The organism is Methylobacterium sp. AC690 (genome assembly GCF_979256535.1).
Map to the genome: position 1 here is coordinate 1 of NZ_CEEDOX010000007.1, position 57194 is coordinate 57194.

Annotated in this window: 49 protein-coding genes, 3 tRNA genes and 1 pseudogene (1 of these 53 running past the window's edge); 38 read left to right on the plus strand and 15 right to left on the minus strand. The window is 68.5% G+C overall.

Annotated elements, in window-relative coordinates:
* Together AC0IY1_RS09615 and AC0IY1_RS09620 are read left to right on the plus strand one after the other, a co-directional pair.
* A pseudogene (locus AC0IY1_RS09615) lies at positions 1-98 on the plus strand (CsbD family protein); the annotation flags it as partial.
* Positions 99-316: 218 nt separating this feature from the next.
* Positions 317-805, plus strand: a complete 489-nt coding sequence (locus AC0IY1_RS09620; protein ID WP_471769174.1) for a YidB family protein — start codon at positions 317-319, stop codon at positions 803-805.
* A gap of 133 nt (positions 806-938) precedes the next feature.
* Here the strand turns inward: AC0IY1_RS09620 and AC0IY1_RS09625 are convergent, their stop codons facing one another.
* The 3 genes from AC0IY1_RS09625 to AC0IY1_RS09635 form a co-directional block, all read right to left on the minus strand.
* The gene (locus tag AC0IY1_RS09625) at positions 939-3731 is read right to left on the minus strand and encodes a hybrid sensor histidine kinase/response regulator (protein WP_471769425.1); all 2793 of its coding nucleotides are present in this window, start codon (positions 3729-3731) and stop codon (positions 939-941) included.
* A 55-nt stretch (positions 3732-3786) separates the two neighbouring features.
* Positions 3787-4080, minus strand: coding sequence for a hypothetical protein (locus AC0IY1_RS09630; protein ID WP_471769176.1), 294 nt, complete (start codon positions 4078-4080; stop codon positions 3787-3789).
* Positions 4081-4156: 76 nt separating this feature from the next.
* Positions 4157-5065, minus strand: a complete 909-nt coding sequence (locus tag AC0IY1_RS09635) for a LysR family transcriptional regulator (protein ID WP_055950459.1) — start codon at positions 5063-5065, stop codon at positions 4157-4159.
* Between the two features lie 89 nt (positions 5066-5154).
* Between AC0IY1_RS09635 and AC0IY1_RS09640 the strand changes: the two genes are divergently transcribed.
* Positions 5155-5598 carry a PACE efflux transporter gene (locus AC0IY1_RS09640; protein WP_055950462.1) on the plus strand — a complete coding sequence of 148 codons (444 nt, stop codon included), beginning with the start codon at positions 5155-5157 and terminating at the stop codon, positions 5596-5598.
* 190 nt (positions 5599-5788) lie between these two features.
* Here AC0IY1_RS09640 and AC0IY1_RS09645 read toward each other — a convergent pair whose 3' ends face one another.
* Positions 5789-6190: a PRC-barrel domain-containing protein gene (locus AC0IY1_RS09645; RefSeq protein WP_055950465.1), complete on the minus strand. Its 402-nt coding sequence runs from the start codon at positions 6188-6190 to the stop codon at positions 5789-5791.
* Between the two features lie 768 nt (positions 6191-6958).
* On the opposite strand from AC0IY1_RS09645, the gene katG reads away from it, so the two are divergent.
* Entirely contained in the window at positions 6959-9223 is a 2265-nt protein-coding gene (gene katG / locus AC0IY1_RS09650) for a catalase/peroxidase HPI (protein WP_471769427.1), read from the plus strand.
* Positions 9224-9774: 551 nt separating this feature from the next.
* Positions 9775-10053 (plus strand): hypothetical protein, encoded by a 279-nt coding sequence (locus AC0IY1_RS09655; RefSeq protein ID WP_055950468.1) that lies wholly within the window; start codon positions 9775-9777, stop codon positions 10051-10053.
* A 344-nt stretch (positions 10054-10397) separates the two neighbouring features.
* Here AC0IY1_RS09655 and AC0IY1_RS09660 read toward each other — a convergent pair.
* Positions 10398-10473: transfer RNA gene (locus AC0IY1_RS09660), tRNA-Ile, on the minus strand.
* Positions 10474-10838: 365 nt separating this feature from the next.
* On the opposite strand from AC0IY1_RS09660, the gene AC0IY1_RS09665 reads away from it, so the two are divergent.
* The 4 genes from AC0IY1_RS09665 (at position 10839) to AC0IY1_RS09680 (ending at position 14992) form a co-directional block, all read left to right on the plus strand.
* Positions 10839-11930, plus strand: a complete 1092-nt coding sequence (locus AC0IY1_RS09665; protein WP_471769179.1) for an alkene reductase — start codon at positions 10839-10841, stop codon at positions 11928-11930.
* Between the two features lie 178 nt (positions 11931-12108).
* Positions 12109-14007 carry a PAS domain S-box protein gene (locus tag AC0IY1_RS09670; RefSeq protein WP_055950474.1) on the plus strand — a complete coding sequence of 633 codons (1899 nt, stop codon included), beginning with the start codon at positions 12109-12111 and terminating at the stop codon, positions 14005-14007.
* Complete coding sequence (locus tag AC0IY1_RS09675) at positions 14004-14726, plus strand: HAD-IA family hydrolase (protein ID WP_471769181.1); 723 nt, start codon at positions 14004-14006, stop codon at positions 14724-14726. Before AC0IY1_RS09670 ends, AC0IY1_RS09675 begins: the two co-directional genes overlap by 4 nt.
* Before the next feature lie 41 nt (positions 14727-14767).
* Complete coding sequence (locus AC0IY1_RS09680; RefSeq protein WP_471769183.1) at positions 14768-14992, plus strand: hypothetical protein; 225 nt, start codon at positions 14768-14770, stop codon at positions 14990-14992.
* 5 nt (positions 14993-14997) lie between these two features.
* On the opposite strand, the gene AC0IY1_RS09685 is transcribed toward AC0IY1_RS09680, so the two are convergent.
* Both AC0IY1_RS09685 and AC0IY1_RS09690 read right to left on the minus strand, forming a co-directional pair.
* Positions 14998-17451, minus strand: a complete 2454-nt coding sequence (locus tag AC0IY1_RS09685) for a PAS domain-containing protein (protein ID WP_471769184.1) — start codon at positions 17449-17451, stop codon at positions 14998-15000.
* Positions 17452-17571: 120 nt separating this feature from the next.
* A complete protein-coding gene (locus AC0IY1_RS09690) occupies positions 17572-18069 on the minus strand; it encodes an outer membrane protein assembly factor BamE (protein WP_055950483.1) in 498 nt (165 codons plus the stop codon).
* 219 nt (positions 18070-18288) lie between these two features.
* Between AC0IY1_RS09690 and AC0IY1_RS09695 the strand changes: the two genes are divergently transcribed.
* The 10 genes from AC0IY1_RS09695 (at position 18289) to AC0IY1_RS09740 (ending at position 28445) form a co-directional block, all read left to right on the plus strand.
* Entirely contained in the window at positions 18289-18891 is a 603-nt protein-coding gene (locus AC0IY1_RS09695) for a ubiquinol-cytochrome C chaperone family protein (protein WP_471769186.1), read from the plus strand.
* Positions 18888-19412, plus strand: a complete 525-nt coding sequence (locus tag AC0IY1_RS09700; protein WP_471769187.1) for a YceD family protein — start codon at positions 18888-18890, stop codon at positions 19410-19412. The genes AC0IY1_RS09695 and AC0IY1_RS09700 overlap by 4 nt, the downstream gene beginning before the upstream one ends.
* A 190-nt stretch (positions 19413-19602) precedes the next feature.
* A complete protein-coding gene (gene plsX, locus AC0IY1_RS09705; protein ID WP_055950491.1) occupies positions 19603-20637 on the plus strand; it encodes a phosphate acyltransferase PlsX in 1035 nt (344 codons plus the stop codon).
* A gap of 37 nt (positions 20638-20674) precedes the next feature.
* Entirely contained in the window at positions 20675-21688 is a 1014-nt protein-coding gene (locus AC0IY1_RS09710; RefSeq protein WP_471769429.1) for a beta-ketoacyl-ACP synthase III, read from the plus strand.
* 116 nt (positions 21689-21804) lie between these two features.
* Positions 21805-22125, plus strand: coding sequence for an integration host factor subunit alpha (locus tag AC0IY1_RS09715; protein WP_055950496.1), 321 nt, complete (start codon positions 21805-21807; stop codon positions 22123-22125).
* A 7-nt stretch (positions 22126-22132) separates the two neighbouring features.
* On the plus strand, positions 22133-22663 hold the full coding sequence (locus AC0IY1_RS09720; RefSeq protein ID WP_471769189.1) for a MerR family transcriptional regulator: 531 nt from the start codon (positions 22133-22135) through the stop codon (positions 22661-22663).
* A 133-nt stretch (positions 22664-22796) separates the two neighbouring features.
* Entirely contained in the window at positions 22797-23243 is a 447-nt protein-coding gene (locus tag AC0IY1_RS09725; RefSeq protein WP_055950499.1) for a hypothetical protein, read from the plus strand.
* A 198-nt stretch (positions 23244-23441) separates the two neighbouring features.
* Entirely contained in the window at positions 23442-25388 is a 1947-nt protein-coding gene (locus AC0IY1_RS09730) for a PrkA family serine protein kinase (protein WP_055950502.1), read from the plus strand.
* 106 nt (positions 25389-25494) lie between these two features.
* Entirely contained in the window at positions 25495-26796 is a 1302-nt protein-coding gene (locus AC0IY1_RS09735; RefSeq protein ID WP_471769191.1) for a YeaH/YhbH family protein, read from the plus strand.
* A 77-nt stretch (positions 26797-26873) separates the two neighbouring features.
* Positions 26874-28445 (plus strand): SpoVR family protein, encoded by a 1572-nt coding sequence (locus AC0IY1_RS09740; RefSeq protein ID WP_471769193.1) that lies wholly within the window; start codon positions 26874-26876, stop codon positions 28443-28445.
* A 212-nt stretch (positions 28446-28657) separates the two neighbouring features.
* On the opposite strand, the gene AC0IY1_RS09745 is transcribed toward AC0IY1_RS09740, so the two are convergent.
* Together AC0IY1_RS09745 and AC0IY1_RS09750 are read right to left on the minus strand one after the other, a co-directional pair.
* Positions 28658-28969: an ETC complex I subunit gene (locus tag AC0IY1_RS09745; RefSeq protein ID WP_055950667.1), complete on the minus strand. Its 312-nt coding sequence runs from the start codon at positions 28967-28969 to the stop codon at positions 28658-28660.
* A 37-nt stretch (positions 28970-29006) separates the two neighbouring features.
* Positions 29007-29083, minus strand: a tRNA-Pro gene (locus tag AC0IY1_RS09750).
* Between the two features lie 307 nt (positions 29084-29390).
* Here AC0IY1_RS09750 and AC0IY1_RS09755 point away from each other — a divergent pair.
* Both AC0IY1_RS09755 and AC0IY1_RS09760 read left to right on the plus strand, forming a co-directional pair.
* Positions 29391-29540: a hypothetical protein gene (locus AC0IY1_RS09755; protein ID WP_471769194.1), complete on the plus strand. Its 150-nt coding sequence runs from the start codon at positions 29391-29393 to the stop codon at positions 29538-29540.
* 148 nt (positions 29541-29688) lie between these two features.
* Positions 29689-29988, plus strand: a complete 300-nt coding sequence (locus AC0IY1_RS09760) for a hypothetical protein (protein ID WP_471769196.1) — start codon at positions 29689-29691, stop codon at positions 29986-29988.
* 347 nt (positions 29989-30335) lie between these two features.
* Here AC0IY1_RS09760 and AC0IY1_RS09765 read toward each other — a convergent pair whose 3' ends face one another.
* Positions 30336-30527, minus strand: a complete 192-nt coding sequence (locus AC0IY1_RS09765; protein ID WP_055950513.1) for a hypothetical protein — start codon at positions 30525-30527, stop codon at positions 30336-30338.
* 40 nt (positions 30528-30567) lie between these two features.
* Complete coding sequence (locus AC0IY1_RS09770) at positions 30568-30801, minus strand: hypothetical protein (RefSeq protein ID WP_055950516.1); 234 nt, start codon at positions 30799-30801, stop codon at positions 30568-30570.
* Positions 30802-30984: 183 nt separating this feature from the next.
* Here AC0IY1_RS09770 and AC0IY1_RS09775 point away from each other — a divergent pair, with 183 nt between their 5' ends.
* Entirely contained in the window at positions 30985-31689 is a 705-nt protein-coding gene (locus AC0IY1_RS09775) for a glutathione binding-like protein (RefSeq protein WP_471769198.1), read from the plus strand.
* Positions 31690-31783: 94 nt separating this feature from the next.
* On the opposite strand, the gene AC0IY1_RS09780 is transcribed toward AC0IY1_RS09775, so the two are convergent.
* Positions 31784-32653 (minus strand): MBL fold metallo-hydrolase, encoded by an 870-nt coding sequence (locus AC0IY1_RS09780; RefSeq protein WP_471769200.1) that lies wholly within the window; start codon positions 32651-32653, stop codon positions 31784-31786.
* A gap of 118 nt (positions 32654-32771) precedes the next feature.
* Between AC0IY1_RS09780 and AC0IY1_RS09785 the strand changes: the two genes are divergently transcribed.
* From AC0IY1_RS09785 to AC0IY1_RS09850, 14 genes are all read left to right on the plus strand, one after another.
* Positions 32772-34076, plus strand: a complete 1305-nt coding sequence (locus tag AC0IY1_RS09785) for a glycosyltransferase family 4 protein (protein WP_471769202.1) — start codon at positions 32772-32774, stop codon at positions 34074-34076.
* A gap of 61 nt (positions 34077-34137) precedes the next feature.
* Complete coding sequence (locus tag AC0IY1_RS09790) at positions 34138-34461, plus strand: rhodanese-like domain-containing protein (RefSeq protein ID WP_471769204.1); 324 nt, start codon at positions 34138-34140, stop codon at positions 34459-34461.
* An 86-nt stretch (positions 34462-34547) separates the two neighbouring features.
* A complete protein-coding gene (locus AC0IY1_RS09795; RefSeq protein WP_156375603.1) occupies positions 34548-35699 on the plus strand; it encodes an efflux RND transporter periplasmic adaptor subunit in 1152 nt (383 codons plus the stop codon).
* Positions 35700-35861: 162 nt separating this feature from the next.
* Positions 35862-39074 (plus strand): efflux RND transporter permease subunit, encoded by a 3213-nt coding sequence (locus AC0IY1_RS09800; RefSeq protein WP_055950531.1) that lies wholly within the window; start codon positions 35862-35864, stop codon positions 39072-39074.
* A gap of 102 nt (positions 39075-39176) precedes the next feature.
* Positions 39177-39254: transfer RNA gene (locus AC0IY1_RS09805), tRNA-Pro, on the plus strand.
* Positions 39255-39851: 597 nt separating this feature from the next.
* On the plus strand, positions 39852-41135 hold the full coding sequence (locus tag AC0IY1_RS09810) for an efflux RND transporter periplasmic adaptor subunit (RefSeq protein ID WP_471769206.1): 1284 nt from the start codon (positions 39852-39854) through the stop codon (positions 41133-41135).
* 57 nt (positions 41136-41192) lie between these two features.
* On the plus strand, positions 41193-44354 hold the full coding sequence (locus AC0IY1_RS09815; protein WP_471769207.1) for an efflux RND transporter permease subunit: 3162 nt from the start codon (positions 41193-41195) through the stop codon (positions 44352-44354).
* A gap of 101 nt (positions 44355-44455) precedes the next feature.
* On the plus strand, positions 44456-46018 hold the full coding sequence (locus AC0IY1_RS09820; protein ID WP_471769209.1) for an efflux transporter outer membrane subunit: 1563 nt from the start codon (positions 44456-44458) through the stop codon (positions 46016-46018).
* A gap of 231 nt (positions 46019-46249) precedes the next feature.
* A complete protein-coding gene (gene gyrA, locus AC0IY1_RS09825; RefSeq protein ID WP_471769211.1) occupies positions 46250-48994 on the plus strand; it encodes a DNA gyrase subunit A in 2745 nt (914 codons plus the stop codon).
* 120 nt (positions 48995-49114) lie between these two features.
* Positions 49115-49615 carry a pantetheine-phosphate adenylyltransferase gene (gene coaD, locus AC0IY1_RS09830; protein ID WP_055950541.1) on the plus strand — a complete coding sequence of 167 codons (501 nt, stop codon included), beginning with the start codon at positions 49115-49117 and terminating at the stop codon, positions 49613-49615.
* Between the two features lie 51 nt (positions 49616-49666).
* Positions 49667-50212, plus strand: a complete 546-nt coding sequence (locus AC0IY1_RS09835; protein ID WP_055950670.1) for a peptidylprolyl isomerase — start codon at positions 49667-49669, stop codon at positions 50210-50212.
* A gap of 1 nt (position 50213) precedes the next feature.
* Entirely contained in the window at positions 50214-50672 is a 459-nt protein-coding gene (locus tag AC0IY1_RS09840) for a hypothetical protein (protein ID WP_471769213.1), read from the plus strand.
* A gap of 4 nt (positions 50673-50676) precedes the next feature.
* Positions 50677-51135 carry a peptidylprolyl isomerase gene (locus AC0IY1_RS09845; RefSeq protein ID WP_055950543.1) on the plus strand — a complete coding sequence of 153 codons (459 nt, stop codon included), beginning with the start codon at positions 50677-50679 and terminating at the stop codon, positions 51133-51135.
* Between the two features lie 118 nt (positions 51136-51253).
* Entirely contained in the window at positions 51254-52156 is a 903-nt protein-coding gene (locus tag AC0IY1_RS09850; RefSeq protein ID WP_471769215.1) for an EamA family transporter, read from the plus strand.
* Positions 52157-52160: 4 nt separating this feature from the next.
* Here the strand turns inward: AC0IY1_RS09850 and mobA are convergent, their stop codons facing one another.
* Entirely contained in the window at positions 52161-52781 is a 621-nt protein-coding gene (gene mobA / locus AC0IY1_RS09855) for a molybdenum cofactor guanylyltransferase MobA (RefSeq protein WP_471769217.1), read from the minus strand.
* A gap of 5 nt (positions 52782-52786) precedes the next feature.
* Complete coding sequence (locus AC0IY1_RS09860; RefSeq protein ID WP_103710006.1) at positions 52787-53935, minus strand: Mrp/NBP35 family ATP-binding protein; 1149 nt, start codon at positions 53933-53935, stop codon at positions 52787-52789.
* Between the two features lie 460 nt (positions 53936-54395).
* Between AC0IY1_RS09860 and AC0IY1_RS09865 the strand changes: the two genes are divergently transcribed.
* Both AC0IY1_RS09865 and AC0IY1_RS09870 read left to right on the plus strand, forming a co-directional pair.
* Positions 54396-55679 (plus strand): GGDEF domain-containing protein, encoded by a 1284-nt coding sequence (locus AC0IY1_RS09865; RefSeq protein WP_471769219.1) that lies wholly within the window; start codon positions 54396-54398, stop codon positions 55677-55679.
* A gap of 65 nt (positions 55680-55744) precedes the next feature.
* Positions 55745-56248 carry a pyridoxamine 5'-phosphate oxidase family protein gene (locus AC0IY1_RS09870; protein WP_055950557.1) on the plus strand — a complete coding sequence of 168 codons (504 nt, stop codon included), beginning with the start codon at positions 55745-55747 and terminating at the stop codon, positions 56246-56248.
* A 234-nt stretch (positions 56249-56482) separates the two neighbouring features.
* Here the strand turns inward: AC0IY1_RS09870 and AC0IY1_RS09875 are convergent, their stop codons facing one another.
* Positions 56483-57194, minus strand: partial view of a molybdopterin-containing oxidoreductase family protein gene (locus tag AC0IY1_RS09875; protein ID WP_471769221.1) — the end only. Its footprint extends 1451 nt past the window's final position; the window shows 712 of its 2163 coding nt (coding positions 1452-2163); its start codon lies beyond the right edge, outside the window — the gene reads right to left on this strand; its stop codon occupies positions 56483-56485.

A 57194-nucleotide genomic window follows, 5' to 3' on the forward strand; every position in this document is an offset into this window, starting at 1 on the left:
AGGCCGTGCGCTACGCCGACGACAACCGCACCTCCGCCCTCCTCGGCCTCGCCGCCGTCGCCTTCGCGGTGGGCTGGTTCGCCCGGCCCCGGCGCTGATCCGCGGGACGGGTCCCGGACTGGGTTTTCCAGGCCATAAACCAAGCCATGAAGGCCTTCGGGCCGTCACTGCGGAACGGACGGCGGGATCCGTCGGTGCCCCAATCCCGTTCTCGTCCTCATGCGCGGCACCTCGGACGACGGGGCTCCTGCCAAAAGGCCAGTGATCTCCCGCGGACGGAACCGTTTTTCTCAGACCTCAGACCACAGGATAGACGATGAGCAAGGGCTACCCCTCGATGACCGCGCTGCTGGGCCTGCTGGCCGTGGCCGGCTACCAGAACCGCGACAAGCTCGCCGAGCTGCTGAAGGGCCACGAGGCCACCGCGCCGCAACGCACCGTCCCGCCGATCCCCAGCACCGCGTCCACGGGCGCCTCCACCGGCAGCGGCGGCCTCGGCAACCTGGCCGGCCTGCTGGGCGGCGTCGGCACCGCCGGGGTCGGCGGCCTGATCGCCAGCGGCCTGAGCGAGCTGGTCGACCACTTCACCAAGGGGGGCCACGGCGAGACGGCGAACTCCTGGGTCAACCACGGTCCCAACCGCGACATGCCCGAGACGGATCTGGAGCGGGCCATCGGATCGGACACCCTCGACCACCTGACCCAGCAGACCGGCCTGAGCCGCAGCGCGCTCCTCTCCCGGCTCGCGCGCGAGCTGCCCTCGGCCATCGACCGCTACGCCGCCGACGGCCGCCGCCCGGCCTGAGGTCGAGCAGAGACACGACCGGCGTCGCTTCGAGGGCGCCGGTCGCCATGCCGGCTTGCGGCGGGGGCAGGATCGACCTCCCATATCCTCTGCCGCGTCAGCGGTTTGGGAGCCCGTCCGTGAGCCCCTTCTCTCAGCTCGGCGCCGTCGATTGCCCGCTCCCCGTCCGGCCCGGCCGGCGCCTGATGACCTGGCGAAGAATGGCGGAGACCTGATCGGCCGAATAGGGCTTCTGCAGCAGTTCGAAGCCGTGCGCGCCTTCCTCGGCCAGCACATGGCTGTAGCCGGAGGCCAGCACCACGGGCAGGTCCGGCAGACGGAGCCGCAGAAGCTTGGCGAGCTCGATACCGCCCATGCCCGGCATGACCACGTCGGAGAACACGACGTCGAAGCTGCCACCGTCCGAGCCGATGCGGTCCAGCGCCTCCTCCGCATTGGCCGCCCAGGTTGTCGCATAGCCCAGGTCCTGGAGGATCTGAGTCGCGAACCGACCAACCTCGATGTTGTCCTCGACCACCAGGACGCGCTGGCCGGCCCCACCCGGCTCCAGGCCCGCCGCTTCCGATCCGTCCTCCGCCCCGACGAAATCCATCTCCGCCTCCGGCAGGTAGAGCGTGAAGGTCGTGCCCCGTCCCGGCTCGCTCGCGACGGCCACGTCGCCACCCGATTGCTTGGCGAAGCCGAACACCTGAGACAGGCCGAGCCCCGTGCCCTTGCCAACCTCCTTGGTGGTAAAAAACGGCTCGAAGATGCGGGTCAGGACGTCCGGGGAAATGCCCGCGCCCGTATCGGAGAGGGAGACTGCCGCGAAGGGCCCGGGGGCCCCGGCATGGCCGCGAATGGACGGAAGCGGCATGCCGCAATCCAGCCGCAGGGTGAGGGTCCCTTCGCCCTCCATCGCGTCCCGTGCGTTGACCGCCATGTTCACGAGGGCGGTCTCGAACTGGCTGACATCCACCCGCACGCAGCAGGGATGGTCGGGTAGCTCCGTCCGCACCGCGATGCGTGCGCCCGTCACGGTATCGAGCAGTTCGGCGACGCTGCGCAGCCGGCTGCCGACGTCCACCGTCTCCGGTTTCAGGGTCTGGCGTCGGGCGAAGGCGAGGAGCTGGCCCGTCAGCTTGGCGGCCCGGTCTACCGTGTCGGACACGGCATTGAGGTAACGGGCCTTGCGTTCCTCCGCGAGATCCGGCCGACGCAGGAAGTCGACCGAGGAGCGGATGATCGTCAGCAGGTTGTTGAAGTCGTGCGCGACGCCCCCGGTCAGTTGTCCGACGGCCTCGAGCTTCTGCGACTGGCGCAGGGCTTCCTCGGCCTGCTGCAGCGCCTGCTCCTGGGTCTTCTCCGCGGTGACGTCCCGCCCATAGGCGTAGACGAGGTCTCCCTCCACGGAGGTCCGCCAGGAGATCCAGCGCGGGGTGCCGTCCGCGTGGCGGTAGCGATTTTCGAAGTTGGTCAGGTCGTTGGCCGAGGCCGCCCGGGCCAACCCCTCACGGGAGAGGGCCGCATCGTCCGGCCAGACGAATTCCAGCAAGCTGCGACCGACAACGTCCGACGGATGCTGGCCCAGGATCGCCTCCCAGGCGGGGTTCACCGCTCGGAAGACACCGTCGGCCCCGACGACGACGAGGAGGTCGCGCGAATTGCGCCAGACCCGGTCGCGCTCGGCGGTGCGTTCGGCGACCCGCTGCTCCAGGGTCTCGTTGAAGCGCACGAGCTCGGCCATCACCCGCTTCTGGTCGTCGATGTCGGTACTGGTACCGACCCAGCGCAGGACGGTACCGTCGCCGGCCAGCACCGGCTGCGCCCGCGCCAGGAACCAGCGATAGGCGCCGTCTCCGCGCCGGAGACGATACTCGCACTGGTATTCCGACAGCGACGAAACCGTCGCGCGCCATCGATCGGCCACGCGGGTCCGATCGTCGGGATGGATGATGGCGAGCCATCCCGCCGCGTCGAGGTCGCCGGAGCGCAGGCCGGTGTAGGCGTAGACCCGTTCGTTGAACCAGTCGGCGGCGCCGGTCGCATCGGTGGTCCAGACCAGATTGGGCAGCACCTGCGACAGGACGCGGAACTGCTCCTCGCTGGCACGCAGGGCGTCCTCGGACTGCTTGCGGGCGGTGATCTCGATGGCGCTCCCGAGCACGCGCACGCAGCGCTCGCCCTCGAAGAGGCCGCGCCCCTTGGCAGCAACCCAGCGGACGATCCCGTCCGCCTGTCCCACCGTTCGATACTCGACGTCGTAGACGGCGCGTCGCGCCGGATCGAGCGCGGCGGCAAAGGCCGCCATCGTCGCCTCGCGGTCGTCGGGATGCAGGCCGGCGAGAAACTCCGCTCCCGAGACCGGGGTGTCCGACGACATGCCGAACATCGCCTTCACCCGCTGCGGCCAGTAGGCCGTGTCGTTCACGACATCGACGTCCCAGAAGCCGATGTCGGAAGCCTCGGTCGCGAGGCGCAGGCGGGCTTCCGTCTCGCTGAGTTCCGCCTGCGCCGCGATCTGCCCCGTCGTCTCCGCGCAGGCGCAGAACATGCCGACGATCCGGTCCGCGTCATCGCGCAAGGGCGAGTACGAGAAGGTGAAGGACGCCTTCTCCGCGTAGCCACGCCGGTCGATCTCAAACGGCATGTTCTCGGACCAGGTCGCTTCACCGGCGAGCGCGCGTTCGACCATGGGCTCGACATGGGTCCAGACGTCGGAGAACACGTCCCGGAACGGCCGGCCGAGGGCCGCCGGGTGCCTGAGCCCGAGAATCTCGGCATAGGCGTCGTTGTAGAGGAAGGCGAGTTCGCTCCCGACCGCCGCGAACATCGGGAAGCGCGACCCCAGCATCAGGCTCACGGTCGCGCGCAGGCCGGCCGGCCAGGTCTCCGGCTGTCCGAGGGCGGAGCCGGACCAGTCGTGCGCGCGCAGGCGCGCGGCCATCTCGCCGCCACCCACGAGAAAGGTCGGCGCCGCCCCAGGCCCTGCGGCGAGCCCATCATCCACCGATCCGCGCTGCACGGCCTACACCCCTCCGCTCCGCCACTGCCCGTCCGCTTCCGGACAACCGACCGCGCGCCGCGCCGCCGGCGCCGCTGGACGACGAGGCTCCGCGCGTCGAACGCGTGCATGCCCGCGCTGTGACGAAAACGGCGCGCAACGGCTTCGGCGACGCTTCATGCCAGTTTTCGTCGGGCGTATCCGGCACGTCGTCGTCGCACCACGCCGCGCGCACCGGCTGGTCGGCGAGGCAGCGCATGCCCTCGCGCGCGGTGAAGACTTCGGACGGCATTCGGACCGCTCCACAAGGCGAGTTGCCCCTTTGGACGGACGGCCCGTCAGACACCGGTCTGCCCAGGATCCCGTCCTCAGGCCGTCCGGCCGGCGCCCGACGGGTTGCCGACCCGCTCCGCCGCGAAGCGCTCGCGCAGCCAGGCCGCGGCCGGGCCGCAGGGGCGCTGCTTGTGCCAGACCAGTTCCAGGGCGATCGGCCAGTCGCCCTGATCGAACTGCAGGTCCGGGGTCACCAGATCAGGCGCCGTCTGTGAGGCGGCGATGACGTGGTCCGTGACGAAGGCCCAGCCGATCCCGTGCTTCACCATCTCGAGGATCACCCAGTGGCTCTCCACCCACCACACCTCGGCGGCCACCCGCAGCCGGCGCTTCTCGGGCCCGTCGCTGCGTGCGGCCACCAGGATCTGCCGATGCCGCTTCAACTCCTCCCACTCCACCCGCGCCTTCGCCAGGGGGTGGTCGCGCCCGCAGACGAGCTTGAGGGGCACCCAGCCGATGGTCTGGAAGCCGAGTTCGGTGGGCAGGACCTCCTGGCGCCACATCACGCCGAGGTCGGCCGCCCCCGACTGCACCATGCGGCTGACGTCCTCCATCAGCGGGAAGAGCAGTTCGAGCTCGACGAAGGGGAAGTGCCGCGCGAAGTCCGCGAACAGCGCACCGAGCGCATGCTCGGGATAGAGCTCGTCGATGGCGACTACCAAGCGGTTCTCGACCCGCTGCTCCAAGCTGCGGGCCACGCCGACAAGATGCTCACGGCGCTCGAGCACCACGCGGGCTTCCAGCAGCAGACGTTCGCCGGCCGGGGTCAAGACGGGATTGCGGCCCGCCCGGTTGAACAGAGTGACGCCCAGATCGGCCTCGAGATTCGACACCTGGGTGCTGACCGCCGACTGGGCTTTCCGCAGCGCCCGGGCCGCGCCCGAGAACGATCCGGCTTCGGCTGCCGCCACGAACGCCTGGAGCTGATCGAGCGAGACCGCCATCTATCCGATATTCCGATACGTCCTAACTTGCAGCACCGTGTATGGCAGATAGAAGACGGCGGACCAAACGGACCCCTTCAGGAAACACCATGCGTACGACCCGTGACCGTATCCGCCACGCGATCCTGTTCGAGGTGGTGGGGCTCGCCCTGATCATCCCGCTCGGGACGTTGCTTTTCGGGCTGCAGGGCTCGGCCATGGGCGTGATCGGCGTCGGCAGCGCCCTGGCCGCCATGGTGTGGAATTACCTCTACAATCTTGTCTTCGACCGCACGATGCAGCGCACCGTCGGGCATACCCGCAAGGGCCTTCTGCTGCGCGTGGGGCACGCGGTCCTGTTCGAAGCGGGGCTGCTGGTGATCCTGCTGCCACCGATCGCCTGGTATCTCGGCATCGGCTTCACCGAAGCCTTTTTCATGGACCTCGCGATCGCGGCCTTCTACGTGGCCTACGCCTTCGTCTTCAACCTGACGTACGACGTGACCTTCCCGGTGAAGACTTGGGGCGACCCCGCGCCGAAGCCGTCTCACTAAGGGCGCCGCCGCCGTTGATCTTCCACGGTTCGGCGGACAGGGACAGCCTGTCCGCCGCATGGAGCCGAGGTCGATCCCGAGATGAAAGGCGATAGCCCCTCTGACCTTGGCCGAGGGCAGGTGCGTGGGTTGCACCACCCGCAGCCGGGGTCAGGTCCGCTTCGGGAGCGAACGCTCCCCCGTCGCGTGTTCAGCGCTTGAACTTGCCGTCGTACTTGAACTCGGGAGCAGCCTTCAGGGCGTCCTTGCTGGCATTCACCGAGGCCTTCCACTTCTTCGCACCGGCGTCGTAGGTCAGCGCCACCGAGGACGGATCCACCACCACGTAGCGCTCACCCATGCCGAGGAAGCCGCCGACCGACATGATGTAGCCGGTGAGCTTGCCCTTCTCGATGACGAGATCCTTGATCTCGCCGACATTGCTGTTGGTGCCGTCGACGACGTTGAGGCCGATGAGGTTGTAGCTCAGCACGGCGTCCTGCGGGACGGGTGCGAACTTCACGGCGGCCGGGGGCATCGGCGCCTCGTCCTTGGCGAGAACGGGACCAGTCAGCGCCGTGACGGCGGCGAGGGCAAGAACGAGGCGACGCATGGGAAACTCCTGTGTCCCGGAACGGGGACCAGGAATGGATGGCCGCGACAAAGCGTTCCGAACCGCGGCCGGAATTTTGTCCTGGAACGGTATCGGATCGGCGGCTCGCTACACCCCCGCCCCATCGCGGGACGGAACGGGCCCCCGCGCGCCGAACAGCCCGATCCGATCCGGGGCGACGCCGGCACAGTCCTGCCATCAGGGGTTCAGCCACAAGGTCACGACCGATGGGCGGCAAGATCTCCAAACACCGTCCGGGCCGCCGCTCGCGGAACGACCATCTTTGAAGAAGCTGCATCAAGCTGGTTCCTCCACCGGGGAGACCGGGACGCTCCTCGATTGTGGGGTCCGCGCATGAGCGCGTTCACCGAACCTGCAAGCGTCAGCAGAGACGCTCCTGGCAAAGCACAGTCTCCGGCTTGATGTCAGGCCAACATTGCGTCGAATTCAACGTCCGACGCGGATCATCGCCCCGTCTCTACAAACTATCATCAGAGAACCACACAATGATCGATCGAATTCTGTCAGTACGGTACATTATTATCAGCATATCGCCCTGAATACAATACTGATCAAATCACCGTGATGGCCTGCCAGACTTCCAGTACTGCGCTATAACTCCGCAGATTATCGCCCCTCAACAAGCCCCGGACGCTGCAGAGGCGGTTCCAGGCGAGAGCTCTTCAAACAAACGCTCTCGATGACGAGGAAGAGGACGCCGCGTTGAACATCGCCGACTCCAGGAAACTGAACACCAAGACCTTCGAGATGCAGGGGAAATGCCCGTTCGGTGGCGACCGCATCGGCGGCGCCGTCGGCAGCCCACCGGCATTGTCGGATTGGTATCCGAACCGCCTGAAGGTCGAGCTCCTTCATCAAAACGGTCCGCTGGCCAATCCCCTGGGTCAGGACTTCGACTACAAGGCCGCGTTCGAGACCCTGGATCTCGAGGCGGTCAAGCAGGACATCAAGGCCTTTCTCACGACATCCGTCGCGTGGTGGCCGTCCGATTATGGCAATTACGGACCGCAGATGATCCGTATGGCCTGGCATTCGGCCGGAACCTACCGGATCGCGGACGGTCGCGGCGGAGCCGGCGAGGGGCTCCAGCGCTTCGCGCCGATCAACAGCTGGTGGGACAACGGCAACACCGACAAGTCCCGGCGCCTGATCTGGCCGATCAAGCAGAAGTACGGGAGCGCCCTGTCGTGGGCCGACCTGATGGTCCTCACCGGCAATTGCGCCCTGGAGATCATGGGTTTCCCCACTTACGGCTTCGCTGGCGGACGCCAGGACGCGTGGGAAGCCGACAACGCGACCTATTGGGGCCCCGAGATCTGGGACCCGAACGACGTCACGTCGTTCGACAGCATGGTGACCCGCGACAAGCGCTGGCGTGGCCAGAACGGCGATGCGGACTACGATCTCGAAAACCCGCTGGCCGCCTCGCACCAGGCGCTGATCTACGTCAATCCCGAAGGCCCCTACGGGAATGGTGACCCGATCGGGTCCGCCCGCGACATCCGCACGACCTTCACCCGGATGGCGATGAATGACGAGGAGACCGTGGCGCTGATCGCCGGCGGCCATGCCTTCGGGAAGAGCCACGGAATGGTATCGGCCGATCAGGTCGGACCGCCGCCGGAGATCGCCCCGATGGAAGCGATGGGGCTCGGCTGGCACAACCCCAAGGGCACGGGTTTCGCCCAGTACACGATGACCAACGGGATCGAGGGAAGTTGGACGCCGAACCCGACCCAGTGGGACAACGCCTACCTGGAAAATCTCTTCAGGTTCGAATGGGTGCAGACCAAGAGCCCGGCCGGCGCCTCGCAATGGACCCCGGCCGATCCGGATGCGCCCAAGACCCCGGACGCCCATGTCCCGGGCCAGATGCATGGTCTGATGATGATGACCAGCGACATCGCCCTGAAGGTCGACCCGGACTACCGCAAGGTCTGCGAGAAGTTTCTCAACGACTTCGATGCCTTCACCCTGGCCTTCTCGAAGGCCTGGTACAAGCTGACGCACCGCGACATGGGTCCGAAGGAGCGCTACCTCGGACCTGAGGTCAAGATCGAGGACGATCTGCTTTGGCAGGATCCGATCCCGCGCCGCGACCATGCTCTGATCGATGACGCCGACGTCGCCGCGCTGAAGCGGGACATCCTGGCGGCCGGCCTCTCGGTCTCCGATCTCGCCTTCACGGCCTTCTCGGCGGCCTCGACCTATCGCGACAGCGACAAGCGCGGCGGGGCCAATGGTGGTCGGCTGGCGCTCGCCCCGCAGAAGGATTGGTCGATCAACCGTCGCACCGTGCCGGTGGTAACGGCCCTGCGGCAGATCGCGGACGCCTTCAACGGCCGCCAAGCCGGCAAGCGGGTGTCGCTGGCCGATCTCATCGTGCTCGGTGGATGTACCGCCGTGGAGAAGGCGCTCGCCGATGGTGGCCACCCTGCGACGGTGCCGTTTACGCCGGGTCGTGTCGACACCCGGCAGGAACTGACCGACATCGAGATGTTCGAGTGGCTGAAGCCCGTGGTCGACGGTTTCCGCAACTATGTGGCGGAGGATTTCGCCGCGGTCGCTCCGCGCGTCTCCCCCGAAGAGCTTTTCCTCGACAAGGCGTATCTCTTGTCGCTCACGGCCCCCGAATGGGTGGCCCTGGTGGGCGGTCTCCGGGCCCTGGGAGCCAACCACGACGACTCACGGCATGGAATCTTCACCGATCGGGTCGGCGTTCTGTCGAACGACTTCTTCGCGAACCTCACGAGCGTTGATCTCGAATGGCGCAAGGCCGACCCGAAGGGCATGACCTTCGCGCTGGTCGATCGGGAGAGCGGCGCGATGAAGTTCACCGCGACGCGCTGCGATCTGGTGTTCGGGTCGAATGCGCAGCTCCGCTCCGTCGCCGAAGTCTATGCGAGCAGCGACGGCGCAGCCCGGTTCGCGAAGGACTTCGTGAAAGTCTGGGACAAGGTGATGATGCTCGACCGCTACGACGTCCGGGCGCGGTCGCACGCCCCCCTCTGACGCCAAGAACCCCTCTGACGCCAGGTAGAGGAGGGAAGACCGGGACATCCTCGTGCGGATGTCCCGGTCACGGCCAGCCTTATGACGTCCGCGTCGAATCCCCCATCCTCTCGGCCCGCGAATCCGTGGCACGGGCCTCGATCCCGTTACAACAATGACCTCGCCGATCCCGGCCCTTCCCGCCGAAGGTCGGTATCGGGTATCTCCCCGGCAAAGCCGTCCGACCGCCCACCGGTTCGCGCGAGCCTCCGACGCCACGGTGGAAAAATCGACCGCAGGGCATCGCTGCCCGACTCGGTTTCGATACTAAAACGAGCGGATTCGCTTCGGCGGCTTCCCCAATCGAAATCGCGGCGCGCACGGATCATCGCGGCGGCCCAGCGGGGCGGAGGGAACGACGGCGCTGGTATTCGTTGAGGAAATTAGTCCCTCACGAGCTGGATGCGGAGAATACCGGACTGCGCGGAACGGTATTCGAAGCTGAGCCGTTCCCTGACCCCGGCCGACATCAGCCCCGATGTCGCGTCGGCAACACGCTTGTGAGGACGCCCATGAGGAAGTCTCTGTTCGCCGCCGCCATCCTGGCCACCCTGGGCGCCATCTCGGCTGCTCCGGCCTCTGCCGCCCCCGGCATGATCGGCGCAGTCGACGCGCCGACCGCCGTCACCGAGGTTCGGATGGACGGCATGCACGGCCATCGCGGCCACGGTCGCATGATGGGTCACCGTCACATGCGCGGCCACATGATGCGTCACCATCGCCATCATATGATGGGCCACCGTCACCATCGCGGCCACATGATGGGACATCACCGCGGCCACCGGATGTAAGCGAGCCCCTGAGGGTTCAGATCGATCCGAATACGAACTCGGACGAGAGGGTCGAGACACGCGGCGGCGTGCGCGACGCTCTCGTCTTTTCCGGCCCCAACGAAGCGCCCCGAAGTTCCGAGGATTTCGCCCTGCTATCGGGTCTCGTCCGGGAGCTGAAGCTGTTCAGAGGCTGATAAGTCCCCATGCCGGGGCGTGATTCGATCCGCCGGCATCTGAGGGAGCCTCGCCACGAAGGCTCAAGATCCGAGCCTCGAGCGAAACGACCGTCGGCCGGTCCCGACTGGAACCTTGTCGCCAGTGCAGCGGCAGGCCCGACGCGAAGGGTTTTTCGGCAGAAGCAGTGGTGGGCCCGGCAGGACTCGAACCTGCAACCAGACCGTTATGAGCGGTCGGCTCTAACCATTGAGCTACAGGCCCTCTCGCTTCCTCAGCGATGAGACGAGCGATACCCGAGTGGGAGACGCGCGTCACCTCGGATTCCATGATGCAGACGCGGATCAGCGCGGGTTTTCGGGCGACGATGCGGCGCAGCGCGGTGAGGCCGGACCTCCAGGATCGCGCTGTCGGCGAAACGGTTGGATGCAGGTAAGCCGCAGGTTTGCTGGTGGGGCGCCGCCCGGACGGGCTCGTGCTGTGCGGCGCGTGCGCGCCCGCACAGCCTTGCCCTCGGCCGGATCCCCGCGTCTGGCCGTGTCTGGCGTGACCACCACATGAGGACGACAACGGTCGTGGCGGAAGCCACGCGCCGTCCGTTTGTCCTCGAAACACCGTGAGCGTCCTGCATGCCTTCCCTGTCCGACCCGATCCGCATCGGCGCGATCGACGCCCAGAACCGCGTCTTCATGGCACCGCTGACCCGCGGCCGCGCCTCGCGCGAGCACGTGCCGACACCGATGATGGTCGAGTATTACCGCCAGCGGGCCAGCGCCGGCCTGATCCTCACCGAGGCAACCGGCATCTCCCAGGAAGGCTTGGGCTGGCCCTTCGCGCCCGGCATCTGGTCCGATGAGCAGGTCGAGGCCTGGAAGCCGGTGGTGAAGGCCGTGCACGAGGCCGGCGGCAAGATCGTCTGCCAGCTCTGGCACATGGGCCGCATCGTGCATCCGGACTTCCTCGGCGGCCAGAAGCCGATCTCGGCCTCCGCGACCACGGCCCCGGATGCGGCGCACACCTATGCGGGTAAGAAGCCCTACGCCGAGGCGCGGGCCCTTCCCATCGACGAGATCCCCCGCCTGCTGGCCGACTACGACCGCGCCGCGCGCAACGCCCTCAAGGCCGGGTTCGACGGCGTTCAGATCCATGCGGCGAACGGCTACCTGATCGACCAGTTCCTGCGCAACGGCACGAACCTCCGCACCGACGCCTATGGCGGCTCCATCGAGAACCGTCTCCGCCTGCTCACGGAGGTCACGCGCACGGTGGCCGAGGCCGTCGGCCGGGACCGTACTGGCGTGCGCCTGTCACCCAATGGCGCGATCCAGGGCGTCGATGATTCCGACCCCGAGGCCCTGTTCGGTGCCGCGGCGGCGGCCCTCTCACAGATCGGGATCGCCTTCCTCGAGCTCCGGGAGCCGGGCCCGAACGGCACCTTCGGGACGTCCAACCATCCGCCGATCGCCCCGACGATGCGGGCGGCCTTCGACGGTCCGCTGATCCTGAACTCGGATTACGACGGCCCGCGGGCGCAGGAGGCTCTGAACGAGGGCCACGCCGACGCCATTGCCTTCGGACGCCCCTTCATCGCCAACCCGGACCTGCCGGAGCGGCTGTTCGCGGGCGCCCCGTTGAACAAGGATGAGGCGAAGACCTGGTACAGCCAAGGCCCGGAAGGCTACATCGACTATCCGACTCAGAGTGCCGCCAAGGCGGCCTGACGTCGCCGAGGCGAGATCATCCGAGCCGTCTATTGTATCATTCTCGACACTAGACGGCGCCTCGATCGAGGTGAGACCCAGGCGAAAGCGGTTTCACCTCGATCACTTCGAAGAACGTTGTCGCTATCGCTCGGACGGAAGACATCCTATGTGTTGCGACCGACGAGGATAGCCGCTTTTGCCTTCGACCGATGCCTGCTCAGTCGCGCCAACCGGATGGACCGAGTCCGATCGGCTCGCGGAGCTCGCCAGCCTGGACCTCGCCGCCACCGGCCGGGAAGCCGTCTACGATGATCTGACCCGCATCGCGGCCTTGCTCTGCAACGCGCCGATCGCCCTGGTCAGCTTCGTCGAAGCGGACCGGCAATGGTTCAAGGGACGCGTCGGGTTCGAGCTGCCCGAGACACCACGGCGGATGTCGATCTGCGCGCATGCCATCGAGGCCGAAACGCTTCTCGTCATCCCGGATCTCACCCGCGATCCGCGCACCCGCGACAACCCGCTCGTGACGGAGGAGCGCCAGCTGCGCTTCTACGCGGGTGCGGTGATCCGCTCGCGCTCGGGCTATCCCCTCGGCACCCTCTGCGTCCTCGACCGTGTGGCGCGCCCCGAGGGCATCACGCCGATGCAGGCCGAGATGCTGGAAGCGCTGGCCCGCCAGGCCGCGACGCTGATCGAGCTGACGCGGACTCGCAGCGAGGTCGACGCCCGTGAAGCGGACCTGCAGGCGAGCGAGCGCCGCTTCCAGGTGATGACCGGCGCGATGCCGCAGATGGTCTGGACCACACAGCCCGACGGCTATCACGATTTCTACAACGACCGCTGGTACGAATTCACCGGCGTCCCGCCGGGCTCGACGGACGGCGAAGCCTGGAACGGCATGTTCCATCCGGACGACCAGGAGCGGGCCTGGTCGCGCTGGCGCCATAGCTTGGCCACCGGCGAACCCTATGAGGTCGAGTACCGCCTGCGCCACCATTCCGGGGCCTATCGCTGGACCCTGGGCCGGGCGATGCCGCTCCACGATGCCGAGGGCCGGATCGAGCGCTGGTTCGGCACCTGCACCGATATCGAGGACCTGAAGCGGGCGGAGGCCGAGTCGCGCAAGCTCGCCGCCATCGTCGAGCAGTCGCAGGACTTCATCGGCATGGCCGACCGGGAGGGGTTCGTCCAGCACATCAACGAGGCTGGACGCCGCCTCGTCGGGCTCCCCGACGTCTCGGCCGTGACCGGCACCCAGATCCTCGATTATTTCATGCCCGAGAGCCAGGCGCTCGTCACCGGAACGGTCCTGCCTGCCGTCGAGCGGCACGGCTGGTGGGAGGGCGAGCTCGCCTTCCGACACTTCGGCACGGGGGAGGGGATCGCGGTCCTCTACAACATCTTTCCGGTGCGGGACGACGCGGGCCGTTTCGTCGGCTACGCCACCGTCACGCGCGACCTGCGCGAGCGCAAGCGGGCCGAGGAGGCCCAGGACCTCCTGATCAAGGAGCTGTCGCACCGGATCAAGAACATTTTCGCCGTGGTCGGCGGCATCGCCGGCCTGTCGGCCCGGACCGATCCGTCCGCACGTCCCTTCGTCTCGGCCTTCCGTGAGCGCCTCGGTGCCCTGGCGCAGGCGCATGAATACGTCCGTCCGCATTCCCCCGCCAGCGCCCCCGCGGTGAAGGGCCAGACGCTGTTCGGCCTGATGCGCCTGATCATGGCGGCCTACGTGCAGGACGGGCGCGCGCGGATCGTCATCGACGGGGACGACGTGGCCGTGGGCGAGCGCGCCGCCACGGCCCTCGCGCTGATCATGCACGAGCAGGCAACCAACGCGATGAAGTATGGCGGCCTCTCGACCGAAGCCGGCAGCGTCCGCCTGACCGGACGACGCGACGGCCCGTCCTACATTCTGACGTGGGCGGAGAGCGGCGGTCCCACGGTGACCGGTCCGCCGACCCGGCAGGGCTTCGGCACGGTCCTGGCGCAGCGCAGCGTGGTCGGGCAGCTGGACGGCACGCTGGAGCAGGACTGGGCCCCGAGCGGTCTCGTGATGCGCCTCGTCGTCCCGGTGGATCACCTCCGATCGTGAGCCTCCAGCGATATCGCCTCGTCGTCTTCGACTTCGACGGGACCCTAGCCGACAGCTTTCCCTGGTTCGCCGGTGTCATCAACGGCGTCGCCGACCGCTACGGCTTCGCCCGCATCGCCGAGCACGAGACCGAGACGCTGCGGGGCATGGACGCGCGGGGCATCGTCCGGCATCTCGGCATTCCAGCCTGGAAGCTGCCGCTGATCACGCGACACATGCACCGGCTCGCGGCTCGGGATATCGGCGGGATTCGACTGTTCCCCGGCGTACCGGATCTCCTCGCCGACCTCGACGGGGCGGGCTTGCGCCTCGGCATCGCAAGCTCGAATCGCGAGGCGACGATCCGGCGGGCGCTTGGACCCGCGGCCCGGTATTTCACCCACTACGCCTGCGGTGCGTCGCTGTTCGGCAAGGCCCGGCGCCTGCGGGCCCTGATCCGTGACGCCGGCATTGCCCCGTCCCAGGCGCTCTATATCGGCGACGAGATCCGCGACCATCAGGCCGCGACCGAGGCGGGCTGTGCCTTCGGGGCCGTGATCTGGGGTTATACCCGCGCTGACGCGCTCGCGGCGCGGACACCGGAGCACCTGTTCGCCGACCCCGCGGCGATCGGCGAGTCCATCGTGTCGGCCCTGCCACAGGGGATTGGAAACTGCCCAGCGCCCCGGCCGGTCGGATTGCCACTTGCTCGCTCGGCGCGCCAAGTTAACGTACGTTAGGTCAGGCGTCCGGATCGACGCGGCGCTCGGAAAGCTTGTGCATGGACAAGACGCAGCGATCGCAACCGAACGGCCCGGCTGTCCCGGTGCAGAGGGAGCCGGTGGTCCGCCGCTTCAGGGCCCGCGGGGCGCGGTCGCATTTCCTGGTGGCCTGCCTCGCCGGCGGCCTGCAGGCGGCTTATGCCCCCCAGCCCGAGTCCGAAGTCTCGGATTTGTTCGCGGGCCTGATCGCGCAACTCGATTTCAGCGAACCGGGACCGCGCTGACGCGGTCAGGGTCGATCACGGCGTCCGCGACGGCTGCGGGCCACCGCTTTCCGTAGGACCCGTGAAAGCTGCTCCACCGAGTAGGGCTTGTGCAACAGCTCGAACCCGTGGGCACCTTCCTCGGCCAGGACATGACTGTACCCGCTGGCCAGGACCACCGGCAGGTCGGGCCGGCGCCGAACGATCTCCTTGGCGAGCTCGATCCCGTTCATGCCCGGCATGACGATGTCGGAGAACACCACCTCGAAGCGGAAGGGAATCTTCTCGAGCTGACGCAGGGCATCGGCGGCGGAGGTCGCCCAGACCGTGTGGTAGCCGAGTTCGGCCAGGGTTTGGGTGGCGAAGCGGCCCACCTCCGGGTTGTCCTCCACCACGAGGACGCAGGTGCCGTGCCCCTCCGTCAGCGGCTCGGCCTCCTCGGGCGGCCCGGCGGTTACGGATACGGCGGACACGCGCGGCAGGTAGAGGGTGAAGGTCGAGCCGCGTCCCGGCGCACTCTCGACGACGACCTCACCCCCCGATTGCTTGGCGAAACCGAAGACCTGGCTCAGGCCGAGGCCGGTCCCCTGACCGACGCCCTTGGTGGTGTAGAACGGTTCGAAGATCCGGTGCAGGTCCCCCGCCGCGATGCCGGAGCCGGTATCGGTCAGCGACACGGCCACGAAGGCCCCCCCGCGGATGTCGAGGGGCGGGATGCCCGAGACCGTACCGACGCGGATCGTCAGCCGACCCTCGCCTTCCATGGCGTCGCGCGCATTCACCGCCATGTTCACCAGCGCGGTGTCGAACTGGCTCGGATCGGCATGCACGTAGCAGGGCATCTCCGGCACCTCGACGACGATCGCGATGCGGGCACCTGTCAGGGTGCCGACCATCTCGCTGATCGCGGCGACGCCCGAGCCCACGTTGAAGGTCTCGGGTTTGAGGGCCTGGCGCCGGGCGAAGGCGAGGAGCTGGCCCGTGAGCTTGGCGGCCCGTGCCACGGTGTCGGAGATCGCATCGACGTAGCGGCGGCGGCGATCCTCGGCGAGACCCGGCCGCTTCAGCAGGTCGGTCGAGGATTTGATGACCGTCAGGAGGTTGTTGAAATCGTGGGCGACGCCGCCCGTGAGCTGACCCACCGCCTCCATCTTCTGGGCCTGACGCAGGGCCTCCTGGGCCTGCGCCAGGGCTGCCTCCCGCGCCTTATCCTCGGTGATGTCGCGGCCGCTGCAATAGGAGCGCCCGCCCTCCGGCACCGCCGTCCAGGACAGCCAACGGTAGCCGCCGTCGCGGGTGCGATACCGGTTCTCGAAACGGAAGACGGGCGTACCGCCCGCCAGGGCCCCGACGGCCTCGGCGGTGCGCTCCACGTCGTCCGGATGGATCAGGTCGAGCACGGACCGGCCGGCGATCTCGGATTCGGACCACCCGAGCACGACCTCCCAGGCAGGGTTCAGGCGCTCGAAGTAGCCGTCCGGGTGCAGCACGCCGAGGAGGTCGGGGCTGACCAGCCAGGTCAGACCGCGCTCGTTGGACCGCAGGATGACTTGACGCTCCAGATCCGCGTTGAGGAAGCGCAGTTCCGCCTCGTTCCGGCGCAGCGCGATCTCGGCGAGCGCCCGGTCGGTGACGTCGACGCCCTCGACGAAGATGCCGGTGACGGCGCCGTCATCGTCGAAGATCGGCTGGTAGACGAAATCGAGATAGAGCTCGACGTCCGCCCCGTCCGCCGGGCTCTGGAGGGTGAGCTTCGAGGCCGTCGCCGTGAAGGCTTCGCCGGTGCGGTAGACGGTGTCGAGAAGCTCGAGATATCCCTGGCCTACGGCGTCCGGCAGAGCCTCGGCGACGGTCCGGCCCAGGACCGGTCGGTCGCCGACGAGGCGCCGGTAGGCCGGGTTGGCCAGTTCGAAGCGGTGTTCGGGCCCGCGCAGAACGGCCATGAAGCTCGGGGCCTGGGCGAAGAGCTGCTCGAGGCGCTCGCGCTCGGCGCTCGCCCGGCGCTCGGCCTGCACCCGGCCCGTCGTTTCGGCGCACGCGCAGAACATGCCGACGACCTGCCCGGCCTCGTCGCGCACCGGCGTGTAGCCGAACGAGAAGTAAGTCTCCTCCGGATAGCCGTTGCGATGCATGATGAAGGCGATGCCGTCCATATGCGTCGCCTCGCCCGCATAGGCGCGGGCGAGGATCGGCTCCACCTGATCCCAGATGTCGTGCCAGAGGTCGCGGAACGAGCCGCCGAGGGCGGCTGGATGGCGGGCGCCGCACATGGCGGCGTAGCCGTCGTTGTAGAGGGTGATGTAGTCCGGCCCCCACACGATCAGCATCGGCTGCTGCGACCCGAGCATCACGCCGACGAGCGTCTTCAGGGCCTGCGGCCAGCCGATCGGCGCGCCGAGCGAAGTCGCGGACCAGTCGTGGTGGCGCAGAAGCGCGCCGGTCTCGCCACCCTCGACGAGAAAGGCTTCGCGAAACGGCATGCTCGGGTCCTTTGCCCGCCTGGGGTCGAGCCCGGGCGAGCCATCCACGATGCGCGCCCCTGGCCGACCGGTCGCCCGGCCCCTCCAGCCCCTAGGGTCCCGAGGGGTGAGCCGCGAAGCTTACAGGCCGCGATTGGCCCCGGGCACCACGCTGGTGCCGGAGCCGCTGCCGAACGGCTCGTACTTGGTCAGGCCGCGGAAGAGCTGGCTGAGGAAGGCCCGGTCGGCGCCGCTGGTCGGCGTGGACCGCTCGATGAAATCGAACACCTTGCCATCCTGCAGGCCGTAGAGTGCCACGCGCTCAACCTTGAAGGCGCCGTTGAAATAGACGGCGGTGACCTTCTGGTCCTCGACCCGTTCGCCGAGGAACAGGACGGTGCGGCGCGTGTTCTGGCTGATGTAGTACCACGACTTGTTGCCGACGGTGGAGACGGTGGACGGCGTGCCGAGGATCTGCAGAACCTGCTCGGCGCTCATCCCCGGCTTCACGGTGGCGAGGGCCGCCTGGTCGATCTGGTAGCCATGGCGGATGTCCTCGCCGATGCAGCCGGACACACCGGCTCCGATTGCGCCGAGGACGGCGAGGCGAGCGAGCGACGAGACGAGACGGCGCGACATCGGCCACCCTTACTGACAGTGAGAAACTGAAGGCGACTTCCGTGAAAGCGTCCTGCGGCCCCGATCCCGACCCGGCACCGAGGCAGAAGAATCCCGATGGAGGTTGCACCTTGACCGTTCGCTGCCGTAACGCGGGGTTATGGTTTTGACAAGGCAAGCCCGGCCACACCCCCCGGCCGTCCGCGCCGGCTTCACGCCCGCCGATCCGAGGAGGTGCCCATGATGACGGGTCTCCTCGACAGGCTGCGCGCCTGGGGTGGGTCGAGCCCGCGCGAGCGGGTGATCGAGACGCTGCATGGTCGCATCAACCAGGCGGCCCGGGATCCGGATCTCTATCTTCACCTCGGCGTGCCCGACACGCTGGAGGGGCGGTTCGAGTGCCTGATCCTGCACGTCATCCTGGTGCTGCGGCGCTTGAACCGCCTGCCCGAACCGGCCGCCGACGTGGCTCAGGACCTCGTGAATTCGGTGTTCTTGCAACTCGACTCGTCCCTGCGTGAATCCGGCATCGGCGATTTCGGCGTCCCGAAGCGCATGAAGAAGCTCGGTTCCGCCTTCTACGGGCGGGCCGAGGGCTACGATGCCGCGCTCGACGCCGGGGACACGGCGGCGCTGACGGCCGCGCTCGCACGCAATGTCCTCGGGGTCGACGCGCCGGAGGCGGCGGCCGGCCTCGCCCGCTACGTCCTCGCCAGCGACGCCGCCCTTTCCCAAGCCGACCTCGACGGGCTGATCGGCCCCGGCCCCGCTTTCCCGCCGCCGCAATCCTTCGCCGCTCCCCAGGCCGAACCGGACGGCGCCACGACACGGATCGTCCCATGACCCGCCAAGATACGACCCGCCACGAAGGGTCCGGACCGCTCTCGCGGATCGTCAGCGTCGACCGCCTGCGCCGCAGCGATGGGCGGCTCGTCGTCACGGCGAGCCCGGAGGAATGCGCGGCCCTGGCCGCCGACTTCAAGATTCCGGCCATCCGGGACCTCCTCGGCACGTTCGAGACGAGCGGTCCGCCCTCGGCCTTCCGGGTACGCGGAACGGTGACGGCGCAGGTGACGCAGGTCTGCACAGTGTCCCTGGAGGCCTTCGAAGGGCCGGTCTCCGAGCCGGTGGACCTGCTGTTCACCGACACCGACCGGCTCGCCGGGACCGACGCGGAGGATGCCGACGTCCCCGACCCAATCGTGGGAGGCAAGATCGATTTCGGCACCGTCACGGCCGAGTTCCTCGCGCTCGGGCTCGACCCCTATCCGCGCAAGCCCGGGGTGGCCTTCGAGCCCCATATCGAGGATCTGGAGGAGCCGCCGCTGGCGGCCCTGCGCGGGCTCAAGCCGGCCAACGACTGAGACCCGCGACCGCCAGATCGGAGCGGCTTTCGGCAAACCGCTCAGATTTCGTTTGCCCGGCGGGCTTCAATCGCTATTTTCCGCCCCGCCGAGCAGGGGGGCTGGTCGTTCGCCGCCATCCCCGCTCACCGTGATGCCTCCCGCCGGGGGGCCGTTCTTTTCCGCGATCAGAGGCCACCGGCCACCCACCATGTCCCAGAGAGTGTGCATCTCGCTCGACGCCATGGGCGGCGACCACGGACCCACGACGGTGGTGCCCGGCGCCGCCATCGCCCGCGAGCGCCATCCCGAGATGACGTTCCTGATGTTCGGGGATGAGGCAATCCTCACGCCACTGGTGGCCGCCGAGCCGCGCCTGAAGGGCGCCGTCGAGATCCGTCACACCACGATGGCGATCTCCATGGACGAGAAGCCGAGTCAGGCCGTTCGCTCGGGGCGCGGCAAATCCTCGATGTGGCGCGCGATCCAGGCTGTGAAGGACGGCGAGGCCGATGCCGCCGTCTCGGCTGGCAACACCGGCGCCCTGATGGCGATGTCGAAGATCTGCCTGAAGACCCTTGCGGGCATCGAGCGCCCGGCCATCGCCTGCCTCTGGCCGACGGTGCGCGGCGAGAGCGTGGTCCTCGACGTCGGCGCCACCATCGGAACCGACGCCGAGCACCTCGTCGAGATGGCGGTGATGGGCTCGGCCATGGCCCGGATCGTGTTCGACCTTGACCGGCCGACCGTCGGCCTTCTCAACGTCGGCACCGAAGAGATGAAGGGCAACGAGGCCGTCAAGGAAGCGGCCCGCTACCTGCGCGAGACCGACTTGCCGAACCTCGCCTATCACGGCTTCGTCGAGGGTAACGATCTTGGCAAGGGCACGGTCGACGTCGTCGTCACCGAGGGCTTCACCGGCAATATCGCCCTGAAGACCGCCGAGGGAACGGCAAAGCAGATCGGCAGCTACCTGCGGGCCGCCATGAGCCGGACCCTCTCGGCCAAGATCGGCTACTTCTTCGCCCGCCAAGCCTTCAAGGCCCTGCGGGACAAGATGAACCCGAGCCGGGCCAATGGCGGCGTGTTCCTCGGTCTCGAGGGCATCGTCATCAAGAGTCACGGCTCCGAGGACGCGCACGGCTTCGCGGCGGCGGTCGACCTCGCCCATGACATGGCACGGCACGACCTCATGCGCACCATCCGCGACATGCTCGACCTGACGCCGGCCCCGGCCGCGCCATGAGCCGGGCCGTGAACAGAAGGACGGCCCCATGACGGTCATGAGCGGGCAGGCCATCGCCGAGAAGGTGGCCCCCGGACGCATCCTGCGCTCCGTCGTGGTCGGCTGCGGATCCGCCCTGCCGGCCCGATGCGTCACCAACGACGAGCTCAGCCGCACCGTCGACACCTCCGACGACTGGATCGTGCAGCGCACCGGGATCCGCCAGCGCTACCTGGCGGACGCCACCGAAACCACCTCGGTCCTGGGGGCGCGCGCCGCCCGGGCGGCGCTCGACGAGGCCGGCCTCGCCGCCGACGACATCGACCTCATCATCTGCGCCACCTCGACGCCCGACCACACCTTCCCGTCCACCGCCACCGAGATCCAGGCGGCGCTCGGCCTGCGGGGAGGCTTCGCCTTCGACGTCCAGGCCGTCTGCGCCGGCTTCGTCTACGCCGTGACCACCGCGGACAAGTTCCTGAGCACCGGGAGCGCCAAGCGCGCCCTGGTCATCGGGGCCGAGACCTTCTCGCGAATCCTCGACTGGGAGGATCGCACGACCTGCGTGCTGTTCGGCGACGGCGCCGGCGCCGTCGTGCTGGAGGCCCAGGACGGGGAGGGCACCAGCGCCGATCGCGGCGTGCTCACGGCGAGCCTGCGCTCGGACGGACGGCACCGCGAAAAACTCTACGTCGATGGTGGCCCGGGCTCCACCGGCACCACCGGACACCTGCGGATGACCGGCAAGGAGGTCTTCCGCTTCGCCGTCGGCTCTGTGACCGACGTCATCGACGACGCCTTCCGGGCGTCCGGGACCACGGCCGAGGATCTGGACTGGTTCGTCCCGCATCAGGCCAACCGACGGATCATCGAGGCGTCGGCCGACAAGCTGGGCATCGCCCGCGAGAAGGTGGTCCTCACCGTCGACCGGCACGGCAACACCTCGGCGGCCTCGATCCCGCTGGCCCTCGACGTCGCCCGCAAGGACGGCCGGATCAAGCCCGGGGACCTCGTGATGATCGAAGCGATCGGCGGCGGATTCACCTGGGGCGCGGCCCTCATTCGCTGGTAGGCTGGACCCGTTTCCGAAACGGAGCCTCACGCGCTGTTGACCCCGGGGTGAACGCCGATTAGCGTGCGCAATCATAGAGATACTAAGAAAACTCGAATCGCCTTGGGGAATATCGCATGACAGGAAAGACGGTCACACGCGCCGATTTGAGCGAGGCCGTCTACCAGCAGGTCGGGCTCTCGCGGACCGAGTCCTCCGCCCTGGTTGAAACGGTTCTGTCCGAGATCTGCACCTGCCTCGCCAGCGGAGAGACGGTGAAGCTGTCCTCGTTCGGATCGTTCGTCGTGCGCAGCAAGGGGCGCCGGGTCGGGCGTAACCCGAAGACCGGGGTCGAGGTGGCGATCGAGCCACGTCAAGTGATGGTGTTCAAGCCCTCGAACGTGCTGAAGGCCCGGATCAACGGCCTGAACGGCGCGGCCGAGCACGACGACGAGTAGGTCCTCCATGTCCCTCGCCGCGCGGATCGAAGAACCGAAAGCCGACCCTCGCGACGGGGAGGAGCCCGTGCGCGAGGCACCCGAGAAGAGCGCGGGCGCCTTCCGCACCATCAAGGAAGCCGCTGACGAACTCGACGTGCCGCAGCACGTCCTGCGCTTCTGGGAAACGCGCTTCACGCAGATTCGCCCGGTGAAGCGGGCTGGCGGCCGGCGCTACTACCGGCCCGACGACCTCGACCTCCTGAAAGGCATCAAGCGCCTGCTGCATGGGCAGGGCTACACCATCAAGGGCGCCCAGCGGGTGCTGCGGGAGCGCGGCCTGCGCTTCGTCCAGTCGGTGGGCCGCGGTGAGGCCGTGGCGGCCGCGCCCTCGCTTCAGGATGCCGAGCACGAGGCTCTGCCGGCCGACCTCGCCTCCGGCGACGGCCTCACCGCTGAGCAGCGGACGGTTCTGGTGGACGCCCTCGCAGACCTCAGGGCCTGCCGCACCGCCCTGGCAGGCCTGCGCCTGCCGCCCGAACCCATCGGCGACGCCTGAGGGCAGGGCGCTGACCAAGAGGCGGGCCGCTGCCCACTCGACGGCCGCGCCAGCGATCCCCACATCCGCAGCACCCGGACCGAATCCACCGCGTCCCGCGCGGATCGCCCGGCGTGATCGGAGTTCGTCCCGCATGCTGCTCGCCCGTTCCCTCACCTTCCTGGTCGCCGGCACCCTCCTGGCCGGGCCGGCCCTGGCGCAGACCACGGTCACCCGCAGCGAGACCGCCGCCAGCGGCAAGAGCGTGCGCCTCGCCATCGTGCCGAACCTGAAGAAGGACTGCTCCACCGGCCCGATGCCTGAGATCCGGGTCAGCGGTGCGCCGAAGAACGGCTCGCTCATCACCAAGGTCGGCAAGATCAAGACCCCGGCGAAGTACCGCTGCCCGAGCAAGGAGGCCGCCGTGCAGGCGGTGTTCTACCAGAGCAAGGACGGCTTCACCGGCAGCGACGAGGTGACGGTGGACGTCAAGGATTCCGACGGGAACGTGCAGACTCAGAACATCAAGATCACCGTGAATGCCGCCAAATCCGACGCGGCCAAGCCGGACGCGGCGAAGAAGGAGTCCACCGACTTGTGAGCCTTCCCGGGGCCGCAGCGGAAGACCGTCCGCGGCCCCGGCACCGAACCCGGAGTGACAGGCCCGCCCATCGCACTGTGGCACGCATCACACGCCCAAATTTCGTGGTGACCGCGCTGCGACAAAACTGGGCCTGTCAGTTGCATCCAAGGCGAGACAGGATGAAGCTGTCGCTGTCGTGAGGGGATCGGAAAGCCTATGCCGTCGACGAACGACCTGTTCCAGAGCTTCGCCCGTGGCTACGAGGCGCGTCGCGATACGGAGATGAGCCTCTCCGAGTATCTCGAAGCGTGCCGCGACGAGCCGTTGATGTACGCCTCCGCCGCCGAGCGCATCCTCGAGGCGATCGGAAAGCCGGAATTCGTGGATACGGCGAAGGATCCGCGTCTCGGGCGCGTGTTCATGAACCGGACGATCCGGGTCTACCCCGCCTTCGCCGAATTCTACGGAATGGAAGAGACGATCGAGCGCATCGTCTCGTTCTTCCGCCACGCGGCGCAGGGGTTGGAAGAGCGCAAGCAGATCCTCTACCTGCTCGGGCCGGTCGGGGGCGGCAAGTCCTCCCTGGCCGAGCGTCTCAAGGCGCTGATGGAGACCCATCCCATCTACGTGCTGAAGGCCGGCAACGAGGTCTCCCCGGTCTTCGAGAGTCCCCTCGGCCTCTTCGACCCCGAGACGATGGGGGCCGAGATCCAGGAGCGCTACGGCATCCCGAGGCGCCGGCTCACCGGTCTCATGAGCCCCTGGGCCCTGAAGCGCCTCGACGAGTTCAACGGCGACATCTCGAAGTTCAAGGTCATCAAGGTCAGGCCCTCGCGCCTGCGCCAGATCGCGATCGCCAAGACCGAGCCCGGCGATGAGAACAACCAGGACATTTCCAGCCTCGTCGGCAAGGTCGATATCCGGCGCTTGGAGACGCTCTCGCAGGCCGATCCCGACGCCTACTCCTACTCCGGTGGCCTCAACCGGGCGAACCAGGGCGTCCTCGAATTCGTCGAGATGTTCAAGGCGCCGATCAAGATGCTGCACCCTCTGCTCACCGCGACGCAGGAGGGCAACTATGTCGGCACCGAGAACATCGGTGCGATCCCTTTCACCGGCGTGATCCTGGCCCACTCGAACGAGTCCGAGTGGCAGACCTTCAAGACCAACAAGAACAACGAAGCCTTCATCGACCGCATCTACGTCATCAAGGTGCCCTACTGCCTGCGAGTGACCGAGGAGCAGCGCATCTACGAGAAGCTGGTCTCGGGCTCCGAACTCTCCGCCGCCGCCTGCGCGCCGGGGACCCTGGAGATGCTGGCCCGCTTCTCGGTGCTCTCGCGTCTGCGCGAGCACGCCAATTCGAACGCCTTCTCGAAGATGCGGGTCTACGACGGCGAGTCCCTGCGCGAGGTCGATCCCCGCGCCCGCTCCATGCAGGAATACAAGGACGCCGCCGGTGTCGACGAGGGCATGGACGGCATCTCGACCCGCTTCGCCTTCAAGGTGATGGCGGCGACCTTCAACCACGACACGACCGAAGTCTCGGCCGATCCGGTCCACCTCATGTACGTACTGGAGCAGGCCCTGCGGCGCGAGCAGCTGCCGCCCGAAACCGAGAAGCGCTACCTGGAGTTCATCAAGACGGAGTTGGCGCCGCGCTACGCGGAGTTCATCGGTCACGAGATCCAGAAGGCCTACCTCGAATCCTACCACGATTACGGTCAGAACCTGTTCGACCGTTACATCGACTACGCCGATGCGTGGATCGAGGACCAGGACTTCAAGGATTCCGAGACCGGGCAGCTTCTCAACCGCGAGCTCCTGAACCAGGAGCTGACCAAGATCGAGAAGCCGGCGGGCATCGCCAATCCGAAGGACTTCCGCAACGAGGTGGTGAAATTCGCCCTGCGCTCGCGGGCGCAGCATGGCGGGCGCAATCCGTCCTGGACGAGCTACGAGAAGCTGCGCGAGGTCATCGAGCGACGCATGTTCAGCCAGGTGGAGGAGTTGTTGCCGGTGATCTCCTTCGGCTCGAAGAAGGACGGCGAGACGGAGAAGAAGCACGGCGAGTTCGTCGACCGGATGGTGGCCCGCGGCTACACCGAGCGGCAGGTCCGCCGCCTGGTCGAGTGGTACATGCGGGTGAAGCAGGCGGGCTAAGGCATCGACCGAGCCTTGTCCGCACGGTGACGGGGCGGCCGCCATGGGTGGTCGCCCCGCTCCGCCGATCCCACATTGGTCTTGAGGGCGAAGGCACACACATCGGATGCACATCGTCGACCGCCGTCTGAATCCCGGGGGCAAGAGCCTCGCCAACCGCCAACGCTTCCTGCGCCGCGTGAAGGATGTGGCCCAGCGGGCCGTGCGGGAATCCGCGCGGGAAAAGGACATCAAGGACCTGGGCAAGGACGGCCGCGTCTCGGTGCCGGCCGATGGGGTTCGCGAGCCGCGCTTCGCCCGCCAGCCGGGCACCGGCCTGCACGACCACATCCTGCCCGGCAACAAGACCTACGTGGAGGGCGATCGGATCGAGCGCCCGCCGTCGGGCGGCGGGGGCAAGGGCTCGGGGGAGGGCGGCGACGGCTCGGAGAACAGCGAGGACGCCTTCCGCTTCGTGCTCACCCGCGAGGAGTTCCTCGAACTGTTCCTCGAGGACCTCGAACTGCCCGATCTCGCAAAGCGCCGGCTCTCGGTGGTGGAGACCGAGGGGCTTCGCCGGGCCGGCTACACGATCTCGGGCTCGCCGGCGAACCTCGCCCTGACCCGCACCCTGCGCAACTCCATGTCGCGGCGCATCGCCCTCAAGCGCCCGAAGCCCGACGAGATCGCCGCCCTCGAAGCGCGCATCGCCGCAACGCCGTCGAGCGACCCCGACCTGCCGGACCTGCTGCTGGCACTCTCGAGCTTGCGCGAGCGCACCAAGCGCATCCCCTACGTCGATCCTCTCGACCTGCGCTATCGCCGGTTCGAGACCTACCCACGCCCGGTGGCCCAGGCGGTGATGTTCTGCCTCATGGATGTCTCGGGCTCGATGACCGAGCACATGAAGGATCTCGCCAAGCGCTTCTACATCCTGCTGCACATCTTCCTGACGCGGCGCTACCGACACGTGGAAATCGTCTTCATCCGTCACACCGACAAGGCGACGGAGGTGGACGAGGAGACGTTCTTCGGCTCGCGCGAGACCGGCGGCACCCTGGTCTCCTCAGCTCTCGTCGAGATGAAGCGCGTGATCGCCGAGCGCTACGACCCCAACGACTGGAACATCTACGCCGCGCAGGCCTCCGACGGCGACAACGTCTCCAGCGATGGGCCGACCTCTACGGAGCTGCTGCGCGCCCACATCCTGCCGGCCTGCCAGCACTTCGCCTATCTGGAGGTCGGCGACGAGAACGGCCCCCGGGCCGGCTTCGTCGAGCACCGCACCACCCTATGGCGGACCTACGAGGGCTTGGCCAAGACCGGCGCGCCCATCGCCATGCGCAAGGTCAACCATCGCCGCGACATCTATCCGGTCTTCCGCGAGTTGTTCGGGCGCAAGGACGCCCGGGCGGAAGCCGAGGCCTGAAGCCGGCGCGTCGGGTCACCGGCCGCGCGGGACACGGACCCTTCGAAGTTGGACCTTTCGAGGAAGGCGTAAACCGTATGGTCGGCAGCATCATCCGCCCCACGCCCCAGTCGATCTCCGGCGGCCAGGAGCCGCTCTTCACCGGGAACGATTGGGACTTCGACACGATCCGGCGCATCCACGACGCCTGCGAGGTCGAGGCGCGGGCGCTCGGCCTGTCGTGGTACCCCAATCAGATCGAGATCATCACCGCCGAGCAGATGCTCGACGCCTACGCGTCGATCGGCATGCCGCTGTTCTACAAGCACTGGTCCTTCGGCAAGCACTTCGCCCAGCACGAGGCCGGCTACCGGCGCGGCATGATGGGGCTCGCCTACGAGATCGTCATCAACTCGGACCCGTGCATCTCCTACATCATGGAGGAGAACACGGCGACGATGCAGACGCTGGTCATCGCCCACGCGGCCTTCGGCCATAACCACTTCTTCAAGAACAACTACCTCTTCAAGCAGTGGACCGATGCCGAGGGCATCCTCGACTACCTCGATTTCGCCAAGGGCTTCATCTCACGCTGCGAGGAGCGCCACGGCCACGCCGCCGTCGAGGCGGTGCTCGATGCCGCCCACGCCCTGATGAGCCAGGGCGTGCACCGCTATCCGCGCAAGAAGCGGCCCGATCTGGCCTCCGAGCAGCGCCGTGAGCGCGAGCGGGCCGAGCACGGCGAGCAGATCTACAACGACCTCTGGCGCACGCTGCCGCAGAAAGTGGCCGGCGCCCGCCCCGATCTCGCCGCGGAGCGTCGCAAGGCGCTCCTCGAACTGCCGCAGGAAAACATCCTGTATTTCCTGGAGAAGGCGGCCCCCCGCCTGCGGCCCTGGCAGCGCGAGATCCTGCGCATCGTCCGCCTCGTGGCGCAGTACTTCTACCCGCAGCGCCAGACCAAGGTGATGAACGAGGGCTGCGCCACCTACTGCCACTACCGGATCATGAACGCCCTGTCCGAGAAGGGCCTAATCGGCGAGGCGGCCTATCTCGAGTTCCTGCAATCGCACACCAACGTCGTGCGCCAGCCCAACTACAACGAGCGCGGCTATAACGGCCACAACCCCTACGCCATCGGCTTTGCCATGATGCAGGACATCGCCCGCATCGTGGAGCAACCCACGGAGGAGGACCGCGCGTGGTTTCCCGAGATCGCCGGCACCGGCGACGCCATGGCGACCCTGCGCGACGTCTGGGCGAACTATCGCGATGAGAGCTTCATCGCGCAGTTCCTGTCGCCCAAGCTCATGCGCGACATGCGCCTGTTCCACGTCGTCGACGACCCCGACGAGTCGGAGCTCTACGTCGAGGCGATCCACGACGAGCGCGGCTATCGCAAGATGCGGCGCTCCTTCGCGCGGCAATACGATGTGGCTTGGCTCGACCCGGACATCGAGGTGGTGGACGTCGATCTCGAAGGGGATCGGCGCCTCATCGTGCATCACCGTGCGCTCAATCGCATCACCCTGCAGAAGGACGATGCCAAGCGGGTGCTTCAGCACCTCGCCGATCTCTGGGGCTACGATGCGGTTCTCAGGGAGATCGACCCCGCCAACAACGCGGTCCTGGCCGAGCACCACGCCAGCGCGCGGCCAATCTTCTTCTGAGGGGGCGGGCGCGGCATATCGGTCCGCGCGGCAGCGCAACGCCCGTGAGGATTGGCGGCCGTCCCGGACCGCGCTAGCCTGCGACGATGATGAACGACGACCTGCGCGAATCGCGCGCCGCCCTGATCCTGCTCGCCGCAGCGGTCGGCTCCGTCCTGATCTTCGGAGCCATCACGATCCTGATCCAGCTCTGAGGCGCCGGAGGCCGCGTCTCAGTGGGTCCAGGGCGCGGTGCGGTTGAACTTGAAATTGTCCGAGTAGGACAGGCCTTTGCGCAGAATCGGCTTCTGCGGCTCCTCGACCCGGTAGGACAGCCCGGCGCGCGTCGCGTAGGCCACGGCCTCCTCGCGGGTCTCAAACTCGAGGTGGACCTGCTGCAACATGTCGGACGAGCCGGTCCAGCCCATCAGCGGATCCGTCTCGCGCGGTGCCGTCTGGTCGAATTCCAACACCCACGCCTTGGCACGCGCCGTACCGGACTGCGTCGGATCCTTCGCGGGCTGGTAGATGCGGGCGCTCGACATCGGGTCGTCCAACTCCAGGGAGCCTCGGCGGAAATGATGGTCGGGGCGATAGGATTCGAACCTACGACCCTCTGGTCCCAAACCAGATGCGCTACCAGACTGCGCTACACCCCGACACGCTTGCGCGTAGAGGGGACGTACGGTTTCGGCGGCGAAATGGCAACCGGCGCGAGACGAGGATCGGGACAGGAAATGCCGCCGGACGCCACCATGGCGGTCGCAGGGACGGGAATCGTCCCCCGCCGCGTTTGTCGATCATGCGCCGTTGCCCTCTGCGGCTCCCAGCCGACCGGATTCCCGGCGCCAAACACGCACCGCCTCGCCACATACCGCCGCGCGGTTCGCCGGCTCCCGCGTCGCTGGACAGCGCCGATCGCGCCCCGCCAGATCGCGCTTCCAAACCGAATCAACGGAGCCGGGCATGAGCGATCCAAGATACCGCGCCCTGGAGGCGCGCATCGACGCTCTGGAAAGCGAGGTCAAACGTGCGCGGAACGACATCCACTGGGCGATCGCCTTGATGTTCGTCGTACCGGTCGGATTGCTGATCATCCTGCGCGTCTGGTCCTGACAGGAATCGTTCGCAGAACGGCCGACCAAGACGTCGCGGACACGTCTCGAATGCGAAGCTGATCGTTAACGCGGCACTCATGATGACGGCAACCAAGGCAATCACCGCGGTCGAACCATGCTATTGAAGCTCGAACGAGGGTCGATCGATGTTCTTGATTTTATTGGCCGCCCTGGGCGGAGGCATGATCTCGACGGCGCTGCTGCTGCCGTATGGCATCCTGACCGCGGTCATGGGTGCGCCCCTCACCGCGAGCCTCTGCGCCGCCGCGGCGGGCGCCGTGATCATGCTGCGGCGGGGCAACGATTGGGGTGCGGACGCGGCCTTCGACGACGCCACGGACGATCAGACGGACGCCATGGTCAAGATGCTGCGCGACATCGCCGCCAAGGGGCGTGAGATCGATGCCGATGCGAAGCGCCCGGCGCGCGATTCCAAGGCGGCCTGAAGCAGGCGCGCCGCGCGCGCAACCCTCGCTCTGGGGAAGGCTCCGAGAAAATCTGCGATAACCTTCCGGCGGAACGGTCGCGCTGACCCCATGTTCCCACCGCCGAAGCACGCGTGTTTCCGGGAGGGCCAGGATGGCGGCCACGACGTTTGGGAGCCAGGACCGACGCGGCCTCGACTTCTGCTCGCGGGGATCGTGAAACGAGCGGTTTCAGAGCCTGAATCGCGCCACGATCCGAATCGGGCAGCGCAGGCTTGCGTGCTCATGCGTCAGGAAGAGTCGGCGTACGCCCCACGTAGCCAAGCGCAGTTTCAAGTCCGGGTGCCCGCTGCGCTGGGGGCGACGATCTAGACCCGCACGTCGACGATGCGGCGTTGACGACCGATCACGTCGCCCTCTGCATCCCGTGCCCGATCCACCTCGACGGAGACGGTCCGCGGCTCGGTCTCATGGCGTCGCGCCGCGTCGTTTCGGGCGCCATGCACGATCTCGGTGGCGCGGATGATTCCGACCTGCGTCAGGGGAACGGTGATCGTCATGGGCGTCGATCCTCCGAAAACGTACGAGGCGATCCGCGGCTCAGGCGAGGATGTCGAGGACCCGGCGCTCGGAATCGAGCGTGGATTTCAGGATGGCGGTGTTCATCCCGATATTGGTCTTTTCCTGCATGAGCTGGACGGCGGTGGTCGAGAGATCGACCTGGGTCGCGCTCGGCAGGCTGGTGCCGATGGTCGCGATCCCCTCAGCCGCCGTGGCGTAGCGCTGCGTCGCCGCCAGAAGTCCACCGCTGCTTGCCGATATTGCGCTGACCATCCCGTCGCTCCCTCGCTCCCGACGAGGCAACCACGGTCCCCTGAATTCCCCGTTGTGAAACTGCGGCGCATTTGAACGACCGCCCGCGGCCGTCATCCGCCCAGCTTGACCCCCGTTCCTCCGAGTCCCACCTCGGGCCCGACGCGACCGGACCGAGCCCCGGCGCGCAGCACGGAGACCGCGATGATCGATCTGCACTATTGGCCGACCCCGAACGGCCACAAGGTCACGATGTTCCTCGAAGAGGCGGGGCTCGACTACACCTTGAAGCCGGTGAACATCGGCAAGGGTGACCAGTTCAAGCCGGACTTCCTGGCGATCGCCCCGAACAACCGCATGCCGGCGATCGTCGATCACGCGCCGGCCGGCGGAGGTGCCCCGGTCTCGCTGTTCGAGTCCGGCGCGATCCTGCTCTACCTCGCCGAGAAGACCGGGCGCTTCATCGCCCGGGACGTGGCCGGCCGCGCCGAGGTGCTGCAATGGCTGTTCTGGCAGATGGGTGGCCTCGGGCCCATGCTCGGCCAGAACCACCACTTCACCCAGTACGCGCCCGAGAAGGTGCCCTACGCCATCGACCGCTACGTCAAGGAGACCAACCGACTCTACGGCGTCCTCGACCGGCGTCTCGCCGACCGGCCCTTCGTCGCCGGTGCCGACTACACGATCGCCGACATGGCCAGCTATCCCTGGATCGTGCCCTACGAGAAGCAGGGTCAGCGCCTGGAAGAGTTCCCGAATCTCCAGCGCTGGTTCCATGCCATCGCCGAGCGCCCGGCGACGAAGGCCGCGTATGCCCGCGCACCGGAGATCAACCCGGATTTCGGGAAGACCCTGAGCGAAGAGGCCAAGAAAGTCATGTTCGGTCAGACCGCCGCGACGCGCGCCTGACCCGGCCCGGGCGGCGCCACGGCGAGCCCGGATCCGCTTTTCCGGCGGGGTCGGTCGGATCGGCTGGATCGGTTGAATCAGTCCTGCCGTGCCTTCAGCGGCGCAGGGTGTCGAGGGGCACCGGGGCGGCATGCGGGCGGGCCGCCAGCATGCCGTCGATCAGCGCCAGCACCTCGGCCCGGCCGCAATTGGCGGCCGGCTCGAAGGGTGTCCAGGTCTGGGTGAAGTCGAGCTGGGCGAAGACGTCGCGGTATCGCCGCAGCTCGTTCGTGGTCAGCGGCACGCCGCGCACGAAGGCCTTGTGGGCCGAGATGGTCAGCGCGCGCCGGAAATCCTGCGGGTCGAGCTCGAACTTCAGGGCGTCACCGCAGAACAGGATCTTCCGTTCCCGATCGAACAGGACCGCGTGGCCGTCGAAGTGGCCGGCCGTGCGGTGGAGTTCGAGGCCGGGGAGGGGCTCGAGGAAATCGTCGTAGGGCCAGGACACCTGCAGCGCCGCGCTCCAGATGAAGTCGGCGGCCGGCAGGCAGAGCTCCGGGTCGAAGCGGTCCTGAAGCTGCACGAGAGCGCCGTAGGCATGGGGGTGCGAAGAGGACAGCACCTGCATGCCTCCGAGGCTCGCGATGTGCTGGAGGGCCGCCTCGCTGAAGACCGGGCAGGCCTCGAAGCCCATATTCCCGGCCGGTGTCTGGACCAGGTAGGCACTGGGCCCGATGCCCGAGACGGGATCGTTCCAGAACCGCCACACGCCGGGCTCCAACTCCTCCCAGTGGCAGGGAAACCGCTCCTGCGCCTCCCGCTCGGTCCAGAACTGCCATCCCTTCTGCGGCACCACGTGGCGGGCGTCGAGGCACATCGGGCAGGCCGGCGGCCGCCCGAAATGGCGCTGCCAGAACCCACAATTATCACAGGTGTAGGCGGGCAGGTCGAGGGCGCCGGCGAAGGGCAGGTATCCGGGAGACACGAAACGTTGCTCTCGTTGGCGGCATCGGCCGCGGGTAGCCTCGGGCTGAGGCGTGCGCATATAGGCGCGAAGCGGATACCGGCCATACGGCACCGCAGCTGAACGCCACCGGAGGATCATGCCCGTCCCGAGCCTCGCCTTCGACCTGACCCGCCTCATCACCCGCCTGCGGCATCCGAGCCCGAGCGGCATCGACCGGGTCGACCTCGCCTATGCCCGGCATGTCCTGGCCCAGGCAGGAGACCGCTTCGGCCTGGTCTCCACGGCGTTCGGCCCACGCGTACTGGCGCGGGCGGAGGCGCTCGGCATCGTCGAGGCCGTGGCGGCCGGCTGGGTCGAGGACCGCGACGCGACGCAGGACCCGGTCTACCGTCGGCTGGCGGCGGCCCTGGGATCGACCGGCGACGGTGGTCCGCCGGCCGCCGCGCCCGGGCGCGGCGGCGCCGGGGACCGGCGGCGGATTCAGGCCCGGACGGCGGCCACGACTCTGCGCGCCCGCGGCCCCGAGATCCTGCCCCAGGGGACCGTCTACCTGCACACCTCGCACCTGCGCCTCGACAAGCCGGGCCGATTCGACTGGCTCTACGACCGCCGCGACATCCGGCCCGTCTTCTTCGTTCACGACCTCATCCCGATCGACTATCCGGAATACGGCCGGCCCGGCGAGGCGGAGCGGCACCGGGTCCGGATGGAGACCATCGCCCGCCATGCCGCGCACGTGCTGGTCAATTCCCGCGACGTCGGCGAGCGCTTCGCCCGTTACTGCGTCGCGCTGGGGCGGCCGACGCCACCCGTCACGGTGGCGCTCCTCGGGGTCGAGCCGGTGTTCCGGCGGGCGGGGGAGGGGCCGTCCTTCACGCCCGCGCGCCCGACCTTCGTCGCTTGCGGCACCATCGAGCCGCGCAAGAACCACCTGGCGCTGCTGCATCTCTGGCGCGACCTCGCCGAGCGGCACGGGCCCGACACCCCCCGACTCGTCCTGGTCGGCCGGCGCGGCTGGGAAGCGGAGAACATCATCGACATGCTCGAGCGCTGTCCCGCCATCCGCGCGCACGTCACCGAAGTCAGCGGCCTATCGAGTCACGGCCTCGCGGCGCTGCTGCGCTCGGCCACCGCCCTGCTGATGCCCTCTTTCGCGGAGGGATACGGCCTGCCGGTGGTCGAGGCCGCGGCCTCGGGCCTGCCGGTCGTGGCCTCGGACCTCGCGGTCCACAGGGAGATCGGCGCGGAATTCGCCGCGTTCCTCGATCCCCTCGACGGCCCAGGCTGGCGCCGGGCGGTGGAGGATCTCTCGGCGCCGGGCTCCGCCCTGCGCGAGGCCCTCGCGCGCCGGACAACGGACACAGACCTGCCGAGCTGGACCGCGCATTTCGAGACCGTCGAGGACGCCCTGGCGCGCACCATTTGCCGTCCTGACGACTGACGCCTAAGAACATCCGTCATTGTCCGACCGTGCACGGGACGGTCCGAGAGAGGATAGACGGATGAAGGTTGTCGACCTGGACCGGGATGCGATCAAGGCCGGCCTCGCCGACCAGTCCATGCTGGTGATCGATGTGCGCGAGCCGCACGAATTCGAGCAAGGGCACATCCCCGGCGCGGTCACCCATCCGCTCTCGACCTTCGACCCCGGGGCGCTCGCGACGCTGCTCGCAGAGGACGGCCGGAAACCGGTCTTCTCGTGCATGTCGGGGGTGCGCTCGGTCCACGCGCTGGCGGCCGCCCAGAACGCCGGATTGCCGATCGAGGCGCATTACCGGGGTGGATTCAAGGATTGGGCCGGCTCCGGCGAACCCGTCGAGGTATAAGGCATGCGCAGAGCATGTGTGGCAGCGCACGACATTGGTCGCGGCGGACCTCTAGCTGGCGCATCGTAGGGAACAACCATATGCGCATGCGCTCGATCTTCAGTCTTCTTCCGGTCGTCGGACTGGTCGCTTCGGCGCTCGTCGCGCCGGTCCTCGTCTCCTCCGCCCAGGCCCAGGCCCCGGGCGGACCGCCGCCGAAGGTCACAACCGCCAAGCCGGTGGTCCGCGAGATCGTCGAGACCGACACCTATACGGGCCGCTTCGACCCCGTCGATATCGTCGACGTCCGGGCCCGCGTCACCGGCTACCTGGAGAAGGTCAACTTCACGGACGGTGCCACGGTGAAGAAGGGCGACCTGCTCTTCGTCATCGACCGTCGGCCCTACAAGGCAGCCCTCGACCAGGCGCAGGCGGCCCTGGTCTCGGCGAAGGCCCGGCTCAACTTCTCGCAGACCGACCTCGACCGCGCGCAGACGCTGAGCAAGTCCGGCAACATCTCAGAGCAGGTCACCGACCAGCGTCGTCAGGCCTCGCAGACCGCTCAGGCCGATGTCGACAGCGCCGACGCGCAGCTGCGCCAGGCGCAGCTGAACTACGACTTCACCGAGGTGAAGGCCCCGATCTCGGGTCGCATCAGCCGGCGCCTGGTCACCGAGGGCAACATCGTCATCACCGACCAGACCCTGCTCACCACGATCGTCTCCCTGGATCCGATCTATTTCGGCTTCACCGTCGATGAGCGCTCGTTCCTGAAGTACCAGGGCAGCCTCGGCATCGGCATGGGCGAGACCCAGAAGGGCAAGGGCGTCCCGATCCTGATCGCGCTCACCGGCGAGGCCAAGCCGACCCGCAAGGGTACCCTCGACTTCGTGGACAACCGCGTCGACAACGCCACCGGCACGGTGCTGCTGCGCGCCACCGTCGAGAACCCCGACGGGTTCATCAAGCCCGGCCTGTTCGGCGTCGTCTCGCTGCCCGCGACCAAGCCTTACCAGGGCATTCTGCTGCCCGACGAGGCGGTCTCGGCCAACCAGGACAAGCGCATCGTCTACATCGTCGCCGACGACGGCACGGTGTCCCTGCGCGAGGTCAAGCTCGGCCCGAAGGTCGATGGCTACCGGGTCATCCGCGAGGGCCTGAAGGGCGACGAGAGCGTCGTGGTCAACGGCGTCACCCGTGTCCGTCCGGGCGCCAAGGTGGCGGCCGAAGCCTCCACCCTGCCGCCGAGCAAGACCTGACGCCCAGCGAGACCCGATAGGCGGGCCCCGAGGCGGGCGCCGCTCCCGAGACGATCATCCCCGACCGGCCACGGCCGGGGAGCGGACACCAGACCGCGGACGAAGAAACGGTGCCGCCTCGGACCCGCGCGTGCGGGCCGCATGCGGCGAGAGGTTCAAGCGATGCGTTTTGCCCACTTCTTCGTCGATCGGCCGATCTTCGCGTCGGTCACGTCGATCGTCTTCCTGATCCTCGGCTACGTCGCCTACCTGTCGCTGCCGGTGGCCCAGTACCCCGAGATCGTGCCGCCGACCGTGACCGTGCGCGCGAGCTTCCCGGGCGCCAACGCCGAGACGGTGGCGGCCACGATCGCCACACCGATCGAGCAGGAGGTCAACGGCGTCGACAACATGCTCTACATGACGTCGTTGTCGACCAACGATGGCAACATGCTGCTGACGGTGACCTTCAAGGTCGGCACCAACCTCGATATCGCGAACGTTCTGGTCCAGAACCGTCTCTCGGTCGCCCAGCCGCGCCTGCCGCCGGACGTGCGCAACCTCGGCGTCACCGTCCGCAAGGCCTCGCCGGACCTGATGCTGGTGGTGCACCTGCTTTCGCCGAAGAAGACCTACGACCAGAACTACCTCGCCAACTACATCTACCTGAACATCCGCGACGAGCTCCTGCGCCTCGACGGCGTCGGCGACATCACCATCTTCGGCGGCAACGAGTACGCCGAGCGCGTCTGGCTCGATCCGAACAAGCTCGCGGCCTACGGCCTGACCACCTCTGACGTCATCACGGCCCTGTCCGAGCAGAACGTGCAGGTGGCGGCAGGCGCCCTGAACTCGCCACCGGCCGCCACGGGCCAGGCCTTCCAGCTCATCGTCCAGTCGCAGGGTCGCTTCCAGAGCCCCGAGGAATTCGCCGACGTCATCGTCAAGGCCGCGGACGGCCGCCTCGTGCGGGTGAAGGACATCGCCCGCGTCGAGATGGGCCAGAAGGACTACACCACCAACTCGTTCCTCAACGACACGCCCGCCATCGGCATCGGCGCCTTCCAGCGCCCCGGCACCAACGCCCTCGACGCCGCCGCGTCGGTGCGCAAGGTGATGGACAACCTCAAGAAGAACTTCCCGCCGGATATCGAGTACCGCATCGCCTACAACCCGACGGAGTTCATCGAGGAGTCGATCCACGAGGTCTACAAGACCCTCTTCGAAGCCGTCGGCCTCGTTGTCATCGTGGTGCTGGTCTTCCTCCAGAGCTGGCGCACCGCGCTCATCCCGGTGATCGCGATCCCGGTCTCGCTGGTCGGCACCTTCGCGGCCATGTCGGCCTTTGGGTTCTCGCTGAACAACCTCACCCTGTTCGGGCTCGTGCTCGCCATCGGCATCGTGGTCGACGACGCCATCGTGGTGGTGGAGAACGTCGAGCGCAACATGGCCGAGGGCCTGTCGCCGGGCGACGCCGCGCACAAGACCATGGACGAGGTCGGCGGCGCCGTCGTCGCCATCGCCCTGGTGCTCTCGGCGGTGTTCATCCCCACCGCCTTCATCCCGGGCATCACCGGCCAGTTCTACAAGCAGTTCGCGCTGACCATCGCGGCCTCGACCATCATCTCGATGTTCAACTCGCTGACGCTCTCGCCGGCGCTCTGCAAGCTGCTCCTGAGGCCCCACCACGAGCATGCCAAGCCGAAGTTCTTCCTCTTCCGCTTCGTCGCCTGGCTGGCGGATATGTTCAACAAGGGCTTCGACTGGCTCTCGAACACCTATGGGCGGATCATCTACGGCCTGACGAACTACGCGATCGGGCTGATCGCGATGATGATCGTCTACGCGGCCGTCATCGCCGCCACCCTTCACCTGGTCCAGACGACGCCCACCGGCTTCATCCCGGACCAGGACCAGGGCTACCTCATCGGCGTGGTGCAGCTGCCCTCGGGCGCCTCCCTCGACCGCACCACCGAGGTGGTGAACCGGGCGGCGGCCGCGGCCCGCAAGATCGAAGGCGTGACCAACACCGTCATCATCGCGGGCTTCGACGGCGCGACCTTCACCAACACCACCAATTCCGGCGTGATGTTCATCACGCTGGCGGGCGCCAAGGAGCGTGCCGGCCAGGGGCGGAGCGCGGCGGTGATCACCAACGAGGTGATCAAGGCCACGGCCGACATCCAGGAGGCCCGCGTCATCGTCATCCCGCCGCCGCCGGTGCGCGGTCTCGGCCAGGGCGGCGGCTTCAAGATGCAGATCGAGAGCCGGCAGAGCTCGTCCATCGGCCCGCTCCTCGGCGCGGTCGGCGAGGTCCTCGGCAAGGCCAACCAGAGCAACGACGTGCAGCGGGTGTTCACCACCTTCGGCAACGACACACCGCAGCTCTACCTCGACATCGACCGCACGGTGGCGCGCATGCTCAACGTGCCGCTCGGCAACGTGTTCTCGACGGTGCAGACGGCCCTCGGCGGCGCCTACGTCAACGACTTCAACACCCTGGGCCGCATCTATCAGGTCCGCGTGCAGGGCGACGCCCCGTTCCGCGTCTCGAAGCAGGACATCGAGCAGCTGAAGGTCCGCTCTTCCACGGGCGCCCTGGTGCCGATGGGCACGCTGGCCACGATCCGCGAGATCACCGGCCCGCAGATCGTCCAGCGCTTCAACCTCTACTACTCGGTGCCGGTCCAGGGCACGGCCAAGCCCGGCATCTCCACCGGCCAGGCCCTCGACGCCATGGAGGCCATCGCCAAGGACAACCTGCCGGACGGCTACGCCTACGACTGGACCGAAATCGCCTACCAGCAGAAGGCAGCGGGCAACACGGCGATCTACGTGTTCGCGCTGGGCGTGCTCCTCGTCTTCCTCGTGCTCGCCGCGCAGTACGAATCCTGGGCATTGCCGCTGGCGATCCTGCTCGTGGTGCCCACCGGCGTGCTCGCGGCCCTGTTCGGGGTGCAGTTGCGAGGCCAGGACAACAACATCCTGACCCAGATCGGCCTGATCGTGCTGATCGGCCTGGCAGCCAAGAACGCCATCCTGATCGTGGAGTTCGCGCACCAGCTGGAGGAGACCGAGCGGAAGGGCCCCGTGGCCGCCGCGGTCGAGGCCTGCCGCCTGCGCCTGCGCCCGATCCTGATGACGGCCTTCGCCTTCATCCTCGGCACGGTGCCGCTAGTGATCGCCACCGGGCCCGGCGCCGAGATGCGTCAGGCACTCGGCACCGCGGTGTGCTTCGGCATGATCGGCGCCACGGTGTTCGGCCTCTTCCTGACCCCGGTCTTCTACGTGGTGATCCGGAACTTCCTGATCTGGCTCGCCAAGAAGCGCGGCAAGGACCCGCACAACACCACGCCGGACAAGCACGATCCGCACGCGGCGCCCTCACACGCCTGAGACTGACCCGAGCCCGGATGCGGACCCCGCATCCGGGCTTCATGTTTGGGGTTGCGCCCCGCAAACCGGAAAGCTAAAGACCCCTCACCCCGCAAGGGGCGTCGGAGCGTAGCGCAGCCCGGTTAGCGCACTAGTCTGGGGGACTAGGGGTCGGAGGTTCGAATCCTCTCGCTCCGACCATTCGAACTCATTGCCCCCCACAATGAGACGGCCCCCACAATCAGATATCCTCCCTCCTGACCGATGATGACGGGCCGGGCCTGCGCCCGGATGCCGGCCTCTGCCCGGTGATCGTGTGACGCGCCCGCGCCTCGGCACACCCCACGAACACGAAATCGTCAGTCGCCCTGTGCCCCATGAGGGTATGACCGTGGTGACCCGTGACGTTGCGTCCTCGGCGGATTGACTCGTGCTCAAGCTTGGCCCCCTCACTCCCTGCGGTGCAGGGCGCCCCCAGGCGTGACCGCCCACCTGTGGCAGGCCAGCCAGCGAGAGGGACATCGAGACGATCGTCGACGCGGGCGCCCGACTCCAATCTGAAATTTGCCACGAATGGCGTCACACAAACAGGACGCGACTTGGCTAAGACAGTCGCGGCCGGAGCCCTCGACCTGTCCGATCTTCGGACGGGACGGACTTTGATTTGGCGAGACCCGTATTCCTGAACACAGCCTACCGCAATCCTCAGCATCCGGATCGCCCGATCAGGTCGTCCGGGCCACCCGCACGCCTCCAACCTGACCACCAGCGGCCAACCCGAAAGCACTTCTGCGGCACATGACCGGGACAAAGCGCACGATCGCGACCATTCTCGCGCCCCTCGGATTGCTGATCTGCGTGGTGGTCGCCGTTAGTCTCTGGCCCGCACCGGTCATGAGCGTCGTTACGGGGCTGAGTGCGGCGATTCGTGAGCGCCTCGGGACGAGCGAGGCCGAGACCGCCGCGGGTGGCGATCCCCGCGCGGGCGGGCCGGGCCGGCTCTTCCGGCCGAGCCCGGCCCAGCGCGCAGCCCTGAACATCGTTCCGATCACCGCGGTCAGCTTCCGGCCGGAAGGGACGGCCGAGGGCCGCATCGCCCTCAACGAGGACGACAACGTGCCGGTGACCTCGCCCTATGCCGGCCGGGTGACCAAGGTGCTGGTCCGTGCCGGCGACGAGGTGAAGGCCGGCGACGTGCTCCTCACCCTCGAGGCCACGGACATGGTCCAGGCCCAGAACGACTACCAGACCGCCCTCAACACCCTCGCCAAGGCGACCGCGCTGCTGAAGCTCGACCAGACCATCGCGACGCGCCAGCAGGAGCTGTTCCAGGCCAAGGCCGTGGCGCTCAAGGACTACCAGTCGGCCCAGAACGACGTCATCGGGGCGCAGAGCGACCTGAAGACCGCCGAGGCGGGCCTGGAGGCGGTCAAGAACCGCCTGCGCCTTCTCGGAAAGACCGACGCGGAGATCGCGGCCTTCGAGAAGAAGGGCACCCTCAGCCCCGAGACCCAGATCCGGGCACCCATCGCCGGCACCATCGTCCAGCGCAAGGTCGGCCTGGGTCAGTACCTCTCCACCGCCAGCGACCCGGTCTTCGTCATCGGCGACCTCTCCACGGTCTGGCTGGTCGCCAACGTGCGCGAGAGCGAGATCCCGCGAATCCGGATCGGCCAGGAGGTCGAGGCGACGGTGGCGGGCTTCGGGGATCGCATCTTCAAGGCACGGGTCAACTACCTGTCCGCGAGCCTCGACCCGGCGACGCGGCGCCTGGCGGTGCGCAGCGAGGTGGAGAACCCGGACCAGGTCCTGAAGCCCGAGATGTTCGCCACCTTCACGATCTTCACCGGGCCGGGGCAGACGGCGCCCGCCGTGCCCGCCGCCGCCATCGTGTACGAGGGCGCGCGGGCGCATGTCTGGATCGCGCGGCCCGATGGGGCCATCGAGGCCCGCGACGTCACCCTGGGCCTGGCCGCCCGTGGGATGGTGCAGGTCACCGCCGGCATCGCGGCGGGGGAAGCGATCGTCACGCGCGGCGCCGTGTTCATGGATCGGGCGACGAGCGGTGACAAGGCGTCCTGACCCGTCGGGCCTGGGGCCCCTTTCTCGTCCTCGGGCCTCGGCCGGAAGCACTCTGCCATGAACAGCCTGATCGTCTTCGCCCTGCGCCAGCGCGTGCTGGTCTGCCTGCTGTTCCTGGTGATGCTGGCGCTCGGCTATGCCAGCTACACCCAGCTCAACATCGAGGCCTATCCCGATCCGGTGCCGCCGCTGGTCGACGTCATCACGCAGAATCCCGGGCAATCGGCCGACGAAATCGAGCGCTACATCACGATTCCCCTGGAGGTGCAGCTCGCCGGCATCCCCAATGCGACCGTGGTGCGCACCATCTCGCTGTTCGGCCTCTCCGACGTGAAGGTGCAGTTCAGCTACGCCTTCACCTACCAGGAGGCCCTGCAGCGGGTGCTCAACCGCCTGTCGCAGCTGCCGCCCCTGCCCAACGGCGCCCAGCCGCAGATCTCGCCCACCAGCCCGGTCGGCGAGATCATGCGCTACAAGGTGACGGGGCCGCCGGGCTACTCCTCCACCGACCTGAAGACCCTGCAGGACTGGGTGCTGCAGCGCCGGTTCAAGGCGATTCCCGGCGTGGTCGACGTGACCGCCTTCGGCGGCCGGACCAAGGAATACGAGATCGCCGTCGACCTGAACCGCCTCCAGGCCCAGGGCATGACCCTGGTCCAGCTCGTCACCGCGCTCAACAATTCGAGCATCAACGTCGGCGGCCAGACCCTGAACGTGGGCGAGCAATCGGCGGTGGTGCGCGGCATCGGCCTCATCCGCGACATGGACGACATCCGCGACACGATGCTGACCCAGGTCAACGGCGTGCCGGTGCTGGTGCGCGATATCGCCGAGGTGCGGGTCTCGCACGCGCCACGCCTCGGCATCGTCGGCCATGACGGCGACAACGACATCGTCGAGGGCATCGTGCTGATGAGCCGCGACGGCGAGAGCCTGCCGACCCTGCGCCTCGTCAATGCCGAGATCGACAAGATCAACGCCAGCGGCATCCTGCCCCCGGACGTGCGGGTGGAGCGCATCTACGACCGCAGCGGGCTCATCCACACCACCACCCACACGGTGATGCACAACCTCGTCTTCGGCGTGACGCTGGTCTTCGTGGTGCAGTGGCTGTTCCTCGGGAGCCTGCGCAGCGCGATCATCGTGGCGGCGACGATCCCCTTCGCGCTGGGCTTCGCCATCCTGATCCTGGTCCTGCGCGGCGACTCGGCGAACCTCCTCTCCCTCGGCGCCATCGATTTCGGCCTCATCGTCGACGCCACCGTGATCATGGTCGAGAACGTGTTCCGGCACCTCGCCGAACCGGAACACGGCGCGGGCCAGGCGCCACCGGGGGGCCTGGCCGGGCGCCTCGGCACGATCGCCATCGCGGGTGCGGAGGTGAACCGGGCGATCTTCTTCTCGGCCACGATCATCATCGTGGGCTTCCTGCCGCTCTTCACCCTGACGGGCGTCGAGGGACACATCTTCGGCCCGATGGCCAAGACCTACGCCTACGCGCTGCTCGGCGGCCTCATCGCCACCTTCACGGTCTCGCCCGCCCTCTCGGCCCTGATCCTGCCCAAGCACGTGGAGGAGCGCGACACCCTGGTGGTGCGGCTCCTGCGCTTCGGCCACGTGCTGATCCTGCGCTTCGGCCTGCGCAACAAGGTGCTGTCGCTCCTCGTGGTCGCCGCGGTGCTCGGCGTCTCGGGCATCGCCGCCCGCACCCTCGGCCTCGAATTCCTGCCCAAGCTGGAGGAGGGAAACCTCTACATTCGCGGCACCATGCCGGCCTCGATCTCCCTGGAGGCCGGCAACGCCTACGTGGAGCGCCTGCGCAAGATCATCGCCGAGGTGCCGGAGGTGGTCACGGTGCTCTCGCACCAGGGCCGCCCGGACGACGGGACCGATGCCACCGGCTTCTTCAACGTGGAGATCCTGGCGCCGCTCAAGCCCTTCGACACCTGGCGCAAGGGCCTCGACAAGGAGGGGCTGGTCAGCGACCTCTCGGCCAAGCTCGACGAGGCCTTCCCGGGCATCGAGTTCAACTTCTCCCAGTATATCGAGGACAACGTCCAGGAGGCCGCCTCCGGCGTGAAGGGCGAGAACTCGGTCAAGATCTACGGGAACGACCTCAACGACCTGACCAAGACCGCGGAAGCGATCAAGGCCACCCTGGCGAGGGTGCCGGGCATCGCCGACCTCGCGGTCTTCGCCTCCCTCGGACAGCCCACGGTGCGGATCGACATCGACCGGCGCAAGGCCGCACGCTACGGCCTGTCGCCGGGCGACGTGAACACCACCGTCCAGGCGGCGATCGGCGGCCAGACGGCGGGCGACCTCTACGAGTACGGTTCGGACCGGCACTTCCCCATGCGGGTGCGCCTCGCGCCACAGTACCGCCGCAGCCTGGAGACCATCCGCAACATCACCGTCGGGGCGGCCAACCCCGCCGGCGGCGTGATCCAGGTGCCGCTCTCGGAGATCGCCACCGTGGAGCTCGTCTCCGGCGCGGCCTTCATCTACCGCGAGAACCAGGAGCGCTACATCCCGGTCAAGTTCTCGGTGCGCGGGCGCGACCTCGGCGGCGCGGTGCTCGAGGCACAAGGCCGCATCGCCGAGGAGGTGACCCTGCCGCCTGGGTTCCACCTCGAATGGGTGGGGCAGTTCACCAACCTGCAGGATGCCGTGCAGCGCCTGACCATCGTGGTCCCGGTGACGATCGCGCTGATCGCCCTGCTGCTCTACGTCAATTTCAGCTCTGTCACCGACATGGTGCTGACGCTGAGCGTGATCCCGATGGCGATGATCGGCGGCATCTTCGCGCTGTTCCTGACGATGACGCCGTTCTCGATCTCGGCGGCGATCGGGTTCATCGCCCTGTTCGGCATCTCGACCATGGAGGGCGTGATCCTGCTCTCCTACTACAACCAGCTCATCGACGAGGGCTGGGCCCGGACCGAGGCGGTGTGGCACGCCGCCAACGTGCGCATGCGCCCGGTGATGATGACCTGCGTCGCCGCCTGCGTCGGCCTGCTGCCGGCCGCGATCTCCACCGGCATCGGCTCGCAGGTGCAGAAGCCGCTCGCCCTGGTGGTGGTGGGAGGCATCCTGCTCGCGCCGAACCTGATCCTCGTGGTGGTCCCGATCCTGATTGCGCTGTTCTCCCGGCGGGTGCCGGCCGCGATCCCGTCGCAAGCGGCCGCCCGGGCGGCGGCCCAGGCGGAGCACGCATGATGGACCGGTCACAGCTCCGCGCGCACGCCGCCGGCCGCGTTGACTTCGATCCCGGCCCGGCGCCTCTACGGCCCGGGACGACGACAGGATTCCTTGGCACCATGGCGGCATCCTCCCCGATCGCGGCGCCCGCCGGCCGGAGCCAAGCGCGCGTCCTCCGCGCGAGCCTGCTCGCCCTGGCAGTCACCGGCCTCGGCGGCTGCGTCGTCGGCCCCGACTACGTACCGCCGACCGATCCGCCGGCCATCCGCTACACCCGCGAGCCCCTGCGCAACCCGACCGCCACCGACACCATCCGCACCGCCCATGGCGGCTCGGCCGACCAGACCTTCGTCTCCGGGGCCGACGTGCCGGGTCAGTGGTGGACCCTGTTCCGCTCCCCAGCCCTCGACCGCCTGGTGGCGGAGGCGCTCGCCAACAACCCGAACCTCGATGCCGCGCAGGCCTCCCTGCGGATCGCGCAGGAGAACGTCGAGGCGCAGAGGGGCACGCTGTTCCCGGTGGTGAGCGCCAACGGCCTCGGCTCGCGCCAGAAGGCGCCCGGCGGTGCCCTGCAGGGGCCGCTCAACGACACCCGGCAGCTGTTCTACAGCCTCTACACGCCGCAGGTGACGGTCTCGTTCACGCCCGACGTGTTCGGCGGCAACCGGCGCCAGATCGAGTCCCTCGAGGCCCAGGCCGAGAACCAGCGCTTCCAGCTCGAGGCGACCTACCTGACGCTGACGACGAACGTCGTCCTGGCGGCGATCCAGGAGGCGTCGCTGCGCGCCCAGATCGACGCCACCCGCAAGGTGATCCAGGCCCAGACCGAGGTCCTCAACCTCTACAACAAGCAGCTCGCCCTCGGGCAGATCGCCGGGGCCGACGTGGTGGTGCAGCAGGCCGCCCTCTCGGTCTCGATGCAGCTGCTGCCGCCCCTGGAGAAGCAGCTCGCCCAGCAGCGCAACCTGCTGACCGCCCTGGTCGGGCGCCTGCCGAGCGAGGAGATCGCGCCCACCTTCACCCTGGCCTCCCTGCGCCTGCCCACCAACCTGCCGGTGAGCCTGCCCTCGCGCCTCGTGCAGCAGCGCCCGGACGTGAAGGCGGCGGAGGCCAGCGTCCAGCAGGCCAGCGCGGCGGTGGGGGTCGCGGTGGCCAATCGCCTGCCGCAGTTCAACATCACCGCCAATGGCGGTGCCAGCGCGGTGCGGATCGCGCAGCTCGCGACCTCGGCCGCCTCGTTCTACGGCATCGTCGGCACCGTGGCGCAGCCGATCTTCGACGCCGGGACCCTGTTCCGGCGCCAGCGCGCCGCGGAGGAGACGCTCAACGAGGCCCAGGCGCAGTACCGGGCCGTGGTGATCGGCGCCTTCCAGAACGTCGCCGACACCCTGCGGGCGCTCCAGTCCGACGCCAGGGCGGTGGCGGCGGCCTCGGCCGCCGAGCGGGCCACCAACGAGAGCCTCGGCCTCATCCGCAAGCAATACGCGGCCGGGGCCCTGAACAGCACGCAGGTGCTGATCGCGCAGCAATCGTACCTCTCGGCCCTGGTGACCTCGGCGGGCGCGCGCGCCAACCAGTATGCCGACACCGCCGCCCTGTTTCAGGCCCTCGGCGGCGGCTGGTGGAACCGCGCCGATGTGAAGCCGGCCCCGCCGAGCACCGATCCGGCGAAGTTCCTCTAGGGACGGGGTCGGCGTGCCCCGGCGCCCGGGAGCGGCTCGCGCAAACCGTTCGTTACCAGGGGGTTAAGCCGCGATTTGTTGGCCTGGGCCGACGAGATGCGCTATAGCTTTGGGCAGAACACCGCACGGTCCGGCTCAGCCGCCGGAGACGCGCGCGACAACGCCGTGAGCGGGCGGCCCCCATCCTTGCCGCCGACGCTCCGGCCCCCGGACAGGTAGAGACCGAAGACCTTGGCAGAGAACGACATTCCGGGCGCCGGCGCGCCGCCGCCCGCCTCCGACATCAAGCCCGTCTCCATCACCGACGAGATGAAGCGTTCCTACCTCGATTACGCCATGAGCGTGATCGTGAGCCGGGCGCTTCCGGACGCGCGCGACGGCCTCAAGCCGGTGCACCGGCGCATCCTCTACTCGGCCTACGAGAGCGGGCACCTGCCCGAGCGCAAATACGTCAAGTCGGCCCGCATCGTCGGCGACGTGATCGGTCTCTACCACCCGCACGGCGACCAATCGATCTACGACGCCTTGGTCCGCATGGCGCAGGACTTCTCGATGCGGCTCATGCTCATCGACGGGCAGGGCAATTTCGGCTCGGTGGACGGCGATCCGCCGGCCGCCATGCGCTACACCGAATCGCGCCTCGCCAAGCCGGCCAACGCGCTGCTCGCCGACATCGACAAGAACACCGTCGACTTCCAGCCGAACTACGACGAGTCGCGCGAGGAGCCGACCGTCCTGCCGGCGCGCTTCCCCAACCTCCTCGTCAACGGCGCCGGCGGCATCGCCGTCGGCATGGCCACCAACATCCCGCCGCACAATCTCGGCGAGCTGATCGACGCCTGCGTCGCCCTCATCGACGATCCCGGCCTGTCGATCGAGCAGCTCACCGAGTACGTGCCCGGTCCCGACTTCCCCACCGGCGGCTCGATCCTCGGCCGCGCCGGCACCCGCCAGGCCTACGCCACGGGCCGCGGCTCGATCATCATGCGGGCGAAGTCCCACACCGAGGAGCTGCGCAAGGAGCGCGAGGCGCTGATCTTCACCGAGATCCCGTATCAGGTGAACAAGGCGACGCTCATGGAGAAGATCGCCGAGCTGGTGAAGGAGAAGCGCGTCGAGGGCATCTCCGACCTGCGCGACGAATCCGACCGCGACGGCATGCGCATCGTCGTCGAGATCAAGCGCGACGCCATGGCGGACGTGGTGCTGAACCAGCTCTACCGCTTCACGCCCCTGCAATCGTCCTTCGGCTGCAACATGGTGGCGCTGAACGGCGGCCGCCCGGAGCTGATGAACCTCAAGGACCTGCTCCAGGCCTTCGTGGACTTCCGCGAGGAGGTGGTGTCCCGGCGGACCAAGTTCCTCCTCAACAAGGCCCGCGAGCGCGCCCACGTCCTGTGCGGCCTCGCCATCGCAGTGGCCAACATCGACGAGGTGATCCGCCTGATCCGGACCTCGCCCGATCCCAACACCGCCCGCGAGGCGCTGATGGACCGCGACTGGCCGGCCCACGACATCGCGCCGCTCATCGCCCTGGTGGACGATCCGCGCCACCGGGTCGCCGAGGACGGCACCTACCGTCTCTCCGAGGTGCAGGCCCGCGCCATCCTGGACCTGCGCCTGCAGCGCCTCACGGCCCTGGGTCGCGACGAGATCGGCGACGAGCTGAAGAAGCTCGCCGACGAGATCGCCGACTACCTCGACATCCTGCGCTCGCGCCTGCGCATCATGGGCATCGTCAAGGACGAGTTCGCGGAGGTCCGCGAGGCCTACGCCACCCCGCGCCGCACCGTGATCCTCGACTGGGATTCGAACGTCGAGGACGAGGACCTGATCCAGCGCGAGGACATGGTCGTCACCGTGTCCCATGCGGGCTACGTCAAGCGCGTGCCGCTCTCGACCTACCGGGCCCAGCGCCGCGGCGGCAAGGGCCGCTCCGGCATGTCGACCCGCGACGAGGATTTCGTCACCCGCCTGTTCGTGGCCAACACCCACACGCCGGTGCTGTTCTTCTCGAACCAGGGCCAGGTCTACAAGGAGAAGGTCTGGCGCCTGCCGATGGCGGCGCCGAACGCCCGCGGCAAGGCCCTGGTCAACATCCTGTCGATGGATGCCGGCACCGAGCGCATCACCACCATCATGCCGCTGCCCGAGGACGAGGCCTCCTGGGAGACCCTCGACGTGATGTTCGCCACGGCGAGCGGCAGCGTGCGCCGGAACAAGCTCTCGGACTTCGTCCAGGTGAACCGCGCCGGCAAGATCGCCATGAAGCTCGATGCGGGTGACCACATCGTCCACGTGGAGATCTGCCGCGCCGACCAGAACGTGCTGCTCACCACGCAGGCCGGCCAGTGCATCCGCTTCCCCGTCGAGGACGTCCGGGTCTTCAAGGGTCGCGATTCCACCGGCGTGCGCGGCATCAGCCTGGGCAAGGACGACCGCGTCATCTCGATGACGATCCTCAACGCCTTCGACGCCTCGCCCGAGGAGCGGGCGGGCTACCTCAAGATGCGCCGCGCCGTGATCGGCGACGGGGTCGAGGGCGAGGAGACGGCGAGCCCCGAGGCGGAGGAGGGCGTGGCCGAGGCCAGCGCCATCTCCCTGGACCGCTACAACGAGATGGGCGCCGCCGAGCAGTTCGTCCTCACGCTCTCCGAGCGCGGCTTCGGCAAGCGGACCTCGTCCTACGAGTACCGGACGTCCGGCCGCGGCGGCAAAGGCATCACGGCGATGCGGGTCAATGCCCGCAACGGCAGCCTCGTGGCCTCCTTCCCGGTCCAGCCGTCCGACCAGATCATGCTGGTCACCGATGGCGGGCAGCTCATCCGCGTTCCGGTGGACGACATCCGCATCGTCGGCCGTGCCTCGCAGGGCGTGACGGTGTTCAACACGGAGAAGACCGAGAAGGTCGTGTCCGTCGAGCACATCGAGGGCGAGGACGAGAGCGAAGCCGGCGACGAGGCCGTTCAGGGCTGATCGCACCCCCTCAAGCGGACGGCCCCGGGGCCGTCCGTATCGCCGGGCGTGGAGTTAGCCCGTTTTCGTGTCGGGACCGGAGGTTCCGTTTCGGGTGGAAATGCTCTACCCCGGGCCGCGATGATCCGCACCGCCCTCTACGCCGGCTCGTTCGACCCGGTCACGAACGGACACCTCGACGTCATCCGTCAGGCGTGCCGGCTCGTGCAGACCCTCGTCATCGCCATCGGCGTGCATCCCGGCAAGGCGCCGATGTTCTCGCCCGAGGAGCGGGCGGAGCTCCTGCGCGCCACCTGTACGCCCCTGGCCGAGGCCGAGGGCACGGCGCTGACGATCGTGACCTTCGACGACCTCGCGGTGACCGCGGCGCGGCGGGTGGGGGCCAGCGTCTTCATCCGAGGCCTGCGCGACGGCACCGACCTCGATTACGAGATGCAACTCGCCGGCATGAACGGCGCCATGGCGCCGGAGGTGCAGACCGTGTTCCTGCCCGCCTCCACCGGCGTCCGGCCGATCACTGCCACCCTCGTCCGCCAGATCGCCGCCATGGGCGGCGACGTCTCGCCCTTCGTGCCGCCCCTGGTGGCGACGCGCCTCGCGCAGCGCTTCCGGGCGGCCTGAGCCCTCCTTCGCCACGACCAACGAAAGCATGCTGACCCCATGGCCTTTGGACTGAATCGCCGCATCGCCCTCCTCGCCGTCGCCGGCCTCCTCGCGACGGCACCCGCAGCCTGGGCGGTGGACGACAACACGGTGTACCTCGACACCAAGGATGGCCGCGTCACCATCGAGCTGCGCCCGGAGATCGCCCCGAAGCACGTGGCCCAGCTCAAGACCCTGATCAAGCAGGGCTTCTACAACGGCCTCAAGTTCCACCGGGTGATGGACGGCTTCATGGCCCAGACCGGCGACCCGAAGGGCAACGGCACCGGCGGCTCCAGCCTGCCGAACATCCCGGCCGAGTTCTCGCAGGCACCGTTCCGCCGCGGCACGGTCGGCATGGCCCGGTCGTCCGACCCGAACTCCGCCAATTCGCAGTTCTTCATCTGCCTCGGGGACGCGCCCTTCCTCAACGGGCAGTACACCGTGGTCGGCCTCGTCTCCTCGGGCATGGAAGCCGTGGACGCGATCAAGAAGGCGGCCCCCGGCGCGGCGGGTGGGGCGGTGCAGAACCCCGACAAGATCGTCAAGATGCAGATGGCGCAGGGAGCCAAGTAGTTTGCGGGGCGGCGCCCACCTGGGAGCTCTCGCGGCGCTCGTCGCCGTGGGGCTCCCCGCGCGGGCGGCGCCCTTCACGGGCCCGCTGACCCTACCCGAAACCCTGCGCGGCACCGTGCAGGTCCCGCTGAGCGGCCTGGCCGACGGCGCAAGCCCGGCCGATACGCTGCGGGACCTCTATCCCACCCTCGCGGCGTGCTGGGAGGTTCCCCGGGGCCTGTCCCCCTCGGCCCGGGCCGAGATCACCACCCGCTTCGCGCTTCGGCGGGACGGCAGCATCATCGGGACACCGCGCGTCACCTTCTCGGCGCAGCATTCAGACACCCGCGCCCACCGCATCCTGTTGGATGCGACCCTGGCGGCGATCCGGCACTGCACCCCGGCCCGGATCACCCCCGCCCTCGGCGCGGCCATCGCGCTCCACTTCATCTACCAAGGACCCAAGGGAAAAGGAGTCTAGACCCATGGCAGAGACCGAGACCATCATCCTGGAGACCACCAAGGGCCGCGTCGTGATCGGGCTTCGCCCCGACCTCGCCCCCAACCATGTCGAGCGCCTGAAGACGCTCGCCGCCCAGGGCTTCTACGACGGCGTCCCGTTCCACCGCGTGATCGACGGCTTCATGGCCCAGACCGGCGACCCGACCGGCACCGGCTCGGGCGGCTCCGACCTGCCCGACCTCAATGCCGAGTTCAACGCCGAGCCGCACGTGCGCGGCACCTGCTCGATGGCGCGCACCAACTTCCCGCACTCGGCCAACTCGCAGTTCTTCATCTGCTTCGGCGATGCCCGCTTCCTCGACAAGCAGTACACCGTCTGGGGCAAGGTCGTGGAAGGCATGGACGTGGTCGACACCCTGAACAAGGGCGAGCCGCCGCGCTCCCCCGACAAGATCGTCAAGGCGACCGTCGGCGCCGCCTGATCCGGCCCGCACCATCCGGGTTCAGAGGGAAGTGTCCGCGCGAAGGTGCGGACACTTCTTTCGTTTCAGGGCCCGCCACGGCTTGGCAGGGCGCGCGCCAACTGGGACATGGCGGCCCATGACCGGCACCCTTCCGCTTCGCGACATCCTCCTTGCCCTCGCGGTGGTGGCGGTCTGGGGCACGAACTTCGTCGTGATCCGGATCGGGCTCGACCACCTGCCGCCGCTGTTGTTCGCCGCCCTGCGCTTCGTGCTGGCGGCACTGCCGGGCGTGTTCGTTCTGGCCCGCCCGGCGGTCCCTTGGCGCAACCTCGCCGCCTACGGCCTGCTGATCGGGGCCGGACAGTTCGGCCTGCTCTTCATCGCCCTGCGCGGCCACATCGCCCCCGGCCTCGCCTCCCTGGTGATCCAGGTCCAGGTCTTCTTCACCATCGGCCTGTCGATGCGGCTGACGGGAGAGCGCGTGCCCGGCCATCAATGGGCAGCCCTCGGTCTCGCCGCCGCCGGCCTCGCCGTCATCGCCGCCCACACCGACGCCGCGACGACACCCTTCGGCCTCGGGCTGGTGGTCTGCGCCGCCGCGAGCTGGGCCGGCGGAAACATGGCGGCCAAGCGCAGCGGGGCGCGGGCCATGCTGCCCTACGTCATCTGGGCGAGCCTGTTCTCGGCGCCGCCGCTGCTCGCCGCCTCGTTCCTCCTCGAAGGCTGGGAGGCCATCCGCGACGGGCTCCTGCGGGCCGACTTGACGACCTGGGGCGCGGTGGTGTGGCAGTCCGTCGGCAACACGATGTTCGGCTATGCCATCTGGGGCCGGCTGCTCGCGCGCCACCCCGCCGCCCAGATCACCCCGATGGCCCTGCTGGTGCCGGTCTTCGGCATGGGGGCTTCGGCCTTCTGGCTCGGCGAACCGCTGCCGGCCTGGAAGCTCGGCGCCGCCGGCCTGGTCCTCGGCGGCCTCGGCTTGGGGCTCCTCTACCCGCGCTGGCGTGCCCGCGCAGCGGTCGGGAGCGCCCCGACCTGAGGCGTCAGGGGTCGTCGGTCCCGGCGAGGCGGGCCTCGGCGGCCGCCAGGTCCTCCGGCGCGTTGATGTTGGCGAAGGGGTCGGAGGGCTCCACCGGCCAGGACACCGCCACCGCACCGTGGCGCCTCAGGAAGGCGCCGACCCGGCGCTCGCCGCGCGTGACCAGGGCCTCGCGCAGGTCCGCCCGCAGAGCTACCGGCCAGAGCGCCACCGTGAAGTGCTCGCGCCCACCCGACGCCGCCATGGCGATGGTGCCCTCCCGCCCGGCCGCTTCGACGAGACGGGCGACGAGATCGTGGGGCAGGAACGGCGCGTCGCCGGAGACGCTGGCGACGTGGCGCGTGCCCGGATGATGGGCCGCCGCGTGCTCCAGCCCCGCGAGAATGCCGGCCAGCGGGCCCGGATTGTCCGGCACGCCATCGGGCACGATCATGCCCGGGAAATTCGGGAAGCGGCCCGGATCGCCGTTGGCGTTGAGGATGACGCCGGCCCCGCACTGGGGTGCGAAGCGGGCGAGCACACGGTCGAGCAAGGTGCGGCCGCCGAGCGTCCGCAGGGGCTTGTCGCCCCCGCCCATGCGGCGCGCCAGCCCGCCGGCGAGGATCACGCCCAGCACCGGCGCCATTGGGGCTACTCGATGACGATGCGGGGCGCCGTCCGCGGCGCGGGGCCGCCGGTCAGGTTGCCCCAGAGCTTGGCGGCGATGCCACGATAGACCTGCGCGTGCGGCCCGTCCGGGTCCACCGCCACCACGGGGCGACCCGCATCGGAGGTCTCGCGGATCGTCATGTTCAGCGGCACCTCGCCGAGGAACGGCACGTCCAGCCGCTCGGCCTCGGCCCGCGCGCCGCCATGCCCGAAGATGTGCGAGGCCGTACCGCAATGCGGGCAGATGAAGGTCGCCATGTTCTCGATGACGCCGAGGATCGGAACCGCGACCTTGCGGAACATCGTCACGCCGCGGCGCGCGTCGATGAGGGCCAGGTCCTGCGGGGTCGAGACGATGACCGCCCCGGAGAGCGGCGTCGCCTGCGCCATGGTCAGCTGCGCGTCGCCGGTGCCCGGCGGCATGTCGACCACCAGCACGTCGAGCTCGCCCCAGGCGACCTCGCGCAGCATCTGGGTGATGGCCGACTGCACCATGGGGCCGCGCCAGATCATCGCCGTCTCGGGCTCGATCAGGAAGCCGATCGACATGACCTTGATGCCGAACCCTTCCATCGGGGCCAGCAGGCGCTCCTCGATGACGCGGGGCTTGCCCGACAGCCCGAACAGCTTGGGCACCGAGGGGCCGTAGATGTCGGCATCGAGCAGGCCGACCTTGAGGCCCTGGGCCGAGAGGGCGAGCGCGAGATTGCAGGCCGTGGTGGACTTGCCGACGCCGCCCTTGCCGGAGGCGACGGCCACGATGTGACGCACGCCCGGAAGGGCCGGGCCGGTCCGCGGCGGCGGCGGCGCGGCGGGACGGCCGGGGGAGGGCGGCTGCGGAGCCGCGGCCTGCGGGGCATTCTGGGCCGGCTGGTTCGGGCCGCGCTCGGAGGTCAGGCTGGCGAACACGCCCGAGACGCCCGGGGTCGCCAGGATCGCGCCCTCGGCCCGGCGCCGGATCGGCTCGAAGCGCTCGGCCTCGCTGGGGTCGATCAGGATCGAGAACATCACCCGGTTGGTGGGGTCCACCACCACCTGGGACAGGCGCCCGGAGGCGGGCAGGGTGGTGCCCGCGGCATCGACGGTCACGGTCGAGAGCACCTTCAGCACGTCGTCACGGGTGATCGCCAAGGTTCGGGCTCCTTGCCGCGTCCGACCGGGGGGCCGAGGCGCAGCGACAAACGGGGGTTCGCGGACGCTGCGGCCTTGGCCGGCTCACCCGCGACGAACCCATGCGACAGCACAGGCGGTGCCTGAGCGCAAGCGCTTCCCTGGGCCGCCGAGGGCGAGACCCCTCGTCGCGGCCGGGTCTCGACCGTTCGGAGACGCGGCGCCGCGCCGGACTTCGGCGCCGGAATTTTCCGCGAGGGCGTTCAGGTTTTGCTAGGCATGAGTCGACGGGAGCGCCACTGTTTTGCGTCCGCTCGGCCCGCCGCGACGTTCGCTGCAACACAGAGAGATCGCCCGGCGGCGGCCTCGACCGTTGCAGGATCGCCCATCCGTGTACGCCTGGATCCGAAACAGGGTTTCCGCTCCCGCGCGGCCGTCGCGGCTGCGTCCGCGGGGCGACGTCGCCCAGGGCGACCTGACCATGAGCCCGTACCTGCTGCGGTTCTCCCGCCCCGTCTCGGCGCGCTACGAGATCGATACCGGCCGGGAACGGGCGCTCCATCTGCGCCGGACGATCCTGATCGGGCTCATCTTCCACAACGCCTACAACCTGACGACCGCGCTGCTGATGCCGGGCATGCTGCCCCTGGCGATCGCCCTGCGGCTGTTCCTGGTCACGCCCCTCGGGCTGCTGCTCGCCTGGTCCGTCACCCGGATGCCGGGGCCGCAGCGCGAGCGCATGGTCACCGCCACGATGCTGCTGGTGACGGCGGTGCCGATCCTGCTGTTCAGCCTGGAGCGGGAGGCGATGAGCGCCATCTGCTACATCGAATACCCGCTGATGATGGTGTTCGCCACCATGATGCTGGTGCTGCGCTTCCCCCATGCGCTCATCCTGACCGGCCTCAGCGCGGCGGCCTCGTTCGCCAGCATCGCCCTGCGCACGGATCTCGCCCCGGAGCTCGCCCTCTGCCTCGCGTTCCAGACCGTGGCGGGCGCCTTCTTCGTTCTCTACGGAAACCACCAGATCGAGGGCGTGCGCCGCCGGGCCTACCTCGTCTCCCTGCGCGAGATCCTGCGCTCGGCCGGCCTCGAACAGGATCGCCGGGTCCTGACCGTGCTCTCGGAGACCGATCCCCTGACGGGCCTCGCCAACCGCCGCGCCCTCGATACCGCCCTGGCCAAGACCACCCGCGAGGCCCGGGGTACCGCCCTGCTGATGATCGACGTCGATCACTTCAAGCGCTTCAACGATGCCTACGGCCACCCGGCCGGCGATGCCTGCCTGCGCCGGATCGCGGAGGCGATCGCGGGAGAGACGCGCGGCGGGCGCGACTGCGTCGCCCGCTACGGCGGCGAGGAGTTCTCCGTGCTGATGCGCGGCTGCGACGCCCGCGCCGTCGCCCGGGTCGTCCGACGCCTGCGCGCCCGCATCGCCGGCCTCGAGATCCCGCACGTGGCCCGGGGCGACGGCCAGCCCTTCGTCACCGTGAGCATCGGCGTCGCCGTGACCCCGGCCGGCCGGACCACCACGCCGGCCGAGCTCGTGGCCGAGGCGGATGCCGCTCTCTACCAGGCCAAGGGCCTCGGCCGGAACTGCCACGTCGTGCGGGCCATCGGCGACGCGGCTGTCATCCTGGACGATCGCCGCCTCGGCCAGTTCGGCGCGATGCGTCGGAAGCCCGCCCGATCCGCTCCCCCGGCAGCCCTCGCGCCGCCGGCCCCGGCGCGCCTCTCCGAAACCAATGCGGTCCTGGCTCGTTGAGCACACGATCCGGCTGCCGATCACCGCGCCGGAAAGCCTTTCGACGAGTTGGAGACTGCAATCCCATGCACCAGGGCAACCACCGCGACCACGAGGGCGCCAAGAAGCTGTTCGCCCTCATCCAGGACGTCAAGGTCGCGATGATGACCACCGCCGACCAGGACGGAAAGCTCTACAGCCGCCCGATGTGGTGCCAGGAGGCGGACGAGAACGGCGACCTGTGGTTCTTCACCAAGCTGCACTCCCCCAAGACCGCCGAGATCAGCAAGGACAACCAGATCAACCTGGCCTACTCGGATCCGTCGAACCAGACCTACGTCTCGATCGCCGGCAAGGCCGAGATCGTGACCGACCAGGCGGTCATCGACGACAAGTGGAGCGAGAGCCTGAAGACCTGGTTCCCCAACGGCAAGGACGACCCCGAGGTCGCCCTCCTGCGCGTCCATCCCGAGAAGGGCGAGTACTGGGACAGCCCGAACGCCACGATGCTGCACATCTACGGTTACGTGAAGGCCGCCCTGACCGGCGAGTCGCCCAAGACCGAGACCAAGAAGGTCGACCTCGCCTGACGCTCAGGCGCGGGTCTTGGCGGGGGCGGCGTGCCGAGGGGCGCGCCGCCCTCTTCGTTTGGGCGGTCCTGCATGGGGACGGGCCAGGGTACCGCGTCGGAATCGCCTTACGGTGGTGCGGAGACCGCGCCGATGCCGGGTGCCCGCAAGATCCGGTGCCAGGCAAAAAACAAGCGTCCCGTGGGACGCTTGCGTTCTTTCATCGAAGGGCCGTGCCGCTCACCGGCGTCGACCTCAGTTCGCCCGGGCCACCTCGACGAGGTTGTCCGAGAAGGACGGCGCGTGGCCCATGTCGGTGAAGGCGTGCGACGAGATGCTGTTCACCGTGCCCTCGTTGAGCTGGCGCCAGTAGCCCAGCGTCGCCACCACGATGCCGGCCTTCACGTCGTCGGTGATGCGGGCCACGCCCTTGAAGGCGCCGCGGTCGTTGGCGACCTGGACCTTGTCGCCGTCCCGGATGCCGCGGGCGTCCGCGTCGACCTGGTTGATCATCACGAACTGCTCGCCCTGGCCCTTCTGCTTGTCCTCCATGTTCGCGTAGCAGGAGTTCAGGAAGTAGTGGCTCTTGGGCGAGACGATGTTGAGCGGGAAGCGCTTGGCGAGCTCCGGGTCGTTGGTGTGGGATTCGCGCGGACCCAGGTAGTCGGGCAGCGGATCGAGCGCCTCGCCGGGCTGGAAGCCCTCGTACATCTGCCGGAACGGCGGTGCGACGAAGTTCGTGGCGCCCTCGACCATGAACATGCACTTGCCGGTCGGCGTCGGGAAGTTGCCTTCCTTGTGCGGAGCCCGATCGTCGGGCGTACCGACCTTGAGGCGGGCAAAGCCGTGCTCGCGCATGTACTGCAGGTCGATGCCCTCGCAGGCCGGCGCGTTCCAGTCGACGTAGTGCTCCAGGCACTCCGTGTCGGTCCACTTGAAGTTCTCTTCCTCGAAGCCGAGCCGGGCG

Excerpts from the sequence above, each read along its gene's own strand:
- AC0IY1_RS09620 (WP_471769174.1), top strand. The coding sequence starts at position 317 with ATGAGCAAGGGCTACCCCTCGATGACCGCGCTGCTGGGCCTGCTGGCC.
- AC0IY1_RS09625 (WP_471769425.1), bottom strand. The coding sequence starts at position 3,731 with ATGGCCGCGCGCCTGCGCGCGCACGACTGGTCCGGCTCCGCCCTCGGA.
- AC0IY1_RS09630 (WP_471769176.1), bottom strand. The coding sequence starts at position 4,080 with ATGCCGTCCGAAGTCTTCACCGCGCGCGAGGGCATGCGCTGCCTCGCC.
- AC0IY1_RS09635 (WP_055950459.1), bottom strand. The coding sequence starts at position 5,065 with ATGGCGGTCTCGCTCGATCAGCTCCAGGCGTTCGTGGCGGCAGCCGAA.
- AC0IY1_RS09640 (WP_055950462.1), top strand. The coding sequence starts at position 5,155 with ATGCGTACGACCCGTGACCGTATCCGCCACGCGATCCTGTTCGAGGTG.
- AC0IY1_RS09645 (WP_055950465.1), bottom strand. The coding sequence starts at position 6,190 with ATGCGTCGCCTCGTTCTTGCCCTCGCCGCCGTCACGGCGCTGACTGGT.
- katG (WP_471769427.1), top strand. The coding sequence starts at position 6,959 with ATGCAGGGGAAATGCCCGTTCGGTGGCGACCGCATCGGCGGCGCCGTC.
- AC0IY1_RS09655 (WP_055950468.1), top strand. The coding sequence starts at position 9,775 with ATGAGGAAGTCTCTGTTCGCCGCCGCCATCCTGGCCACCCTGGGCGCC.
- AC0IY1_RS09665 (WP_471769179.1), top strand. The coding sequence starts at position 10,839 with ATGCCTTCCCTGTCCGACCCGATCCGCATCGGCGCGATCGACGCCCAG.
- AC0IY1_RS09680 (WP_471769183.1), top strand. The coding sequence starts at position 14,768 with ATGGACAAGACGCAGCGATCGCAACCGAACGGCCCGGCTGTCCCGGTG.
- AC0IY1_RS09685 (WP_471769184.1), bottom strand. The coding sequence starts at position 17,451 with ATGCCGTTTCGCGAAGCCTTTCTCGTCGAGGGTGGCGAGACCGGCGCG.
- AC0IY1_RS09690 (WP_055950483.1), bottom strand. The coding sequence starts at position 18,069 with ATGTCGCGCCGTCTCGTCTCGTCGCTCGCTCGCCTCGCCGTCCTCGGC.
- AC0IY1_RS09695 (WP_471769186.1), top strand. The coding sequence starts at position 18,289 with ATGATGACGGGTCTCCTCGACAGGCTGCGCGCCTGGGGTGGGTCGAGC.
- AC0IY1_RS09700 (WP_471769187.1), top strand. The coding sequence starts at position 18,888 with ATGACCCGCCAAGATACGACCCGCCACGAAGGGTCCGGACCGCTCTCG.
- plsX (WP_055950491.1), top strand. The coding sequence starts at position 19,603 with ATGTCCCAGAGAGTGTGCATCTCGCTCGACGCCATGGGCGGCGACCAC.
- AC0IY1_RS09710 (WP_471769429.1), top strand. The coding sequence starts at position 20,675 with ATGAGCGGGCAGGCCATCGCCGAGAAGGTGGCCCCCGGACGCATCCTG.
- AC0IY1_RS09715 (WP_055950496.1), top strand. The coding sequence starts at position 21,805 with ATGACAGGAAAGACGGTCACACGCGCCGATTTGAGCGAGGCCGTCTAC.
- AC0IY1_RS09720 (WP_471769189.1), top strand. The coding sequence starts at position 22,133 with ATGTCCCTCGCCGCGCGGATCGAAGAACCGAAAGCCGACCCTCGCGAC.
- AC0IY1_RS09725 (WP_055950499.1), top strand. The coding sequence starts at position 22,797 with ATGCTGCTCGCCCGTTCCCTCACCTTCCTGGTCGCCGGCACCCTCCTG.
- AC0IY1_RS09730 (WP_055950502.1), top strand. The coding sequence starts at position 23,442 with ATGCCGTCGACGAACGACCTGTTCCAGAGCTTCGCCCGTGGCTACGAG.
- AC0IY1_RS09735 (WP_471769191.1), top strand. The coding sequence starts at position 25,495 with ATGCACATCGTCGACCGCCGTCTGAATCCCGGGGGCAAGAGCCTCGCC.
- AC0IY1_RS09740 (WP_471769193.1), top strand. The coding sequence starts at position 26,874 with ATGGTCGGCAGCATCATCCGCCCCACGCCCCAGTCGATCTCCGGCGGC.
- AC0IY1_RS09745 (WP_055950667.1), bottom strand. The coding sequence starts at position 28,969 with ATGTCGAGCGCCCGCATCTACCAGCCCGCGAAGGATCCGACGCAGTCC.
- AC0IY1_RS09755 (WP_471769194.1), top strand. The coding sequence starts at position 29,391 with ATGAGCGATCCAAGATACCGCGCCCTGGAGGCGCGCATCGACGCTCTG.
- AC0IY1_RS09760 (WP_471769196.1), top strand. The coding sequence starts at position 29,689 with ATGTTCTTGATTTTATTGGCCGCCCTGGGCGGAGGCATGATCTCGACG.
- AC0IY1_RS09765 (WP_055950513.1), bottom strand. The coding sequence starts at position 30,527 with ATGACGATCACCGTTCCCCTGACGCAGGTCGGAATCATCCGCGCCACC.
- AC0IY1_RS09770 (WP_055950516.1), bottom strand. The coding sequence starts at position 30,801 with ATGGTCAGCGCAATATCGGCAAGCAGCGGTGGACTTCTGGCGGCGACG.
- AC0IY1_RS09775 (WP_471769198.1), top strand. The coding sequence starts at position 30,985 with ATGATCGATCTGCACTATTGGCCGACCCCGAACGGCCACAAGGTCACG.
- AC0IY1_RS09785 (WP_471769202.1), top strand. The coding sequence starts at position 32,772 with ATGCCCGTCCCGAGCCTCGCCTTCGACCTGACCCGCCTCATCACCCGC.
- AC0IY1_RS09790 (WP_471769204.1), top strand. The coding sequence starts at position 34,138 with ATGAAGGTTGTCGACCTGGACCGGGATGCGATCAAGGCCGGCCTCGCC.
- AC0IY1_RS09795 (WP_156375603.1), top strand. The coding sequence starts at position 34,548 with ATGCGCTCGATCTTCAGTCTTCTTCCGGTCGTCGGACTGGTCGCTTCG.
- AC0IY1_RS09800 (WP_055950531.1), top strand. The coding sequence starts at position 35,862 with ATGCGTTTTGCCCACTTCTTCGTCGATCGGCCGATCTTCGCGTCGGTC.
- AC0IY1_RS09810 (WP_471769206.1), top strand. The coding sequence starts at position 39,852 with ATGACCGGGACAAAGCGCACGATCGCGACCATTCTCGCGCCCCTCGGA.
- AC0IY1_RS09815 (WP_471769207.1), top strand. The coding sequence starts at position 41,193 with ATGAACAGCCTGATCGTCTTCGCCCTGCGCCAGCGCGTGCTGGTCTGC.
- AC0IY1_RS09820 (WP_471769209.1), top strand. The coding sequence starts at position 44,456 with ATGGCGGCATCCTCCCCGATCGCGGCGCCCGCCGGCCGGAGCCAAGCG.
- coaD (WP_055950541.1), top strand. The coding sequence starts at position 49,115 with ATGATCCGCACCGCCCTCTACGCCGGCTCGTTCGACCCGGTCACGAAC.
- AC0IY1_RS09845 (WP_055950543.1), top strand. The coding sequence starts at position 50,677 with ATGGCAGAGACCGAGACCATCATCCTGGAGACCACCAAGGGCCGCGTC.
- AC0IY1_RS09850 (WP_471769215.1), top strand. The coding sequence starts at position 51,254 with ATGACCGGCACCCTTCCGCTTCGCGACATCCTCCTTGCCCTCGCGGTG.
- mobA (WP_471769217.1), bottom strand. The coding sequence starts at position 52,781 with ATGGCGCCGGTGCTGGGCGTGATCCTCGCCGGCGGGCTGGCGCGCCGC.
- AC0IY1_RS09865 (WP_471769219.1), top strand. The coding sequence starts at position 54,396 with ATGAGCCCGTACCTGCTGCGGTTCTCCCGCCCCGTCTCGGCGCGCTAC.
- AC0IY1_RS09870 (WP_055950557.1), top strand. The coding sequence starts at position 55,745 with ATGCACCAGGGCAACCACCGCGACCACGAGGGCGCCAAGAAGCTGTTC.